Source organism: Pseudomonas sp. Lb2C2 (assembly GCF_052112205.1).
GTDB classification, from domain to species: domain Bacteria; phylum Pseudomonadota; class Gammaproteobacteria; order Pseudomonadales; family Pseudomonadaceae; genus Aquipseudomonas; species Aquipseudomonas kilonensis.
Genome location: NZ_JAUTYW010000003.1, coordinates 687,512 through 745,182, shown reverse-complemented (window position 1 = coordinate 745,182; position 57,671 = coordinate 687,512). Strand labels below are relative to the sequence as shown.

General features: G+C 61.2%; 49 protein-coding genes (1 of these 49 cut by a window edge). 23 read left to right on the top strand and 26 right to left on the bottom strand.

The annotated features are described in order from the left end of the window. From Q7F16_RS11650 to Q7F16_RS11635, 4 genes are all read left to right on the top strand, one after another. A protein-coding gene (locus Q7F16_RS11650) for a TonB-dependent siderophore receptor (protein ID WP_046064520.1) crosses the window boundary here: on the top strand, positions 1-2,162 show its 3' portion. 277 nt of this gene lie to the left of the window's left edge; only the last 2,162 of its 2,439 coding nucleotides appear in the window; the start codon falls outside the window, past its left edge; it ends in the stop codon at positions 2,160-2,162. Positions 2,163-2,329: 167 nt separating this feature from the next. Continuing rightward, a complete protein-coding gene (locus Q7F16_RS11645; RefSeq protein WP_046064519.1) occupies positions 2,330-3,460 on the top strand; it encodes a PepSY-associated TM helix domain-containing protein in 1,131 nt (376 codons plus the stop codon). Then, a complete protein-coding gene (locus tag Q7F16_RS11640; RefSeq protein ID WP_080570015.1) occupies positions 3,457-3,636 on the top strand; it encodes a hypothetical protein in 180 nt (59 codons plus the stop codon). Before Q7F16_RS11645 ends, Q7F16_RS11640 begins: the two co-directional genes overlap by 4 nt. A gap of 194 nt (positions 3,637-3,830) precedes the next feature. Then, a complete protein-coding gene (locus tag Q7F16_RS11635; RefSeq protein WP_046064518.1) occupies positions 3,831-4,460 on the top strand; it encodes a glutathione S-transferase in 630 nt (209 codons plus the stop codon). A gap of 221 nt (positions 4,461-4,681) precedes the next feature. On the opposite strand, the gene creD is transcribed toward Q7F16_RS11635, so the two are convergent. The 4 genes from creD to creB all read right to left on the bottom strand — a co-directional run bounded on the left by creD (position 4,682) and on the right by creB (position 9,354). Beyond that, the gene (gene creD / locus Q7F16_RS11630) at positions 4,682-6,055 is read right to left on the bottom strand and encodes a cell envelope integrity protein CreD (RefSeq protein WP_046064517.1); all 1,374 of its coding nucleotides are present in this window, start codon (positions 6,053-6,055) and stop codon (positions 4,682-4,684) included. A gap of 54 nt (positions 6,056-6,109) precedes the next feature. Then, positions 6,110-7,084 carry an alpha/beta hydrolase gene (locus Q7F16_RS11625; RefSeq protein WP_409555812.1) on the bottom strand — a complete coding sequence of 325 codons (975 nt, stop codon included), beginning with the start codon at positions 7,082-7,084 and terminating at the stop codon, positions 6,110-6,112. Positions 7,085-7,255: 171 nt separating this feature from the next. Then, the gene (creC, locus tag Q7F16_RS11620; RefSeq protein ID WP_409555811.1) at positions 7,256-8,674 is read right to left on the bottom strand and encodes a two-component system sensor histidine kinase CreC; all 1,419 of its coding nucleotides are present in this window, start codon (positions 8,672-8,674) and stop codon (positions 7,256-7,258) included. After that, on the bottom strand, positions 8,674-9,354 hold the full coding sequence (creB, locus tag Q7F16_RS11615; RefSeq protein ID WP_014340567.1) for a two-component system response regulator CreB: 681 nt from the start codon (positions 9,352-9,354) through the stop codon (positions 8,674-8,676). Before creB ends, creC begins: the two co-directional genes overlap by 1 nt. 174 nt (positions 9,355-9,528) lie before the next feature. Here creB and Q7F16_RS11610 point away from each other — a divergent pair, with 174 nt between their 5' ends. Next, positions 9,529-10,560 (top strand): RHS repeat-associated core domain-containing protein, encoded by a 1,032-nt coding sequence (locus Q7F16_RS11610; protein ID WP_409555839.1) that lies wholly within the window; start codon positions 9,529-9,531, stop codon positions 10,558-10,560. Positions 10,561-10,643: 83 nt separating this feature from the next. Here Q7F16_RS11610 and rloA2 read toward each other — a convergent pair whose 3' ends face one another. Next, the gene (gene rloA2, locus Q7F16_RS11605) at positions 10,644-11,150 is read right to left on the bottom strand and encodes a retropepsin-like aspartic peptidase RloA2 (protein ID WP_046064514.1); all 507 of its coding nucleotides are present in this window, start codon (positions 11,148-11,150) and stop codon (positions 10,644-10,646) included. A gap of 212 nt (positions 11,151-11,362) precedes the next feature. On the opposite strand from rloA2, the gene Q7F16_RS11600 reads away from it, so the two are divergent. The 3 genes from Q7F16_RS11600 to Q7F16_RS11590 all read left to right on the top strand — a co-directional run bounded on the left by Q7F16_RS11600 (position 11,363) and on the right by Q7F16_RS11590 (position 13,992). Next, positions 11,363-12,256, top strand: coding sequence for an acyltransferase (locus Q7F16_RS11600; RefSeq protein WP_409555810.1), 894 nt, complete (start codon positions 11,363-11,365; stop codon positions 12,254-12,256). 80 nt (positions 12,257-12,336) lie between these two features. Next, positions 12,337-13,395, top strand: coding sequence for an RHS repeat-associated core domain-containing protein (locus tag Q7F16_RS11595; protein WP_409555809.1), 1,059 nt, complete (start codon positions 12,337-12,339; stop codon positions 13,393-13,395). A gap of 189 nt (positions 13,396-13,584) precedes the next feature. Continuing rightward, complete coding sequence (locus Q7F16_RS11590; protein WP_046064512.1) at positions 13,585-13,992, top strand: DUF3757 domain-containing protein; 408 nt, start codon at positions 13,585-13,587, stop codon at positions 13,990-13,992. Between the two features lie 36 nt (positions 13,993-14,028). On the opposite strand, the gene Q7F16_RS11585 is transcribed toward Q7F16_RS11590, so the two are convergent. Further along, entirely contained in the window at positions 14,029-14,607 is a 579-nt protein-coding gene (locus Q7F16_RS11585) for a DUF2780 domain-containing protein (protein ID WP_014340572.1), read from the bottom strand. 300 nt (positions 14,608-14,907) lie between these two features. Here Q7F16_RS11585 and Q7F16_RS11580 point away from each other — a divergent pair, with 300 nt between their 5' ends. The 5 genes from Q7F16_RS11580 (at position 14,908) to Q7F16_RS11560 (ending at position 18,178) form a co-directional block, all read left to right on the top strand. Beyond that, positions 14,908-15,330 (top strand): DUF3757 domain-containing protein, encoded by a 423-nt coding sequence (locus Q7F16_RS11580; RefSeq protein ID WP_014340573.1) that lies wholly within the window; start codon positions 14,908-14,910, stop codon positions 15,328-15,330. A 105-nt stretch (positions 15,331-15,435) separates the two neighbouring features. Beyond that, positions 15,436-16,011, top strand: coding sequence for a hypothetical protein (locus Q7F16_RS11575; RefSeq protein WP_409555808.1), 576 nt, complete (start codon positions 15,436-15,438; stop codon positions 16,009-16,011). 470 nt (positions 16,012-16,481) lie between these two features. Continuing rightward, positions 16,482-16,754, top strand: coding sequence for a hypothetical protein (locus tag Q7F16_RS11570; RefSeq protein ID WP_409555807.1), 273 nt, complete (start codon positions 16,482-16,484; stop codon positions 16,752-16,754). 189 nt (positions 16,755-16,943) lie between these two features. Then, a complete protein-coding gene (locus Q7F16_RS11565; RefSeq protein WP_014340576.1) occupies positions 16,944-17,156 on the top strand; it encodes a cold-shock protein in 213 nt (70 codons plus the stop codon). A gap of 26 nt (positions 17,157-17,182) precedes the next feature. Then, a complete protein-coding gene (locus tag Q7F16_RS11560; RefSeq protein ID WP_014340577.1) occupies positions 17,183-18,178 on the top strand; it encodes an RHS repeat-associated core domain-containing protein in 996 nt (331 codons plus the stop codon). A gap of 115 nt (positions 18,179-18,293) precedes the next feature. Here the strand turns inward: Q7F16_RS11560 and fdhA are convergent, their stop codons facing one another. The 8 genes from fdhA to Q7F16_RS11520 all read right to left on the bottom strand — a co-directional run bounded on the left by fdhA (position 18,294) and on the right by Q7F16_RS11520 (position 28,388). Then, the gene (fdhA, locus tag Q7F16_RS11555; RefSeq protein WP_003177608.1) at positions 18,294-19,493 is read right to left on the bottom strand and encodes a formaldehyde dehydrogenase, glutathione-independent; all 1,200 of its coding nucleotides are present in this window, start codon (positions 19,491-19,493) and stop codon (positions 18,294-18,296) included. A 181-nt stretch (positions 19,494-19,674) separates the two neighbouring features. After that, positions 19,675-20,532 carry a formyltetrahydrofolate deformylase gene (purU, locus tag Q7F16_RS11550; protein WP_014340578.1) on the bottom strand — a complete coding sequence of 286 codons (858 nt, stop codon included), beginning with the start codon at positions 20,530-20,532 and terminating at the stop codon, positions 19,675-19,677. A gap of 160 nt (positions 20,533-20,692) precedes the next feature. After that, positions 20,693-21,325, bottom strand: coding sequence for a sarcosine oxidase subunit gamma (locus tag Q7F16_RS11545; RefSeq protein WP_046063306.1), 633 nt, complete (start codon positions 21,323-21,325; stop codon positions 20,693-20,695). A gap of 159 nt (positions 21,326-21,484) precedes the next feature. Next, entirely contained in the window at positions 21,485-24,502 is a 3,018-nt protein-coding gene (locus Q7F16_RS11540) for a sarcosine oxidase subunit alpha (protein WP_046063305.1), read from the bottom strand. Continuing rightward, positions 24,499-24,828 (bottom strand): sarcosine oxidase subunit delta, encoded by a 330-nt coding sequence (locus Q7F16_RS11535; RefSeq protein ID WP_003206305.1) that lies wholly within the window; start codon positions 24,826-24,828, stop codon positions 24,499-24,501. Before Q7F16_RS11535 ends, Q7F16_RS11540 begins: the two co-directional genes overlap by 4 nt. 14 nt (positions 24,829-24,842) lie before the next feature. Further along, positions 24,843-26,093: a sarcosine oxidase subunit beta gene (locus Q7F16_RS11530; protein ID WP_003177603.1), complete on the bottom strand. Its 1,251-nt coding sequence runs from the start codon at positions 26,091-26,093 to the stop codon at positions 24,843-24,845. A gap of 21 nt (positions 26,094-26,114) precedes the next feature. Then, a complete protein-coding gene (glyA, locus tag Q7F16_RS11525; protein ID WP_003206308.1) occupies positions 26,115-27,368 on the bottom strand; it encodes a serine hydroxymethyltransferase in 1,254 nt (417 codons plus the stop codon). 315 nt (positions 27,369-27,683) lie between these two features. Then, the gene (locus Q7F16_RS11520) at positions 27,684-28,388 is read right to left on the bottom strand and encodes a TraX family protein (RefSeq protein WP_409555806.1); all 705 of its coding nucleotides are present in this window, start codon (positions 28,386-28,388) and stop codon (positions 27,684-27,686) included. A gap of 234 nt (positions 28,389-28,622) precedes the next feature. Here Q7F16_RS11520 and Q7F16_RS11515 point away from each other — a divergent pair, with 234 nt between their 5' ends. Next, positions 28,623-29,663, top strand: coding sequence for a threonine aldolase family protein (locus tag Q7F16_RS11515; protein ID WP_046063303.1), 1,041 nt, complete (start codon positions 28,623-28,625; stop codon positions 29,661-29,663). Between the two features lie 242 nt (positions 29,664-29,905). Here Q7F16_RS11515 and gbcB read toward each other — a convergent pair whose 3' ends face one another. After that, positions 29,906-31,006: a glycine-betaine demethylase subunit GbcB gene (gene gbcB / locus Q7F16_RS11510; protein WP_409555805.1), complete on the bottom strand. Its 1,101-nt coding sequence runs from the start codon at positions 31,004-31,006 to the stop codon at positions 29,906-29,908. Positions 31,007-31,289: 283 nt separating this feature from the next. Between gbcB and gbcA the strand changes: the two genes are divergently transcribed. Further along, entirely contained in the window at positions 31,290-32,585 is a 1,296-nt protein-coding gene (gene gbcA, locus Q7F16_RS11505) for a glycine-betaine demethylase subunit GbcA (protein ID WP_003206316.1), read from the top strand. Positions 32,586-32,690: 105 nt separating this feature from the next. On the opposite strand, the gene Q7F16_RS11500 is transcribed toward gbcA, so the two are convergent. The 9 genes from Q7F16_RS11500 to Q7F16_RS11460 form a co-directional block, all read right to left on the bottom strand. Further along, positions 32,691-33,935, bottom strand: a complete 1,245-nt coding sequence (locus Q7F16_RS11500; RefSeq protein ID WP_046063301.1) for a metallophosphoesterase — start codon at positions 33,933-33,935, stop codon at positions 32,691-32,693. Between the two features lie 27 nt (positions 33,936-33,962). After that, complete coding sequence (locus tag Q7F16_RS11495; RefSeq protein ID WP_046063300.1) at positions 33,963-35,831, bottom strand: hypothetical protein; 1,869 nt, start codon at positions 35,829-35,831, stop codon at positions 33,963-33,965. A 154-nt stretch (positions 35,832-35,985) separates the two neighbouring features. Beyond that, positions 35,986-39,438, bottom strand: coding sequence for a GMC oxidoreductase (locus Q7F16_RS11490; RefSeq protein WP_409555804.1), 3,453 nt, complete (start codon positions 39,436-39,438; stop codon positions 35,986-35,988). A 1,123-nt stretch (positions 39,439-40,561) separates the two neighbouring features. After that, positions 40,562-41,332 (bottom strand): electron transfer flavoprotein subunit beta, encoded by a 771-nt coding sequence (gene etfB / locus Q7F16_RS11485; protein WP_046063298.1) that lies wholly within the window; start codon positions 41,330-41,332, stop codon positions 40,562-40,564. 13 nt (positions 41,333-41,345) lie between these two features. Then, entirely contained in the window at positions 41,346-42,566 is a 1,221-nt protein-coding gene (gene etfA / locus Q7F16_RS11480) for an electron transfer flavoprotein subunit alpha (protein ID WP_046063297.1), read from the bottom strand. Next, positions 42,566-44,515 carry a dimethylglycine demethylation protein DgcB gene (gene dgcB, locus Q7F16_RS11475; RefSeq protein WP_409555803.1) on the bottom strand — a complete coding sequence of 650 codons (1,950 nt, stop codon included), beginning with the start codon at positions 44,513-44,515 and terminating at the stop codon, positions 42,566-42,568. Before dgcB ends, etfA begins: the two co-directional genes overlap by 1 nt. A gap of 170 nt (positions 44,516-44,685) precedes the next feature. Then, a complete protein-coding gene (gene dgcA, locus Q7F16_RS11470) occupies positions 44,686-46,746 on the bottom strand; it encodes a dimethylglycine demethylation protein DgcA (protein WP_014340592.1) in 2,061 nt (686 codons plus the stop codon). A gap of 15 nt (positions 46,747-46,761) precedes the next feature. Continuing rightward, a complete protein-coding gene (locus tag Q7F16_RS11465) occupies positions 46,762-47,292 on the bottom strand; it encodes a 4-vinyl reductase (protein ID WP_003177589.1) in 531 nt (176 codons plus the stop codon). 79 nt (positions 47,293-47,371) lie between these two features. Continuing rightward, a complete protein-coding gene (locus Q7F16_RS11460; protein ID WP_014340593.1) occupies positions 47,372-48,349 on the bottom strand; it encodes a dipeptidase in 978 nt (325 codons plus the stop codon). 235 nt (positions 48,350-48,584) lie between these two features. On the opposite strand from Q7F16_RS11460, the gene Q7F16_RS11455 reads away from it, so the two are divergent. After that, on the top strand, positions 48,585-48,986 hold the full coding sequence (locus tag Q7F16_RS11455) for a lysozyme inhibitor LprI family protein (protein WP_409555838.1): 402 nt from the start codon (positions 48,585-48,587) through the stop codon (positions 48,984-48,986). Positions 48,987-49,043: 57 nt separating this feature from the next. After that, on the top strand, positions 49,044-49,460 hold the full coding sequence (locus Q7F16_RS11450) for a DUF3010 family protein (protein ID WP_046063294.1): 417 nt from the start codon (positions 49,044-49,046) through the stop codon (positions 49,458-49,460). Positions 49,461-49,631: 171 nt separating this feature from the next. Here the strand turns inward: Q7F16_RS11450 and Q7F16_RS11445 are convergent, their stop codons facing one another. Together Q7F16_RS11445 and Q7F16_RS11440 are read right to left on the bottom strand one after the other, a co-directional pair. Continuing rightward, complete coding sequence (locus tag Q7F16_RS11445; protein ID WP_409555802.1) at positions 49,632-50,807, bottom strand: hypothetical protein; 1,176 nt, start codon at positions 50,805-50,807, stop codon at positions 49,632-49,634. A 68-nt stretch (positions 50,808-50,875) separates the two neighbouring features. Next, the gene (locus Q7F16_RS11440) at positions 50,876-51,835 is read right to left on the bottom strand and encodes a GlxA family transcriptional regulator (protein ID WP_046063292.1); all 960 of its coding nucleotides are present in this window, start codon (positions 51,833-51,835) and stop codon (positions 50,876-50,878) included. A 193-nt stretch (positions 51,836-52,028) separates the two neighbouring features. Here Q7F16_RS11440 and Q7F16_RS11435 point away from each other — a divergent pair, with 193 nt between their 5' ends. The 6 genes from Q7F16_RS11435 (at position 52,029) to Q7F16_RS11410 (ending at position 57,526) form a co-directional block, all read left to right on the top strand. Continuing rightward, a complete protein-coding gene (locus tag Q7F16_RS11435) occupies positions 52,029-52,973 on the top strand; it encodes a choline ABC transporter substrate-binding protein (protein ID WP_046063291.1) in 945 nt (314 codons plus the stop codon). 71 nt (positions 52,974-53,044) lie between these two features. Then, positions 53,045-53,932, top strand: coding sequence for a 3-keto-5-aminohexanoate cleavage protein (locus tag Q7F16_RS11430; RefSeq protein WP_014340599.1), 888 nt, complete (start codon positions 53,045-53,047; stop codon positions 53,930-53,932). Between the two features lie 158 nt (positions 53,933-54,090). Next, positions 54,091-55,056, top strand: coding sequence for an L-carnitine dehydrogenase (locus tag Q7F16_RS11425; RefSeq protein WP_046063289.1), 966 nt, complete (start codon positions 54,091-54,093; stop codon positions 55,054-55,056). Positions 55,057-55,221: 165 nt separating this feature from the next. After that, entirely contained in the window at positions 55,222-55,698 is a 477-nt protein-coding gene (locus Q7F16_RS11420) for a thioesterase family protein (RefSeq protein ID WP_003206346.1), read from the top strand. A 20-nt stretch (positions 55,699-55,718) separates the two neighbouring features. Then, entirely contained in the window at positions 55,719-56,882 is a 1,164-nt protein-coding gene (locus Q7F16_RS11415; RefSeq protein WP_409555801.1) for a gamma-butyrobetaine dioxygenase, read from the top strand. A 380-nt stretch (positions 56,883-57,262) separates the two neighbouring features. Continuing rightward, complete coding sequence (locus Q7F16_RS11410; protein WP_003206350.1) at positions 57,263-57,526, top strand: hypothetical protein; 264 nt, start codon at positions 57,263-57,265, stop codon at positions 57,524-57,526. Positions 57,527-57,671 lie beyond the last annotated feature (145 nt).

The window sequence follows — 57,671 nt, the reverse complement described above, 5'->3', positions numbered from 1 at the left end:
GCGGCACCGGCCTGCAATTGGAACAAAGCAGCGCCGGCACCTACAGCCTGGTGGCGGTGCCTGAAGGCGTCATGGCCTTGCCGGAAACCAGCGTGATCGGTGCCGGTGTCAGCGAAACCGCATGGGGCCCGACCGCGGGCTACGTCGCCACCCGCACCGCCGCCGGGACCAAGACGGATACGCCGATTGTCGAACTGCCGCGCTCAGTTTCCGTGGTCACCCGCCAACAGATGGAAGACCGTTCGGTCCTCAACCTCAATGACGCCCTGCGCTACACCGCTGGCGTGCAGAGCAGCGGCTACGGTTCGGACTCGCGCAACGACTGGCTGCTGGTTCGCGGTTTCATACCGACCCAGTTCCTCGATGGCCTGCCTCTGCCCAAGGGCAACTACATCACCCCGAAAATCGAGCCCTGGAACCTGGAGCGCATTGCCGTGCTGCGTGGCCCGGCCTCTTCGGTCTACGGCCAGACGCCCCCGGGCGGCATGCTGGACATGGTCAGCCGTCGCCCACAGGCCGAAAGCAGCAATGAAGTCGAGCTGCAGGCCGGCAGCTACGAACACAAGCAAATCAACTTCGACAGCACCGGCAAAGTCGATGACGAAGGCCAGTTCCTCTATCGGCTCAGCGGCACCGTGCGCGACAGCAATTCCCAGGTCGATCACATCCCGGACAAGCGCTACAACCTCGCGCCGAGCCTGACCTGGAACATCAACGACGACACCCGCCTGACCTTCCTGTCCCAGTACACCCGCGACGACACCGGCATCACCGGGCAATTCCTGCCACTGCAAGGCACCAAGCTGTCCTCGCCAGCGGGCAAGATTTCCCACCACAAGAACCTCGGCGACCCGGACTGGGAATTCTACGACCGTACCTACTACGCACTCGGTTATGCGTTTGAACACCGTCTGAACGATACCTGGCAGTTCCGCCAGAACCTGCGCTACACCAAGAGCGACCTGGAGACCCAAGGCATTTCCGCTGGCGGGCAATTCTGGCCGGCGGGTCCTGAGGAAGCAGTGAGCGCCGATGGCACCGTCAAGCGCAGTGCCAGCGTCGTCGATGAAGACATCAGCCAGTTCGCCGTGGACAACAACTTCCAGGCCGACTTCCAGACCGGCGCCCTCAGCCACACCCTGCTGCTGGGCCTGGACCACCAGCGCTCCAACAGCAATTCGCGCTGGCTGTGGGGCTCGACCGGGGTGCCGACCAGCAACATCAACAACCCGATCTACGGACAGGATTTCTCCAATGTCCAGTACTTCACCATGTACGACTACAACCAGAAAACCAACCAGACCGGCCTGTACGTCCAGGACCAGATCGCCCTGGACAACTGGCGCCTGACCCTCGGCGGTCGTGAGGACTGGATTCACACCGGCACCGAATTCCACAACCAGAACAACGCCACCAACACCCAGCGCGACAAGAAATTCAGCGGCAACGCGGCGTTGAGCTATGTCTTCGATAACGGTGTGACGCCCTACATTTCCTTCGCCCAGTCGTTCCAGGCGGCGGCGGGTTCAACCGTCAACAGCACCGAAGCGTTCAAACCCACCGAAGGCGAACAATACGAAGCGGGTATCAAGTACCAGCCACCCGGCACCAAGACCCTGCTGACGGCAGCAGTGTTCGACCTGACCCAGAAAAACAACTCCGTTACCGAAAACAACGTCACCCGCCAAGTGGGTGAAGTCCAGGTACGTGGCCTGGAACTGGAGGCCTCGGGCGATGTGACCGACAACCTCAAGCTCATCGGTTCCTACACCTACAACGACAGCGAAATCACCAAGGGCACAGCCGCGGAAAAAGGCAAGCGCATGGCCCAGGTCCCGCGCAACCAGGCCACCGCCTGGGCGGACTACACCTGGCATAACGGCCCGCTGGATGGCTTCGGTGTCGGCGCCGGTGTGCGTTATGTCGGCGACACCTACGGCAACACCACCAACACCGACTGGGGCCATGTCGGTTCCTACACCGTGTACGACGCCTCGGCCCATTACGACCTGGGCCGTTTGAACAAGACCCTCAAGGGGGTCACGGTGGCGGTGGACGCGAAGAACCTCTTCAACAAGGACTACCTGTCCACTTGCGACGGCTTCTACTGCTACTACGGCGACCAACGCAACGTCGTCGCCAGCGTGAATTACAAATGGTAAACGGTTAGCATTTGCATACCCACTTTAGCGAGCACTATGTGGGAGCAAGGCTTGCCCGCGATGGAGACAACTCGGTTTCGGAAGGACCTCATCGCCTGTTTCGCGGGCAAGCCTTGCTCCCACAGATACCCCTCGCCACAAGGTGTCCTTTTACATCCGGATCGCTCATGAAAAGCAAAACCATCCGCCGCTGGTCCTTCGTCCACACCTGGACCAGCCTGATCTGCACGGTGTTCCTGCTGATGCTGGCGATCACCGGGCTGCCGTTGATCTTCCACCATGAAATCGAACACCTGCTGGGCGATGCCCCGCAGCTTCGGGAAATGCCCGCCGACACGCCGCAGCTGGACCTGCAACAACTGGTGGAAAAAGCCAAGGCCCATCGCCCGGGGGAAGTGGTCCAGTATTTTGGCTGGGACGATGACGATCCCAACGGCGTCATCACCATCATGGCGCCGACACCGGGCACCGAACCCAATTCCTCCCACACCTTCATGCTCGATGGGCGTACCGGCGAGGCGCTGGAAATGCCCTCGGCCAATGGCGGTTTCATGATGGTCATGCTGCGCCTGCACGTGGACATGTTCGCCGGGCTGCCGGGCAAGTTGCTGCTGGCGTTCATGGGGTTGCTGTTCGTGATCGCCATCGTCTCCGGGGTGGTCCTGTACCTGCCGTTCATGCGCCGCTTGAAGTTCGCCACGGTACGCCAGGACAAATCCACGCGCCTGCGCTGGCTCGACCTGCACAACCTGATCGGCGTGGTCACGCTGGTCTGGGCGCTGACCGTGGGCGTCACCGGCGTGATCGCCGCCTGCGCCGACCTGATCATCGCCGCGTGGCGCAACGACAGCCTCAGCGCCATGGTCGAACCCTACCGCGACGCTCCGCCGCTGACCCAACTGGCACCGGCCACCCGGCTGCTGGACATTGCCAAGGACGTCGCGCCGGACATGGAGCCGAGTTTCATCGCCTTCCCCGGCACGCTGTTCTCCAGCGAGCACCACTACAGCGTCTTCATGAAGGGTGACACCCACCTGACCTCGCACCTGCTCACCCCGGTGCTGATCGACGCCACCACCTTGGACGTCACCGCCGTCGCAGAACGCCCCTGGTACATGGATGTCATGAGCCTGTCCCTGCCGCTGCATTTCGGCGACTACGGTGGCCGGCCGATGCAGATTTTCTGGGCAACCCTCGATGTACTGACCATCATCGTCCTCGGCAGCGGCGTTTACCTGTGGCTGGTGCGGCGTAAAGCAGCCAAGCGGGCAACCGTCGGCACGGAGGTCGCCTCGTGAGGCCTCGACAGTCGAGTTTCTGGAAAGTGTTTGGTATTCCCCTGATGATTGGTGCGCTTAGTGCGGCAGGGTTGTTCAGCGCATTACTCGGTGACGGCGTCTGGGATGCGGTGAGCTGGGTTGGGCTGGGAATACCTACGGTGCTGGGGACTTGGGGCTTATTCAAACGGGGATGATTTCAACGTGGCACGAAACCTGTGGGAGCGAGCTTGCTCGCGATAGCGGAGCGTCAGTCAACTTCAATGCAAGCTGACTCACCGCCATCGCGAGCAAGCTCGCTCCCACATTGGAACCCACCGCAACCAGTCACTCGCCAGCCGCCCCGTAACTGTCTAGGCTAAGCCCCTGGCCGTTTACCGAGGATGCCTGCATGTCCACTCCCAGCATGACGCTGTTCCATAACCCCGCTTCGCCCTTCGTTCGCAAGGTCCTGGTGCTGCTGCACGAAACCGGCCAGCAGGACCGTGTGGCGTTGCAGCTCAGCCAGCTCTCGCCGGTCAAGCCGGACCGGGCACTCATCGATGACAACCCGTTGAGCAAGATCCCGGCCCTGCGCCTGGCCAACGGGACGGTAATCCATGACAGCCGCGTCATCCTCGACTACCTCGATCACCAGCACGTCGGCAACCCGCTGATCCCCCGGGACGGCGCGGCCCGCTGGCGGCGCCTGACCCTGGCCTCCCTGGCCGATGGGATCATGGATGCGGCGGTGATGATCCGCTACGAAACCGCGCTGCGCCCTGTGGAAAAGCATTGGGACGAATGGCTCGATGCGCAGCGAGACAAGATTCGCCGCGCCCTGGGCCAGCTCGAAGCCGAAGCGATTGCCGAACTGGCCTGCCACTTCGACGTGGCCTCCATCAGCGTGGCCTGCGCCTTGGGCTACCTCGACCTGCGCCATCCGGACCTGGAATGGCGCAAGGCCAATCCGCAACTGGCAGCGTGGTTTGCCGAGGTGAGCTTGCGGCCTTCGATGGTCGAGACGGTGCCCAGGGTCTAGATTTGCGTTAGCCGTGCCGGCCTCATCGCGGGCAAGCCTTGCTCCCACATAGACCCGCTCAATCTGTGGGAGCAGGTTAGCTCCCACATAGACCCGCTCAACCTGTGGGAGCAAGGCTTGCCCGCGATGGCAGCGCACCGGTTCCAAAGGAAACAACCCAGCAATCTGCATCACCAACACCTCCCGCACCCGCTGATCCTCACGCAACCCCAGCGACCGGCTCATTTCACCTCTCCCAGATCAAAGCTCATGACAGCCGCCGGCTTCGCCCCAACCCCATACCAGTCCAGCTTGCGAGTCAGCACCATGAACACGCCCAGCAGGCCGAACAGCAACAGCGAGCCCATCAACAGCGCGTAGTCCTCGGCGCTCAACAGGCCGTAGAGCAAGCCGTACAAGCCCGCCAGCCCTGCCGAGAATCCAAGGCCGTGGCTCACGCTGCGCAGCACATGGCAGACATAAAACCCGATCAACACGACACAGGCACTGGCCGACACCAAGTACGCCAGGGTGAAACCGATGTGCTCCGACAGCGACAACAGCAGCAGGTAAAAGAACGCCAGCGCCACGCCCACCAAGGCGTACTGGACTGGGTGCACCGCCAGGCTCTTGAGTACCTCGAAGAGGAAGAAGCCGGCGAATGTCAGGGCTATGAACAGCAGCGCATATTTGATCGCCCGGTCGCTCTTGAGGTACTGGTCCACCGGGTCGATGAAGCTCACGCCGAAGGCGCGGCTGCGGAACGCTTCACAACCATCGCTTGGCTCGCAGGCTTGCAGGGTTTCCAGAAGGTTGGTGGAGAAAAACGACGTCTGCCAGTCCGCACTGAAACCCTGCTCATTGATCTCGCGATTGGTCGGCAGGTAGTTGCCGATGAAGCTGGGGTGTGGCCAGTCAGCCGACAGGTGCACCTTGGTGGATTTGCCCACCGGCAGAATCTGAAACTCGCCAGTGCCTTGCAGGCGCAGGTCAAAACCGAAGGTCAGCTCAGGGCCGCCCTGGGCGGTGATCATCGGCAGCGGCACATGCACACCCTGCCCCAGCCAGCCGAGCCGCGAACCGGGCAGGAAATCGACGGTCTGCTGGTTGAGCGTCAGGGTCAGCGCATTCTCGATGCCGCGAATATCGCTGATGCCGACGCTCAGGTACGGCTCATCAAAACGGTAATCGGCAAAATCCTTGGCAGCAACACCGTAGCGCTCAGGCACCTTGAAGCGGCCATCGATCCGGTTATCGGCGTGGAACATCCGCGCTTCGTAGATGCCCCGGGCACGGGTTTCGGTGCGGACCTGGCCGTCGAGTTCGAATTGCTCCGGCAAAAAATACAACTCGCCCGTTCGCTCGACGGTTTCCAGGAAACGCACACCGGTCTTCTCGTTGGTATTCCAGACCTTCACGCTCTTGCGAAACGGCACCACGATCATCGGCCCGATCAGTTGCTGGTTGTAGCTGGAGCTGCGGGCGATGTCCTGCAGCACACCGTCACGCAGTTCCTGGCGCTCATCAATGAGCCCGTTGATCATCAACAACGGGATCATCAACAAGAGAATCAATAGGGCGATCATGCCCAGTTTTATGGCGAGGCTGCGGTTCATGTGGGGCTCTCCCTGTTCGAATGAGGGAGAGTCTGGGGTGGCTGTGTGCTGGGCTTATGGAGCGATTGTGGAGATTGTGTGGAGACTGCCCTCGCCTCGTTGCGCCGAAGCGCCGGCATCCGCGCCATCCACGGTCTGGAAGGCTTCGCGCAGGGAATCCTCCATCAGCTGCCAGGCCTCCTCGGCCGACTCGTCCGGTCCCAGGTGGGTGAACATATGGTCGCAGCCTTCAAACATTCGCTGGCGCACCGGCACGCCGGCCTGGCGCAACTTCTCGGCATAGGCCTCGCCTTCGGCACGCAAGATATCGTATTGCGCCGTGATCACCGTGGCTGGCGGCATCCCCGCCAGCGCCTCGACCGGCGCCAACAGGGGTGAGGCCAACGGATCGAGCGCCTGTGCCGGATCGCTCAGGTAGCAGCTGTTGAAGAAGCGCATCAGGCCGGCATTGAGCAGTGGCCGGGCACTGGTGGACGTCTTCAAGGCAGGGTCCTGGTGCAGATCCAGCGCCGCATAGTCGATCAACTGATGCACCACCTTCAACGCTTGATGCCCTCGCGCCAGACCCGCCACGGCGGCGGCCAGATTGCCGCCGGCGCTATGGCCGCCGACTGCGAAACGCTGAGGATCGATGCCCAGCGTTTCGGCTTCGCTGGCCAGCCATTCGAGCACCGCGAAACACTGCCGCGGGGCTGCGGGGAAGGCGTGCTCTGGCGCCAGCACATAGTCCAGATTGACCACCAGGCAGTTCAGGTTATGGGCCAGTCGACGGCAATAGCTGTCGTCGTGTTCGGGCGTCCCCGCGACAAAGCCACCGCCATGGAAATTCAAGTACACCGGCAGCTTCGCCGAGGACTGCGAATGGGGCCAGTAAAACAGCGCCCGCGCAGGCCCCCCAGGGGTCGGGATGGTTTGCTCGACCATTGCGCGCAACGGAAACAGCGCAGCGTCATAGGTAAACTTCGCCTTCATTCTCTTGGCGAAGGCGCGCAACAACTTGGCCTGCAGTTTTTGCCAGAGGCTCACCATGCTCATGCTCCCGGTTGTGTATCCACGAGTAGGACCAGCCGACCGAAAGTCATCTCACCGTAAGGCATGGCTTGCTGACAGGTTTATTGAATCGTTCGCCGGTGCTGAGGGGAAATTAAACCTAAAAAATGGTTATGTAAATTAATCAATAATAAGATTAACCAAGTTCTCTCAAGGCAACCTCAGCACCACCTCAACCCCACCCACGATATTGCCAATACTGAATTGCCCCCCATGCAACTGCACCACCTCCTCCACGAAGTTGAGCCCCAGGCCAGTGCTCTTGCGGCCGCTGTCCGGGCGCGGCAGGGAGTAGAAGCGCTCGCTCAGGCGTGGCAGCGCGTAGTCGGGAATCGGCGCGGCCTGATTGAACAAACGGATCTCGACGCGGTTTCCGTTGCGCTCGGCGCTGATACGTAGCCGACCGTTGACGGGGGTGAAGTCCAGGGCGTTTTCCAGCAGATTGCCCAAGGCCTGGCGCAACAGGAACGGCTCACCGGTCAGCGTCAGGTCGGCAGCGATATGCTGTTCAACCGTCAACTGGCGACTTTCAATCCAGCCGCCACGCGCTTCCAGCAGCTCGTCCATCAACGCTGCCAGCGGCACCGCGACTTCTTCTTCCAACCCCTGGCGCTGCTCGATCTGGGCCAGGTTGAGCAACCGTTCGATCAACTGCTGCATGCGCACACTTTCGTTGTCGATGTTATTGACGAAGCGTTGGTGCTGGGCGGCGGGCATGTCGCTTTGCAGCAGCTCGGCGGCCCCGCGAATCGCCGCCAGCGGGCTCTTGAGCTCGTGGGTCAGCGTATGCACATAACGCTCGACGTAAGCCTTGCCTTCCAGTTGCGTGCGCATGTGCTCCACAGCGCCCGCCAGTTGCTCGAACTCGCCCCCACGATAATGCGGCACTTCCACCCGACGCCCCTGGCTGACCGCCTGGGCATAGCTCGTCAAACGCCGCAATGCCGCGCTGAGCCACCAGGACAACAAGCCGCCCAGCAACAAGCCCAGGGCCACCAACCCGGCGCCATAGATCAACAGGCGCCGCTCGGTGCGATCGACATAGGGCTGCAAGGAACTGTTGGGTTTGGCGACGGTGACGACCCCAATGATGCGGCCGTTGTCGCGGATCGGCGCGCCGACGTGCATCACCGAAGACGTCGGATCATCGGCAACGCTGCGGGTCGAGCGGGCGCCGTAGTGGCCGCGCAGGGTCAGGTAGACGTCGTTCCAGCGCGAATAATCCTGGCCCACCGCCACGCCACTGGAGTCGAGCACCACGATGCCCTTGGCATCGGTGACATAGATACGATGGCTGACCTGGTTTTTCGGCAAGCCCCAGATCGTCGCCGCCGGCTGGCGCTCGCCATAGGCCTTGAGCAACTGCGGCCAGCGATTCTGGTTGAGGGTGCCGGCCTTGAAATCGTCTCGCAGGATCTCGGCCATCAGGTTGGCCGTGTCCACCAGGGTTTCTTCGGTGGACTGGCGCACGCCGGGGCGGATTTCCTCCATGACCGTGTTGAGCACGAAATAACCGGTCAAGGCGATAAACAGCACATACACCAGGAAAATCCGGATCCCCAGCGACATCAGCTGTGCCCCGGGCTGTAGCTGTAGCCCAGGCCCCGATGCGTCTGGATCGGCTCGGCCTCGGCCCGGACCAGGCGCAGCTTGGCGCGCACGCTCTTGATGTGGCTGTCGATGCTGCGCTCGTAGCCGGCATCGCTGGCCACGCCCAGGGCATCGAGCAATTGTTCGCGGCTGAAGACCCGCTCAGGTTGCTCCAGCAGACAATTGAGCAGGCGGAACTCGTGACGCGTGAGGTTCAGCGGTTTGCCGCGATAGTTGATCTGCACACGGTCGGCATCGACCTGAAACAGCGCCATGCCCGGCTCCACCGCCGGCCTCGGCGCCACACGTTTTAGGATCGCCCGGACCCTGGCCGCCACCTCACGGGGGCTGAAGGGTTTGACCACGTAATCGTCAGCACCGATCTCCAGGCCCACCACCCGGTCGATCTCGCCATCCCGGGCTGTCAGAAAGATCACCGGAACGTCGCTGAAACGTCTGAGATTTTTACACGTCTCGAAGCCGCTGATATCCGGCAGCCCCACATCGAGAATGATCAGGTCCGCCGGAGTATTTTTCTGGTGTTCGAGGGCGGCTGCGCCAAGGCTCAACCAGGTGGTGTCAAACCCCTCCCCTTGCAGGGCAAACACCAGTGTATCGGCGATGGCGGCTTCGTCTTCGACAATCAGGATATGAGGCATGGCTTGCGAGCCCGGCAGTAAAGTTGCCGGAACGGTGCCGCAAGGCTTGGGGTACGTCAATCGGCAGTCGAGTTTGTCGGTGGTGGCGGCCATGCCTAGCAGTTCTGATAGTTGGCAAGCGCTGGAAAACGGCTGATGCTGAAGGCCGGTTTTTTTTCACCTGGAGCTCAGTCAATGCCTGCCTCCCCTCGCGAAACCGTATTGTGCCGCTACCGCTACGACCCGCTGGATAGCCTGGTCGATTGTGCGCCCGTTGAGCAGGCCGGCATTCAGCGCTTTTACTGCAAAAGCCGATTGGCTACCGAGATACAGGGGGCGGTGCAACGCAGCGTTTTCCAGCATGACGACCAGCTGTTGGCGCAACGGCGCCGCGAAGATGCAAAGGTCGACACCGCCCTGCTGGCGACCGATCAACAGCGTTCAGTATTGAATGCGCTTGATGCAACCGGGCCTAACCCCCTCGCTTACACACCCTACGGCCATCGCCCGACGGAAAATGGCTTGCTCAGTTTGCTTGGGTTTAATGGTGAACTGCCGGACCCGGTGACCGGGCATTATTTATTGGGTAACGGGTATCGGGCGTTCAATCCGGTGTTGATGCGGTTTAACAGTCCGGACAGTTTGAGTCCGTTTGGGGAGGGTGGGCTGAATGCATATGGGTACTGTGGAGGAGACTCCATCAATCGGAGCGATCCTACGGGGCATTTATGGGGATTGGGAACACGCTTTAGAGTATGGGGATTAATGAGTCGCAAACATATAAATATATCTACAACTGCTCGCAAGGCATTCCGTGGCGCTCCAGTCATATACAGAAAAACGAACATAAATCCAAAATTCAATAAATTATTCGAGGACAACCCCGTACACCTGAGCGGCTTAATACCGGAGCAGATTGTCGACATCGCCAAGGTAGTTGACAAAAAAAGCATTTCTCGAGCCAAAAAACTTATAGAAACAATGCCACCCGAGTATGAAACCCAGATAAAACACTTGATCAGCCCCACCCGCCGCCAAGAAGCATCATCAGTAATTTCAAAAAGCGACGCGATAAAATATCTAACAAACAACTTAGAAATATCCAAAAACCTCCAAAGATTGCCATCGCGAGTAGCAAACGACACTTGGGCCAGCATACCTCTAGGCAATTCTCGCAGCCCACTGCGATTCAATGAAAAAGTCCAAATTAAATACATTCGGAATTAGCCATATGAAGAGCTGAAAATTTAATCGCCAGCCCTTCATGCACGACTACCGGGGGCTATCCGCACCAGTCTGAGGCACGCTCATCAACAATCCGGCTTATCCGCCGTAAACCGCCGAGCCGGGTTCACCGCCGCGCCAAACTCACGCAACGCCTTGGCGCCAATCAGCAGTGGGTAATTGAAACTGCTGCGGTCCGTCAGGTTGACCTCGACCGTGCGCTTGACGTTACCCAGGCACAACTCCAGATCGACCACCGGGCGCTTGGTGGGCGCGATCTTTTCGTCGTCGTCTTCATCTTCCTCGGAACGGGTCTTGATCTTGCTGATGCGCGCGATCTTGTGTTCGTAGACCTTGTTGCTCGCATCCTTGGTCGCCAGGCGGAACCGCACCCAGTCATCGCCGTCGCGGGTGAAGGTCTCGATGTCCTTGGCTGACAGCGAGGCGGTCAGGGCGCCGGTGTCCATCTTGGCCTTGAGCACTTCACCGCCGATTTCCGGCAACGCGATGTATTCGTAGCGCCCGTACAGGGTTGGCTCGGCGGCCAGCACTGGAAGGACCACCAGGGAAAGCAGGGCAAGAACTGATTTCATGTAGTTAGGGCTTCCATTGTGGGAGTGGGGTTTTAGACCGTGGTCAACGAATTCGTTCGGTTAAACATCCCTGTGGCGAGGGAGCTTGCTCCCTCGCCACAAAAGCCGATCCAGTTTAGCCAAGCCCAAGTGAAACTTTCGTCCACACCGATTTGGCCTGCCGCCCGAAGCTTGCTTATCATGGCCCGCCCACCTGTTTGCAAGAGTCATCTATGCGCCGCCTGCTCACCGGCTGTTTCGTCACGCTGCTGTTATTGCTCAACACCCTGGTGCTGTTCGGGCCGCTGATGGTGTTCGCCGTGCTCAAACTGGTCCTGCCCGGGCGCTTTCGCGACTATGCCTCGTGGGCGGTGATGTGGATCGCCGAGACCTGGGCCGAGATCGACAAGCTGATCTTCGCCCTGTGCATCCCCACCCGCTGGGACATCCGCGGCGGCGCCGACCTGCGCCGCGATACGTCCTACCTGGTGATCAGCAATCACCAATCCTGGGTAGACATCCCCGCCCTCGTCCAGGCCCTCAACCGGCGCACGCCGTTCTTCAAGTTCTTCCTCAAGAAAGAGCTGATCTGGGTGCCGTTCCTGGGGTTGGCCTGGTGGGCGCTGGACTACCCGTTCATGAAGCGCTACACCAAGGCGTTCCTGGCGAAAAACCCGGAACTGGCCGGCAAGGACCTGGAAATCACCAAGGCCGCCTGCGAGCTGTTCAAGCGCCAACCGGTCACCGTGGTCAACTACCTCGAAGGCACGCGCTTCACCGCCGCCAAAAGCCAACAACAGCAATCCCCCTTTACCCACCTGCTCAAGCCCAAGGCCGGTGGCGTGGCCTTCGTGCTGGCGGCCATGGGCGAACAGCTGGACGCGGTGCTGGACGTGACGGTGGTGTACCCGCAGAAACGCATTCCCGGTTTTTGGGACTTGATCAGCGGCGCGGTGCCCAGGGTCATCATCGACATCCAGACCCGCGAACTGGACCCGACGCTGTGGCAAGGCGATTACGAAAACGACCCGGTGTTTCGCCAGCAGGTGCAGGATTGGGTCAACCAGCTCTGGACTGAAAAGGACCGGCGCATCGCGGCGTTACGCAGTGAAGGCCGTGCTGACTAACAGTTCTGATAGTAGGCAGCGACTGAAAAACCTCCGATGCTGAAGGTCCGGCTTTTTGGACCTTGCACGGAGTTCGGAACATGCCTGCCACCCCTCGCGAAACCGTATTGTGCCGCTACCACTACGACCCGTTGGATCGTCTGGTCGATTGTGTGCCATCCGCTGAGGCTGGCATTCAGCGCTTTTACTGCAAAAGCCGATTGGCCTCCGAGATACAGGGCACGGTGCAACGTAGCATCTTCCAGCACGACGACCAGCTGTTGGCGCAACTTCGGCGCGAGGATGCCGAGGTCGGAATCACTCTGCTGGCGACTGATCAGCAGCGTTCGGTATTGAATGTGCTCGATGCAACCGGGCCTCATCCCCTCGCCTACACCGCTTACGGCCATCGCCCGGCGGAAAACGGCTTGCTCAGTTTGCTTGGGTTTAATGGTGAACGGCCGGATCCGGTGACGGGGCATTATTTGTTGGGGAATGGGTATCGGGCGTTCAATCCGGTGTTGATGCGGTTTAACAGTCCGGACAGCTGGAGTCCGTTTGGCAAAGGTGGGCTGAACGCGTATGCATATTGCGCTGGGGACCCTATTAGCCGAAAAGATCCTACAGGACATAACCTAATACCTGCTTGGTTTTTTGACCTCTTCTTCGATAACACCTATCTACTTATGAAAAATCCATTCCATGGAAAAACGCATTTTTTTAAATCGGTGATGAGTATCGAAGAAAGATTTGGAGGAGCGGACAAACTCAAACTACTTGCTGACGCTAATAAAACCCACCCCGACGCCATTATTGTGCGCGCCCTACCCAAGCCAGCAAAAATCACTCCGTTAAAAGAACTCGCCCCAGGAGAAAAAATATATAGCTACCTAGAGAAAGCAGACTTACATCTTAACAATCTCTTAGATAACCGAAACCTAAGTAATGAAGTGCTAACTTCGGAGAAATATAGCCAGCATCTAAACGCTTCCGAAGAACTGAACTGGAGGTTAGACAGACTCGCTAGCAATAACGAGATGGAGCGCACCATCAAATATCTAATCACTCTACGTGAAGAAGGTCCGAGCCTCGCCAACAGCAGCTACAACATAAAGGACTGGGTTGCAGTCGCCACCACCATAAGAAGTACAACTAATTGAATGACTGCAACCAGAGTCCTAAAGGATCCCGCAGCTCGCTGGGCCGGTTCTTCGCCAACCGTAAACTTCACGATTCAAAAAATAGCTTTTTAATTCCAAATCAACATAAACGACTGTCAGCATTGACAGTAGCCCTCACTCGGCACAGCCGCAAACATGTCGCCGGGACACATTTGTGGAGGCAAGCCCATGAGAAACTTCATGACTGACGGCGGCGCTGGAATTTGCTTACTGATAATCGGCCATGTTCATGCCGCAGAAGTCACCTGTCCGGCTGCAACTCTCATCCATGGAACCACTGAAACGGTAGAAATTCAGGGTGATCGAGAATGGCAGAGCCAGGACCTTGGACAGGAGGCCAACCCAGCGGTGCAGCAATTCAACGACGCCGAGTTCGCGATCCATGAACCCGACGAAGATGAACAGGTGCCGAGGAGAGTGACCATCACCTGCAATTACGGCGAGAACAACCTCACGCTGGATTATCTTGACGTCCAGGAGCCGGCGTCCTTGCCCTGGTCGGGCAACCATTACGCCAGCCGGGACACCCACTCCTGCAGGCCGGTGAACACCGACTACTTCAGCTTGAGATTCTGATGGTTGCGTGGCGGATTTTCGATGTCGCCACCGTCATCAAACACCCGCCCCCGTGCCCCAGATACCCCCCAGATTCTGCAGCAACGAACCCGCCACGCCCTGTTGGCCGAGGTACTGCAAGATGATCGGGGCAAACTGGCCGATCATGCCGCTGTCCATGCCCAGCGCACTGAAGGCATTGTTCAGGTCGCCGGTGTCCTTGACGTTGCCCAGCAAGCCGTCGAGCAGTGCATTTTTGTCCGACCCGCCCCCGAGCAAACCGCCCAGGCCATTGAGCCCGCCGATGGCGCTGTTCCCGGCGATCTGGTCCAGGCCCGGGACACTTTTGCTCAACTCGGAAAACTGCGGCTCGCTAAGTCGGTTCTTCGCCAGCCCCAACATCGCACCGGCACCGCCAATGGCCTGTTCCGGCGTGATCTTGAGTTCCGATCCCAGGGTATTGAGCAGCCCGGCGGCTTTCGGCGCCGCGGCCACGACGCCCTCGCCCTGCTCGCCTTGGTTGCCCTGCATCGCCGACACCACATTGGCTGCATCACTGAGGCTGAACTGCGCGAAGGCTGGGCTGGCAGCCAGCGCCAACAGGCAAGACAGAGCAAAACTGCGTGAAACCTTCATCCGGAACATCCTCTTGAGCATGAAAAAGCCGCCCATGAAGAGCGGCGTAAAGCGTGCGTTGGACTGGCTCGGACGGAAATTGTTCCTAAATGTATTACATGGCTGGCCGATAGCCATTACAGAAAAATCTTCCGAGGCCGTCAGAAGCGTCTGATTTACCGAAATTGCGCTTTTTTATATAGCTAAAAGTTACAAAATATCAATATACAGTTCTAAATTGACATAAACGACTGACAACATTGACAGTAGCCCGCCGGACCAAAGCCGTGAATCGTCGAACTGAGACCTGGAGCCTGGCACATGAAAAAAATACTGGCGGGAGGCGCGGTGTTGCTTTTGCTGATCATCGGCCACGCCCATGCCAGTGAAATAACCTGCCCCGCCGTCACTGACATCCATAGAAACATCGAATCGGTGGAAGATGTTTTCTTCGTCGAGGTACAGGACGGCCCCGAATGGGAGAGCGAAAGCCTGGTGGACGTGGTCGACCCGGCATCGTTGCAATTCGAAGGTGCCGGGTACGTCATCCATAAGGCCGACGAGGACCAACAGGCTGCCACAAGGGCGACCATCACGTGCCGATACGGGGACATAAATCTGAATGTGGAGTATCAGCAGATCCTGGAACCGGCCTTTTCAGGGTGGGTGAATAATCGCTGCGAAAGCCCGGACACCAGAATGTGCAGGTTAATGGACGGAGACTACTTCAACCTGTCTCTTTGATCGGGAATGGCAACCGCGTCACTGTTCCTGCACAGCGTCTCAAGGCGCCCTGCCATCGTCTGCACCGTTACCGTACAGTGCGACTTCCTCCAGCAGAGTTTGCCTATGAATGTAAAAATCGGCGGCGCGACCCTCGCCGTCATCCTGGCGGGCATGCTCATTGCCCTCGGCATCACCGAGTGCCAGCGTGGCCCGGTGAATCCGGAGCTGGCCGACGGCACCAGCGAAGAACAAAAGACCTGGCTGACCATCGAGCATCGCATCAAGCGCTCCGACCCGACGCTGACCGAGGTGACCCGCGACCAGCAAACGCTGACCGTGCTTTACCGTCCCGGTGCTTGCGCGGATGACTGCGAGCCCTGGGTCCCGCACATGCTGCGGGTTGTCGGCCACGGCCTGGCGGCGCTCAATGGCGCGCCCGGGGGCAAGCAATACACGCAAGTGACGGTCAAGGCGCGCCTGCTCGCTGACGATGACGTGGAACTGGTCTACGACATGCCGGGCTTCGACGCGATCAAGACCCAGCAGGGTGGCTACGAAACCTTTGCCGGTATGCCCCGCAGCCTGAACTTCAGCGCCGCCGCCCTGGCCCAGGCGCAAGCCTATTGCCAAGGCCCTAGCGCCAAAGGTTTCCACCCTGAATTCTGCGAACGGGTCGAGACCGCAACTGTCCGGCAGTAACTGTGGCGAGGGGATTTATCCCCGCTGGGCTGCGCAGCAGCCCTAAAACAGTGAACTCAACCTTCCTGGCAGACCGAGTTGCCTGGTTTGGGGGCAGCTGCGCAGCCCAACGGGGATAAATCCCCTCGCCACAACAGCACTCGATCATCGTCGACTAAAAATCTTACAACTACTTGGGAAATCACCCGCAACAGCGAGCCTTGCCCAAGCCAATCCGCGATGCCTATAGTTCGTCCCGTCGTCCACATGGCGACTCGGGTTTGGCGACTCGATAAACTACGGTCAGAAGCCCTGCTTTTTGGCACGGGCTTTTGCACCCGCAGAACTGCTCAATGGCAGTTGTGCGCGGGAGGCCTTCGGGTCTGCCGGTTTCCGTGGTTATCCGGTTCGCCAACCTGCGTACAGCTGCCACCCATTCGTTTTGGCGACGAGTGAGTGGCGGCATCCATTGAACCTCGGAGATCCACCCAATGAACCGATACATGCCCCTCACCGGCGTCGACTGCACCCCCGCCGCCCTGCTCATCGACACCCAGGCCCCCCTCGACGTCCTCCACGAAACCGCCGCCTACCGCATCCGCGCCGTCACCCAATTGCTGGAGAACATCGCCTTTCGCGAAGAAATCAGTTCCGACGCCGTTGTCCTCCACGACTTCGCCCTGCTCCTGGCGATTCCGTTGCGCGATGGCTGCGATGTGCTGGATGTGATCGGTCGACGGTTGCAGGCTCAAGCCATGGCATGACTGCTGCGGCAGTCATCCAACTATCAACGCACAACCCCTTATCTCTTCTCGGTATTGCCTACTGTCAACTCTGACAGTAGGCAACTGCCTGTGCCGGCTCTAAGCTCTAGCCGAGACAACGAAAAACAAGGCCATGGGCAAACCACAGTCCCTGTGCCTTTCTTCATTCGGGCAAGCAGGACAATAAAAATGAACGACCGAATCAAAGGAACCGTTAAGTGGTTTAACGATGCAAAGGGCTATGGCTTCATTACCTGCGGCAAAGGAGGCGAGGAACTGTTCGTTCATTACTCAGCGATATCCGGCGAAGGTTATAAAACGTTGAAAGAAAGGCAAACCGTCTCCTTTGAAATCGAAAAGGGTGACAAAGGTATGCAGGCCACGAGAGTGACGCCGGATTAACCATCGGCTCGCGCAGGAGTCAATCCATGTCGGCGAACCGCAAAACGCTGCTCTGCCGCTACCATTACGACCCACTGGATCGCCTGGCCGATTGCACGCCATCGGCCCAGGCCCGCACCCAGCGCTTCTACCTGAAAGAGCGCCTGAGCAGCGAAATCCAAGGCTCGGTACAACGATCGATTTTCCAGCAAGACGACCAACTCCTGGCGCAACAACAGCGCCAGGATGGCGTCATCGAAACCACCTTGCTCGCCACCGATCAGCAACGCTCGGTGCTGCACGCGCTCGATGCCATACAGCCTCATCCCCTCGCCTACACCCCCTACGGCCACCGCCCTGCGCAAATCGGCTTGCTCAGCCTGCTTGGCTTCAACGGCGAACGGGCGGACCCAGTGACGGGGCATTATTTGTTGGGCAATGGCTATCGGGCGTTCAATCCGGTGTTGATGCGGTTTAACAGCCCGGACAGTTTGAGTCCGTTTGGGGAGGGTGGGTTGAATGCGTATGCGTATTGCGCTGGAGATCCGGTGAATCAGCAGGACCCGACAGGGCATATCAGGTTTCCTAGCCTGATGCTCGCATCGAAACCCAACTTAACAACTAAAAACTTAAATATAGGATCATTTAACGATTTTCTAGGCACCCCTCATATCATCGACAAAATCGTAGGAGAGCTATCTGGCGACAGTTTGGTGTCTTTATCGCTAACATCTAAAGATATGAGTCGCGTGGTTAATTCCAACATACTCCCCCTGACGGTCAAAGCCCCGGCAAAAGAACTCAAAAAATTCGAAATTTACAAACTTCGCTCCGTAGCCTTAGGCGAATCGAAGCGTCACCTGCCGGCACAGGTCTTGGAATATGAGAATTTGAAAAATATTGCGAAGTCCGTCCCCTCCAGCGATATTCCTATGGAAGAAATGTCCAAGACGATGAACTTTCAGGCGCGCCTTAAGGCAAGGTTATTACGTTCGGAGCGCGCTAGACGCTCATTCCCAAACACCATTCGCCAAAAAACCTAAAACAAGAACTACGCTAGGCGACGACTGATCAGAATTCATAACGTTGGAGATTTGCTATCGGGTAAATAAAAAAGGACGACATCACTGTCGCCCTTCTCCCGTTTTGCTTCCAACCTTACGCCGCACTAAACAACTTATGCGGATCAATCACAAACTTCTTCGGCACACCCGCATCGAACTCGCCATAACCCTTCGGCGCGTCATCCAGGCTGATCACCTGCACACCAACGATTTCAGCAATGTTGATACGGTCCCACATGATCGCCTGCATCAGCTGGCGGTTGTACTTCATCACCGGGGTCTGGCCGGTGTGGAAGCTGTGGGATTTAGCCCAGCCCAAGCCGAAGCGAATGCTCAGGCTGCCCATTTTCGCCGCCGCATCGACTGCGCCCGGGTCTTCGGTGACGTAGAGGCCAGGGATGCCGATTTTGCCAGCGACACGCACCACGCCCATCAACGAGTTGAGCACGGTGGCCGGGGCTTCGTGCTTGACGCCGTCATGGCCGTGACCGCGGGCTTCGAAGCCCACGCAATCGACGGCACAGTCGACTTCCGGCTCGCCCAGCAGCGCGGCGATTTGTTCGTGCAACGGGGTGTCGGTGGACAGGTCGACGATTTCAAAGCCCTGGGCCTTGGCGTGGGCCAGGCGGATGGAGTTGACGTCACCGATGATCACCACCGCCGCACCCAGCAGGCGAGCGGAAGCAGCAGCTGCCAGGCCAACCGGGCCGGCACCGGCGATGTAGACGGTGCTGCCAGGGCCAACGCCGGCGGTGACGGCGCCGTGGTAGCCGGTCGGCAGGATGTCGGACAGGCAGGTCAGGTCACGGATTTTTTCCATGGCCTTGTCGCGGTCCGGCAGTTTCAACAGGTTGAAGTCGGCGTACGGCACCAGCACGTATTCGGCCTGGCCGCCGGTCCAGTCGCCCATGTCCACGTAACCGTAGGCACCACCGGCACGGGCCGGGTTGACGGTCAGGCAGACGCCAGTATGTTGCTCTTTGCAGGAACGGCAGCGCCCGCAAGCCACGTTGAACGGCACCGACACCAGATCACCGATTTTCAGGTTCTCGACGTCGCTGCCCTTTTCGATCACTTCACCGGTGATTTCGTGACCCAGGACCAGGCCGGTCTGGGCAGTGGTACGGCCGCGCACCATGTGCTGGTCGGAGCCGCAGATGTTGGTGGAGACCACGCGCAGGATGACACCGTGCTCAATCTTCCTGCCGCGCGGGTCCTGCATTTTTGGATAGTCGATTTTCTGTACTTCGACCTTGCCGTTGCCGAGATACACGACACCACGATTACCAGACATGCTTTCACCTCGCTGTTGTTTTTGTGGAACTGCGTTGCCCAGGCAGGCAGCGCGTTGATTGCTCGGGTTAGTGCTTGTGTCTTTGTTTCTTTGTTGTCTGTAAGGGCCTCATCGCGAGCAAGCTCGCTCCCACAGTTGATCGCGTACTCCCTGTGGGAGCGAGCTTGCTCGCGATGTCGGTCTAAAGAACGACAGTGCGATTGGCGTTCAAGAACACCCTTCGCTCGATGTGATACCCCACGGCCCGGGCCAGGGTGAGCCCTTCGATGTCCCGGCCCTTGGCGATCAGGTCTTCGGGATAGTGGCTGTGGTCCACCACTTCCACGCCCTGGGCGATGATCGGACCTTCGTCCAGGTCGTTGTTGATGTAGTGCGCCGTGGCGCCCACCAGTTTCACGCCTTTGTTGTAGGCCTGGTGATACGGCTTGGCGCCCTTGAAACCCGGCAGCAGCGAGTGGTGGATATTGATCGCCTTGCCGTCGAGCTTGCGGCACAACTCCGGCGACAGCACTTGCATGTAGCGCGCAAGGATCACCAACTCGGCACCGGTGTCTTCGATCACCTGCCACACCTGCCGCTCCTGGGAGGGCTTGTCGTTCGGGTCCAGGGGGAAATGGTAGTAGGGAATCTGGTGCCAGTCGGCCAGCGGCTTGAGGTCGGGGTGGTTGGAGACCACGGCCACCACGTCCATGGACAACTGGCCGATGCGCTGGCGGTAGAGCAAGTCGTTGAGGCAGTGATCGGCCTTGGAGACCATGATCACCACTTTGGGCCGGTAGTTGGGCGGCGTCAGTTCGAAGACCATGCCGAAGGCTTCGGCACGCTCGGCCAGGCCGGAGCGGAAATTCTGCTCGTCAAAACCATCCGGTTGACGAAACTCCACGCGAATGAAGAAGCGCCCCGAGAGTCGGTCGTCGAAAGAGTGGTGCTCGGTGACGTAGCAGCCCTGCTCGAACAGAAAGCGGGTCACCGCGTCCACCGTGCCGAGCACGCTGGGGCAGTCGGCAGTCAAGATCCATGTGTCTGGGGCGCGGCTCATTGCGGTGACTCCTGTTCAAAATTAACTGGGCGACAAAGAACCCTGTGGCGAGGGAGCTTGCTCCCGCTGGGCTGCGCAGCAGTCCTCGCTTTTGGCGGTTGCTGCGCAACCGAGCGGGAGCAAGCTCCCTCGCCACAAAGGCCGTGGTCGGCTTTAGTCCTTATGCCTGCACGCTCAACCCATACTCAGCCGCGGCATCCTGCAACCACAGCCACCAGTAATCCGAGAAGCTGCGGCGGATCACCAGTTCCCAGGTGTCTTCGCCGGTGTGGCGAATCACCAGTTGCGATTTGGCGAACACCGTGCCCACGGCCTTGCCCACCGGGAAGTTGCTTGGGTGAACATCGTAGCTGGTGGACTTCATCAGCACGTCGCGCACGTTCGGGCCGGACAGTTCGAGGATCTGCTGGCCGCCGCTGACGTTGACGATCTGGATGTGCAGGTCGCCCAGGGCTTCGCGCAGTTTCTGCTCGGAGGCGAACTCTTCGCCGGTGGGCACCACCAGCAGCCATTCATCCGGGCCGAGCCATTGCAGGCTGGTTTCACCCTTGACGATGACGGTCAGCGCACCTGGCAATTCCAGGCCCAGGGCCTTGTGCACGCCGGCGGCGAACGCCGGGTCGTGACCGTCGCCACGAAGGGTCAGGTGGCCCAGGAGTTTTTTCTCGCGCACGGTCACACCGGCGTTCTTGCGGCCCTTGCCCACCAGGCTGGCGAGGTCGGCATGGTGCAGCGACGACTCGGCCTTGGCCCCGGTGGTTGGGCGTTGTGGGTACACGTTGACTGCGGTCATATGGAGCACCTGTCTGAATGCTTGTTCGACCTGCCGGTGGGTGGCGCTGTGGGAGCAAGGCTTGCCCGCGATGAACGATAACTCGGTCTGATGGCTACCGTGTCGCCTGCATCGCGAGCAAGCTTTGCTCCCACACGCCCCCACCACAGGGCTTAAATGTTAGATATTCTGCCGATCCCCCTTCGGATCGAAGAACACCGAAGAAACAATCTCTGCCTCGATCACGCTGCCGTCGGCCAATGGCGCGAACACGCGCTCGCCCATCCGCTTGAGCCCGCCCTTGACCACGCCCATGGCAAATGAATAACCCAGGGAGTTGTGGGCATAGCTGGAGGTCACGTGACCAACCATGGTCATCGGGATCGCCTGCTTGGTGTTGAACACCAGTTGCGCGCCCTCCGGCAGCCAGACATTCGGGTCGATCGGCTTGAGGCCCACCAGTTGCTTGCGGTCTTCACGCACGCAATCTTCGCGATTCATGCCGCGCCAGCCGATCCACGAAAACGGTTTGGTACGTCCTACGCACCAGCCCATGTTCAGGTCGTCCGGGGTCATCGAGCTGTCAGTGTCCTGACCGACGATGATGAAGCCCTTCTCGGCCCGCAATACGTGCATGGTCTCGGTGCCATACGGGGTCAGGTTGTACTTCTTGCCGGCCTCGACGATCTGCTCGAGCACGCCCATGGCGTAGTCGGCCTGGACGTTGATTTCGTACGACAGCTCACCGGTAAACGAGATCCGGAACACCCGCGCCGGCACGCCGCCCACCAGGCCTTCCTTCCAGGTCATGAACGGGAAAGCGTCCTTGTCCAGGTCGATGTCAGTGACGTCGCTCAGCAGCTTGCGGCTGTTGGGGCCCGACAGGGTCATGGTCGCCCAGTGGTCAGTGACCGAGGTGAAGTACACCTTCAGGTCCGGCCATTCAGTCTGGTGATAGATCTCCAGCCATTGCAGCACGCGCGCTGCGCCGCCGGTGGTGGTGGTCATCAGGAAGTGGTTGTCCGCCAGACAGGCTGTTACGCCGTCGTCGAAGACCATGCCGTCTTCCTTGCACATCAGGCCGTAGCGGGCCTTGCCCACGTCGAGCTTGGTCCAGGCGTTGGTGTAGACGCGGTTGAGGAACTCGCGAGCATCCGGACCCTGGATGTCGATCTTGCCCAGGGTCGAGGCGTCCAGCAGGCCAACACTGTCACGCACGGCCTTGCATTCGCGCTTGACCGCGGCATGCATGTCTTCGCCGTTCTTCGGGAAGTACCAAGGACGCTTCCACTGGCCGACGTCTTCGAACTCGGCGCCGCTTTTCACATGCCAGGCATGCAGTGCGGTGTAACGCACCGGCTCGAAGATGTGCCCACAGTGCCGGCCCGCCACCGCGCCGAAGGTCACCGGCGTGTAGTTCGGACGGAACATGGTGGTGCCCATCTGCGGGATGCTCACGTTCAGCGAGCGGGCCGCGATGGCCAGGCCGTTGACATTGCCCAGCTTGCCCTGGTCGGTACCGAAGCCCAGTGCGGTGTAGCGCTTGACGTGTTCCACCGACTCGAAGCCTTCGCGGGTGGCGAGCTCGATGGCGGCGGCGGTGACGTCGTTCTGCAGGTCGACGAATTGCTTCGGCGCCCGTGCAGTGGATTTTTCGTGGGGCACCTGGAACAGCGCCAGGGTTGGCTCTTCGTGACGGCTCAGGGCTTTGGGCAACACGCCCTCCACGGCCTTGAAGCCGGCTTCGTTGGCCGCGCGCACGCCGCCTTCAAAACCGTCAGCCAAGGTATCACCAAGGCTGTAGACACCGTTCACACCACCGACGCAGACACGCTTTTGCGGTGCTTCGCCCGGTACGAAACCGAGGATGTCTTCACGCCAGATCGGCTTGCCACCCAGGTGCGAAGCCAGGTGAACCACCGGGCTGTAGCCGCCGGAGCTGGCCACCAGGTCGCAGTCCAGCCATTCGCCGGGGCTGGTGACTTTGTGAGCTCGCACGTCGATCGCGGCAACACGTGCCCCGGTGACGCGCTTGCTGCCACGGGCCTCGATCACAGCGCTGCCGGTAAGGATGCGAATGCCCTTGGCGCGGGCTTCTTCCACCAGCGCACCACGCGGGTTGCTGCGCGCATCGGCGACAGCCACCACTTGCAGGCCGGCGTCGAACCAGTCCAGGGCCACGCGATAGGCGTGGTCGTTGTTGGTGCTCAGCACCAGTTTCTTGCCCGGTGCCACGCCGTAGCGACGCACGTAGGTGGACACCGCACCCGCCAGCATGTTGCCCGGCACGTCGTTGTTGCCATAGACCAGCGGGCGCTCGCAGGCGCCGGTCGCCAGGACCACGCGCTTGGCGCGGACGCGGTTGATGCGTTGGCGGACCTGGCCGATCGGTGCGCGATCGCCGAGGTGGTCGGTGAGGCGCTCGTGGATGGTCAGGAAGTTATGGTCGTGGTAACCGTTCACCGTGGCGCGAGGCAGCAACACCACTTCTGGCATCGAGCGCAGTTCAGCCACCGCCGCAGCGACCCACTCGGTCGCCGGCTTGCCGTCCAGGCTCTCGCGGGAGTCGAGCAGGCTGCCGCCGAACTCTTCCTGCTCATCGGCCAGGATGACACGCGCACCGCTGCGGGCCGCGGCCAGTGCGGCCGCCAGGCCCGCGGGGCCTGCGCCGACGATCAGCACGTCGCAGTGACGGTTCATGTAGTCGTAGGTGTCCGGATCGTTCTCGGTCGGCGAACGACCCAGCCCTGCGGCCTTGCGGATGTACTTCTCGTAGGTCATCCAGAACGATTGCGGGTACATGAAGGTTTTGTAGTAGAAGCCCGGCGGCATCAGCTTGCCGCCGACCTTGCCGAGAATCCCCATCATGTCGTTGTTCACGTTCGGCCAGCCGTTGGTGCTGGTGGCGACCAAACCCTGGTACAGCGCCTGTTGCGTGGCGCGCACGTTAGGGATTTGCGTGGCTTCGGTGGCACCGATCTGCAGCACGGCATTCGGCTCTTCGGCACCGGCGGCGAAGATGCCGCGCGGACGCGAATACTTGAAGCTGCGGCCAATGATGTCGACACCGTTGGCCAGCAGCGCAGCGGCCAGGGAATCGCCCTCGAAGCCTTTGTAGGTCTGGCCGTTGAAGGTGAAGCTCAGCGCTTTGTTGCGGTCGATCCGTCCACCGTTGGACAGGCGATTGATCTGGCTCATACCTTCTCTCCCAGAGCCTGTGCGGCCGCTTTCGGACTGTCAGCCTTGTCGGTGAATTGCGGCTTTTGGCCGATCTTGTACGTTTCGAGAATCTCGTAGGTCACGGTGTCGCGGGTCACGTTGAAGTACTGGCGGCAACCGGCGACGTGATCCCACAGTTCGTGGTGCAACCCGCGCGGGTTGTCACGGAAGAACATGTAGTCGCCCCACTGTTCGTCGGTGCAGGCGTTCGGATCCAGTGGACGCGGGATATGCGCCTGGCCGGATGCATGGAATTCCTCTTCGGAGCGCAGTTCGCCGCAGTGAGGACAGAAGATGTGCAACATGGGGATTTCTCCTGTTAGTGGGCAACCGCAGCAGCGCCGTGTTCATCGATCAACGCACCGTTGTGGAAACGGTCGATGGAGAAAGGTGCGGCCAAGGGGTGCATTTCACCCTTGGCCAGGCTCGCGGCAAATACGTTGCCCGAGCCAGGTGTCGCCTTGAAGCCGCCGGTGCCCCAACCGCAGTTGAAGAACATGTTCGGCACCGGGGTCTTGGAGATGATCGGGCAGGCGTCCGGCGTGGTGTCGACGATGCCGCCCCACTGGCGGTTCATGCGTACGCGGGACAACACCGGGAACATCTCGACGATGGCCTGGACCGTGTGTTCGATCACCGGATACGAGCCACGCTGGCCGTAGCCGTTGTAGCCGTCGATACCGGCACCGATCACCAGGTCACCCTTGTCGGACTGGCTGATGTAGCCGTGCACGGCGTTGGACATGATCACGCTGTCGATGATCGGCTTGATCGGCTCGGACACCAGCGCTTGCAGCGGGTGGGATTCGATCGGCAGGCGGAAGCCCGCGAGCTTGGCCATGTGCCCGGAGTTACCGGCCGTCACCACGCCGACGCGCTTGGCGCCGATGAAACCCTTGTTGGTTTCCACGCCGATGCACACGCCATTTTCCTTGCGGAAACCGATCACTTCGGTCTGCTGGATCAGGTCCACGCCCAACGCGTCCGCCGCCCGGGCAAAGCCCCAGGCCACGGCATCGTGACGGGCCACGCCGCCGCGACGCTGGACGGTAGCGCCCATCACCGGGTAGCGGGTGTTTTTCGAGCAATCCAGGTACGGGATCTCGTCGGCCACTTGCTTGGCGTTGAGCAGCTCGCCGTCCACGCCGTTGAGGCGGTTGGCGCTGACGCGACGCTCGGAATCACGGATGTCCTGCAGGGTATGGCACAGGTTGTAGACGCCACGCTGGGAGAACATCACATTGTAGTTCAAGTCCTGGGACAGGCCTTCCCACAACTTCATCGCGTGTTCGTACAGGTGGGCCGATTCGTCCCACAGGTAGTTGGAGCGCACGATGGTGGTGTTGCGCGCGGTGTTACCGCCGCCCAGCCAGCCCTTCTCGACCACGGCCACATTGGTGATGCCGTGTTCCTTGGCCAGGTAGTAGGCGGTCGCCAGGCCGTGCCCGCCACCGCCGACAATGACCACGTCATAGACCTTTTTCGGGGTCGGCGTGCGCCACATCCGCTGCCAGTTTTCGTGATGGCTGAGAGAGTGTTTGAAGAGGCCGAAGCCCGAATAGCGTTGCATAGTCATTACTCCAAAACCGACTCAGCGATAAACCGGGAAGTCCGCGCACAGGGCCGCCACTTGCTGCGCGACATTGGCCTCGACATCGGCATCGCCGAGGTTGTCGAGAATGTCGCAGATCCAGCCGGCCAGCGTGACGCACTGGGTCACCTTGAAGCCACGGGTGGTCACCGCCGGGGTACCGATGCGCAGGCCCGAGGTCACGAACGGCGATTGCGGGTCGTTCGGCACGGCGTTCTTGTTGACGGTGATGTGGGCGCGGCCCAGGGCAGCATCGGCATCCTTGCCGGTCAGGCCCTGACGGATCAGGCTGACCAGGAACAGGTGGTTATCGGTGCCACCGGACACTACATCGTAGCCGCGCTTGATGAACACGCCAGCCATGGCCTGGGCGTTATCGATCACTTGCTGCTGGTAAGCCTTGAAGCCAGGTTCCGCCGCTTCCTTGAAGCACACCGCCTTGCCGGCGATCACGTGCATCAACGGGCCGCCCTGGGCGCCGGGGAATACCGCGGCGTTGAGCTTTTTCTCGATCTCTTCGTTGGCCTTGGCCAGGATCAGGCCGCCACGTGGACCGCGCAGGGTCTTGTGGGTGGTGGTGGTGACCACGTCGGCGTAAGGCAGTGGATTAGGGTACAGGCCGGCGGCGACCAGACCGGCAACGTGGGCCATGTCGACGAACAACAGGGCACCGACCTTGTCGGCGATCTGGCGGAAACGTGGGAAGTCCAGGGTCTTGGAGTAAGCGGAGAAACCGGCAACGATCATCTTCGGCTTGTGCTCGACCGCCAGGCGCTCGACTTCGTCGTAGTCGATCAGGCCGGTGGTGGTGTCGATGCCGTATTGCACCGCGTTGTAGAGCTTGCCCGAGGACGACACCTTGGCGCCGTGGGTCAGGTGACCGCCGTGGGCCAGGCTCATGCCCAGGATGGTGTCGCCGGCCTGCAGCAGGGCCAGGTACACGGCGCTGTTGGCCGAAGAACCGGAATGCGGCTGGACGTTGGCGTAATCGGCACCGAACAATTGCTTGGCGCGCTCGATGGCCAGGGCTTCGACTTTGTCGACGTGCTCGCAGCCACCGTAGTAGCGCTTGCCCGGATAGCCTTCGGCGTACTTGTTGGTCAGGCCGCTGCCCTGGGCCTCCATCACGCGCTTGCTGGTGTAGTTCTCTGACGCGATCAGCTCGATGTGATCTTCCTGGCGTTGCTCTTCGGCGTTCATCGCCGCCAGCAGTGCATCATCGTAGCCTTGGATTTGGTCTTGCTTGCTGAACATCGCGTCTCTCCCAGCGGCGGCGGTGCGCCTTTCGTCTCGGTGAGGCACGGACCATTCGGTCGTGCCCTTTGGATGCGATGGTATGGCTGGCGCAGGCATGTCAAATGCCTATGGACGCCACGCAAAGGTGCGTTTACGACATGGGATCAAAGAGTCGGAGAGCAAGGCCTGCGCGATAGCACTGTGGGAGCAAAGCTTGCTCGCGATCCAGGCGCCTCGGTCCGCGGGAGACCGCGGCGTTTTCATCGCGGGCAAGCCTTGCTCCCACAGGTATTGTTCCCACAGCTTGGCTCCAAAAATGCTGCTCCCACAGGGCTATGCGGCGATCTGGCGAACCGCGAGCAACAGTAGGAAATGCGCGGGATAAAGGCCATACGCCCAGCGCCGCATCGCCGGTGGCTGAAAACGACCTGCCTGTCGCAAAAGCACCAACCCAAGCCATGGCGCGATCAGGCAAGCCACCAACCCGCCGATCGCCACTGACTCCCCCAGCCACGCCGCGCCATACAGCACCCGCCATTGATTGGCCGCCACGCAGACCAATCCAGGCAACAAGGCCATGTACAAGGGACGCTTGAATACCAGCAACATCGCCAGCGGCAGCAGCACACCAAAGAACCCGAACATCAGTTGCGATGAAAACAGCGCCGCCAACAACAACGCCACCGCGGCCAGACATCGCGCCTCCAGGGTGGGCGTCTGCCAACAGCGCGCCACCAACAATCCCAGCATCAGGGTTGGCATCACATTCAGGGTGGCGGGGACGGGAATGAACAAGCGGTAGGGGATTTCGCTGACGGCGCTGAATAGCAACAGCCAGCCCAGGTAACGCCATGGAGCGGTGCTGGCGTCGTTGCGCGCCAGGTTCGCCGCCATCGCCAGGCAGAACCACGGGAACGCCAACCGCCCCGGCACGTATAGCCAATCGACGGAGAAACCGACATATCGCAGATGATCGAGCACCATCGCCAACAGAGCCAGCCACTTGAGCAGGTCCAGGGCGCCGTCACGCCGGCTCATGTGTAAAACGACTCGATGACTTTGATACTTTCCGACAGAAACATCCGGTGTGTTCCCCCGCTAATCTTGGGTAAAGTGCGCACCAGTATCGACCACGGCGTTGCGGACTCAAGCGCGCGAACCATGATCGACCACGGCGCTGTGGACCCAAACACGCCGAACCATGGAACGCCCCACCCGGGCATTCCGCCAGGGATCTCTTTACCCAGGACTCTCTATTCAAGGAGCAAGGCCATGACCGACAAGAGTCAACAGTTTGCCAGCGACAACTATTCCGGCATTTGCCCCGAAGCCTGGGCGGCCATGGAAGAAGCCAACCAGGGTCACCAACGCGCCTACGGCGACGACGAGTGGACCCACCGCGCGGCGGACGATTTCCGGGCCTTGTTCGAAACCGACTGCGAGGTGTTCTTCGCGTTCAACGGCACGGCGGCCAACTCTTTGGCGTTGTCCTCACTGTGCCAGAGTTACCACAGCGTGATCTGCTCGGAAACCGCCCACGTCGAAACCGACGAATGCGGCGCGCCGGAGTTCTTTTCCAACGGGTCCAAGCTGCTGGTGGCGCGCACTGAAAACGGCAAGCTGACCCCCGAGTCGATCCGTGAGATCGCCCTCAAGCGCCAGGACATCCACTACCCCAAGCCCCGGGTCGTGACCCTGACCCAGGCCACGGAAGTCGGCAGTGTCTACACCCCGGAAGAAATCCGCGCCATCAGCGTCACCTGCAAGGAACTGGGGCTGAACCTGCACATGGACGGCGCGCGTTTTTCCAACGCCTGCGCCTTCCTCGGCTGCTCCCCAGCCGACCTGACCTGGAAGGCCGGCGTGGACGTGTTGTGCTTCGGCGGCACGAAAAACGGCATGGCGGTGGGTGAAGCCATCCTGTTCTTCAACCATGACCTGGCCGAAGACTTCGACTACCGCTGCAAACAGGCTGGGCAACTGGCCTCGAAGATGCGTTTCCTCTCCGCGCCCTGGGTCGGCTTGCTGCAAAACCAGGCCTGGCTCAAGCACGCCCGCCACGCCAACCACTGCGCCCAATTGCTGGCGGAACTGGTCAGCGACATTCCCGGCGTGGAACTGATGTTCCCGGTCCAGGCCAACGGCGTATTCCTGCAACTCTCGGAACCGGCCATCGCCGCGCTGACCGCCAAGGGCTGGCGTTTCTACACGTTCATTGGCAAAGGCGGCGCACGCTTCATGTGCTCCTGGGATACCGAAGAAGCACGGGTGCGGGAATTGGCGGCGGATATTCGGGAAGTGATGGGCGCCTGAAGCAACGACCGATATCTTCGGTTTTTTGGGCTCTGGGACTTTTAAGCTTTTGTGGCGAGGGAGCTTGCTCCCGCTGGGCTGCGCAGCAGCCCCCATGCGGTGTATCAGGTAGCTCGTGTTTACCAGATGACGACTGCTGCGCAGCCGAGCGGGAGCAAGCTCCCTCGCCACAGATAAACCCCTCCCAGTACAAGTAAATCCCTCCAGATACAGAGGGACTTACACCTGCCTGAGCGAGCAGATCAAAACTCGATCCGCACATCCCCCTTCGGCACGCTGCAGCACGACAGGATGTAGCCCTCGGCTTCGTCGTCCTCGGTGATACCGCCGTTGTGGTCCATTTCCACTTCCCCGCCCAGCTTCAGCACCTTGCAGGTGCCGCAGATGCCCATGCCGCAGGCCTTGGGGATCATCATGCCGAGCTTGGCAGCCGCGGCGTGCACGGTTTCCCCCGGTCCCACGCGAATGCTCTTGCCCGAGGAGGTGAACTCCACCAGGTGCAGGTCCGCCGCATCGACTTGCGGGGCATCGGCCGCTTGTTCGGCCTGTTCCACGGCGTCGGCGCGGGCTTCCGGTGGCGTGGCGCCGAAGGATTCCTCGTGATAACGCTTCATGTCGTAGCCGGCCGCTTCCAGCAGGCGCTTGACTGCGGTCATGTACGGGGTCGGGCCGCAGCAGAACACCTCGCGATCGAGGAAGTCGGGCACCATCAATTCCAGCATCTTGTGGTTCAGATAACCGCGATAGCCGGCCCAAGGCTCGCCCAGGCCATGTTTTTCGCAGATCAGGTGCAAGCTGAAGTTGTCGATCCGCGACGCCATGTGCTCCAGCTCGCGGTGGTAGATGATGTCCTTGGGCGAGCGGGCGCTGTGGATAAAGGTCATGTCGACATTGGCGTTGGTGTCGTAGAACCAGCGCGCCATGGACATGCACGGCGTGATCCCCACGCCACCGCTCAGGTACAGGACTTTCGGGCTCGGGAAATCGATGGCGTTGAACAACCCCACCGGCCCGTGCACCGCCAGCTCCTGGCCCTCGTGCAGGGTGTCGTGCAGCCAGTTGGACACCTTGCCCCCCGGCACGCGCTTGATGGTCACCGAGAAACTGTAGGGCACCGACGGCGAGCTGGAGATGGTGTAGGAGCGCATGATCGGCTGGCCTTCGATTTCCAGCTCCAGGGTGACGAATTGCCCAGGCTTGAAAAAGAACATGATCGGCTGGTCGGCCATGAAGCAGAAGGTGCGCACATCCCAGGTTTCCTGGATGACTTTGACGCAACGTACGATATGTCGGCCATTGGCCCAGGTCTGGGTCGTGACCGGGTTCAGGAAGTTATTGGACATGCTGATCTCCACGGCCGACTGTCGGCCTTCATGAGGGCGATTGTGCGCAGGCGCCTGGGTGACCATTTACCTATCTGCGACATTCACATACTTATCGCGACCAGCCCCCAACTACCGGGGCTTGCGCGTCGGGAACAGATTGGGCCATGTCGCCCATGGATAAGGTTGCGCCCCTGCGCGGCCCCACACTCGCCCCAACAGATAAACAAAGTTTTCTGCCTTGCGTAGCACAACCGATTAGTCATTTTTCGCCGGCCACATAGAGGGCCATGAGGATAAAACGATGGACGTCACCACTACCCTTAGCCTGGGCGATCCGCTGGAACCCGCACGCAAGGCCACCGCGCAAATGCTGCAAGAGCGCGAGCGCACCTTTTCGCTGCCGCAGCCGTTCTACTCCGATGAGCGCCTGTTTGATATCGATATGCAGGAAATCTTCCAGAAGGAATGGTTGATCGCCGGCATGACCTGCGAGATCCCGGCCAAGGGCAATTACCTGACCCTGCAAGTCGGCAAGAACCCGATCATCGTGATTCGCGGTGCCGAGGGCGTGGTGCATGCGTTCCACAACGTCTGCCGCCACCGCGGTTCGCGGCTGTGCACCAGCGACAAGGGCAAGGTCGCCAAACTGGTCTGCCACTACCACCAGTGGACCTACGAGCTGGACGGTCGCCTGCTGTTCGCCGGCACCGAGATGGGCGCCGACTTCGACATGAAGCAGTACGGCCTCAAGCCTGTGAACGTGAAGACCGCGGGCGGCTACATCTTCATCAGCCTGGCCGAGAACCCGCCGGCCATCGATGACTTTTTGTCGACACTGAACCATTACATGGAACCGTACGACATGGAGAACACCAAGGTGGCGGTGCAAACCACCTTGATGGAAAAGGCCAACTGGAAACTGGTGCTGGAAAACAACCGCGAGTGCTACCACTGCGGCGGCGCCCACCCGGAGCTGCTCAAGACCCTGCTGGAATGGGACGACGTCACCGACCCACGCGCTGACCAGGCGTTCAAGGACCACGTGGCCGCTTCCGCCGCCGCTTGGGACGCCGAGAAGATCCCTTATGCCCACGCCAGCTTCGGCCTGCGCAACCGCATCGTACGCATGCCGCTGCTCAAGGGCACCGTGTCGATGACCATGGACGGCAAGCAAGGCTGCGCCAAGCTGATGGGTCGCATCAAGAACCCGGACCTGGGCTCGATGCGCATCCTGCACTTGCCACACTCGTGGAACCACTGCATGGGCGATCACATCATCGTGTTCACCGTGTGGCCAATCAGCGCCCAGGAAACCATGGTCACCACCAAGTGGCTGGTGCACAAGGACGCGGTCGAAGGCGTGGACTACGACGTGGCGCGCATGCGCCAGGTCTGGGACGCCACCAACGACCAGGACCGTCGCCTGGCCGAAGAAAACCAGCGCGGCATCAACTCCACCGCCTACCAGCCAGGCCCGTACTCCAAGACCTATGAGTTCGGCGTGGTGAACTTCGTCGACTGGTACAGCGAGCGCATGCTCAACAACCTGGGGGCCGAACCGGCGCCGTACCTCAAAGGTGTTCCAGTCCAGGGCTAAGTCAGAAGCATCGCGAGCAAGCTCGCTCCCACATTGGGTCTTCGGTGCGCTGAAGATCCCCTGTGGGAGCGAGCTTGCTCGCGATAGCGGTCTAACATTCACCGGCTACTTGGAAGACCACCGCACACTGCCATCCTCCCCATAAAACGTCTCGACAATCTCCTCCCCCTTCAGCCGCACCTTCACATACCCGTTCAACACTCGCTGCGGATACGCCTCGTCACCCGCCAATTGAGTCTCCGACCACAATACCCCGGCATGCCCGTTCAATTCGCTGGTGGTGCCATAGGGAATCGCCCCGTGCCCGGCGCAGCGCGCATGCAATCCGCCTTGCGGCGCGTAACAGATGCCGTTGTGCAAATGCCCCCAATACCAGTAGTCCGGCTCGCGCCCCAGGGCATCGCATACCGGTTGGTAGAGGGCGGTCTTGTTGTGCCCGGAAATATCGAAGCCCTGGTGATGACTGAGCACCATGAGTTTCTTGCGTTTGGGCAGGGTTTTCATCCACTCGATCTGCTGGGTGTTGAGGGTGCCATCCATGTACAGATTCATGGCGTCCGAGGCGTAGGCGCTGTCGAGGCCAACCACCAGCCAGTCGTCGTTGTACAAGGCAAAGTAACTGGTGCCCTGCTGCACCGGGAAACGCTTGGACAGTTCCTTGAAATAGCCGTGGGCACCGCTGTACATCTCGTGGTTGGAATTGAGGGTAAACGCGCCATGCTTGCCCTGGGGCCAGCCGACCATGTCGACGTCTTCCTGGGAATGGGTGCCGGCGTAATACACGTCGCCCAGATGGATGGTGAAATCGGCCAGGGCCAATTGCATCTGGTTGGCCACCGCCACCGCCGGAGCGTGACTGTCGAACGGCCCGGTGCCCCAGTCGCCAGCGATGGCCAGCACCACGTCGCTGTCCATTTTCACCAGCGCCGGGTTGGTGGCGAACGGTGCGTGGTGGCGCAGGTTCTCGATCCACTTGAGCAGCGCCTCGCTCCACAACAGGTCCAGCAGTTCCCATTTGCGGCAGCCGAGCAAGGTGCCGTCCTTGAGTACCCGGGTCGGTAGCTCGTCCTCGCTTTGCGGCAAGGGCTCGGCATTGCCGATCTTGAGGATCGACAGGCCGTGGGCCAGCTCCCACGGCACAGCCGGTTCGTCGTCCGGCAGATCACCATGCTCGATGACGTGCCGGGCCTGGTCGTGGCCTCGCTGCAGCAGCTTGACGATGGCCTGGAACTCCTCGGGCTCAAGGTCGTTGACCAGCTTTTTCCAGGACATCTCCAGCCGCGTGACCAACCCATGCAGGCGGACCTTGACCTTGTCGAACTCATGTTCCCAATGGTGCAGTAATGACATGTGAACGCTCCTTCGCAATGCCCTGGGCTACAGGGTCTTCATGAATTCGATCAGGGCCCGTTTGTCGACGTCCGACAGCTGCGTGCCATACAGGTGACCGCCGTTGTGATTGCCTTCCAGGCGGGTGTCGTATTTGAAATCCGCCGACGCCTTCATCTGCGCGCCGCTGGTGATGAAGCCGACCTTCTCCTGGTCGTAGATGTCGGAGCCGGTGTAGAACACTTGCGGACGTTGCTCTGGCGCTTGCAGCAAATCCCACAGGGTCGGCACCGAACCGTTGTGCAGGTACGGCGCGCGCAGCCAGATACCGTCGGTGGGCGTGTTGCTGTAGCTCTGGGTCTTGCGGTAGGCGCCGAAGTCGAACGGCGGTTTCTTGAAGCCGTGGAACGCCGTCACCAGGCCGGTGGTGAAGGAATTCAGGCGATGGGGATCGGTGCCCAACTGGTCGATGTTGGTGGTGACCTGACCGGTGTCGCTGCGGCCAAAATCGTGGCAGCTGGCGCAGTTTTTCTCCCAGATCGGTTTGCCTTGGGCGACTTTCGCCTGGTCCAGGGCGAACGGCCAGGCCGGCGCCTTGTGGCCCAGCAGCCAGTTCGTGACGCGATTGAAACTCGGCGGCAGCACCGATTGCGGCGTCGCGCCCACGGCCATGGCCGCTGCGTAGTTGCGTTCGTGGATCTTGTTGTTATTGCCGTCCCAATGCAGGTACATGGACTCACGCGGTTTCTGGTTCCAGACCTGCGGCAGATCCACGGTGCCGATGGTGGAGTCATCCGGGAAGCCGAACACCACCATTTTGGTCGGGTTGAAGGTGTCGGTCCGCCCTGGCCCCTGGGCCGGACGCAGCTTCTGCCAGGCATACGCCTGCTTCTGCTTGAGCAGCGCACTCTTGGCCATCGGGATGATCAGGTAACGGTTGTACAGCTTCTCGAAAAAACCCAGTTGGAACTTGCCATTGATCGCCGCCATCACCGCATCGGGGGTGAATTTCGGGTCGCTGGCACACTCGTAGGCGAACCACTGGAAGGCCTGCAGTTGCAGGGTATTGGCTGGCGCGCTGGCGACCGGAATCGCTATGTCAGTGGCATTGGCCCGGTAGGAACCGGTGTGGCACAGGGCGCAGTTGGGCTCGACAGTGGGGTAACCCAGTTGCCGCTTGGCCATGCCGATGGGCAGGTCGTTGCCGTTTTCATAGAGAAAACCGAACACCTCGTAACCACCCGGCTTGGGCAGTTTTTCCGGGCACATCTGCGGCAGCACGGCGAACAGGTAGTAGGGAATCCGCGCCTCGATGCCCAGGCCGATGGCGGCGTATTTGTAATGGTCTTCGTCGGAGGCAAAGTCCGCTTGCGGCACTTCCCGGATCATCTGGTACCAGGTCTGGTAGCCGATGAAGCCCAGCACCAGCAGCACCACCAGCGCGCCGACCTTGAAACCGTGGCTCTGCCAGCGCCGCGCCCAACCGGCGCGCCATTCCCGCCAGCCGGCGCAAAGCAAGGCCAGCGGACGATTGGCCGCTGGACAGCCGAGGTACAGCAGCACGCCCAGGATCAGGAACATGCTCAGGTCGCCCATCAGCATCGGCACGAACAGCTGGCCCTGGTTGTTGGTGTTGATCAGGTAGATCCAGAACACCACCGCCACCAGCCGCGACAGCACGCACAACCACGAATGCACGACGAAACGCGGCGCGTTGAACCCCGAGGGCATGTAGAACAGGCTGATCCCCACCAGCAACATGCCGGCGTTCTCCAGCCAGGGATCGGACAATACGGGGGGCAGGCCGATCATGGACGTCAGCAACGCCGGCGCGAACAGCGCCGGGATCGCGAAGAACATGTTCATGACAATCCCGACCCAGATGATGCGTTGGAACCAGCGGATGTAAGTGTTCATGGCATCCTTTTTCCTTATTCCTGACTCACCACAAAACCCATGTGGCGAGGGAGCTTGCTCCCGCTGGGCCGCGTAGCGGCCCCCAAGACGTCAAAAGCGACGACTGCTTCGCAGCCGAGCGGGAGCAAGCTCCCTCGCCACGGATGGCGATCGGCTAGCCCTGCGCCGTCTTCTCCAGGTGCTCGAGGATGATCGGATATACATCCACCACCGCATCCTTGCCGAACATGCAGTCGATGTGGCCGTACCCCGGCACTTCGTGGCGGCTGAACAACTGCGGGCCGTGCATCTCGCACAGTCGTTCGTAGGTCTTGAGAGTGCTTTGCGGCAGGTAGCACTGGTTGTCGGCGCCGCTGATGAAGCAGATCGGCAACTTCAACCGATCGAAATGCGGCATGTAGACGTCGTTGCCCTTGAAGTCCACCAGATGCCCCTTGCGTACGATCAGCGCCAGGTGCTCGAAGGTCTGGATGTTCGATTCGCCGAACAACTCATGCAGGTTGTCGTGCAGGGTTTCGTTGAGGGTGTCGTGGCGGTACAGCGACGCATACATGAACGTGATGCGATGGCAGACCGGGTTGGTGCAATAGCCCTGGGCCTCGATCCGGGCATAGCCGTTAAGGGCCTTGTCGTAGAGTTTGTTGAACCAGCTTTCCTTGGTGTCGGCGTAGGCCGTGAGGGACTTGATGCCGATGGCATCGAGCATCCCCGGCAAGTGCAAACCGGCCTTCAGCCCGGTAGCAGTGGCGACCACCGTGTCGGCGGCGATCTGCGAGCAGACCACCGAACGCACGCCCTGCAAGCCCGCCAGCATCGACATGAAGAACGTCGTCGCGCCGTAGCAATGCACCACGCACTGCACGTCACGGGCCAGGGTCGCTTGCTGGATCTGCTCGATGGCGGCCTTGAAATCGTACTGGGCCACCTGGTCGCCGTTCCATTCATTTTTACTGGCCGGCAGCAGGATGCTCACCCGCAAATCCAACAGCCAGACGTCGTATTCGTGCTTGCAGAGGTATTCCAGCAGGTTGGTGTGAATGGTGTCAGTGGAGAAAATATTCGAGCCCACGCCCAGGCCATGAACCAACATCACCGGGCCTTTGGTGCCGGCCTGGTAACGGGTCAGGCGCAGCTCGACGTTGTCTTCGGTCTGGAAGAAATGCACGGCCGGCGCCGGCGCATCCAGTGGTCGTTTCAACCGGGGCGGCGCGTCCGGGTTGAAGTAGACGTCGCCGGAAAAGACCCCGCCATAGCTCTCCCACAAGATGCCGGCAAAGAACTTGCCGAACCGCGCCAGTGCCTCCACGCGCTCACGCTCGTTGCGGGCGTTGAGCACTTTCATGGTGGTCATCTGCTTGGCGAAGTCGGCTGGCAGGATGTGCATCACCCCGGAGCCGATCACGGCGCCGGTCTTGTCCGGCCCGCGATAGAGCGTGACATAAAGCGTGCTGGTGTCGTGCCAGATGTTCAGCACACCGTTGTCCTCGGGCACGGTCTTGAAGGCGCTGAAGTAATAGTCGCTGCCGTCTTCGGCGGTCAGCTTCATGTCGTAGTTCATGTGCCGCACGCCAACCTGCTCCTGGTACTGCTCGAACAGGTTGAACACCCCATTGCTGGCGACCAGCGGCTGCGCTGAGAGCAACGGAGCATCCAGGGTGCCCACCAGGGTTGCCGCATGTTCCGGCTCCTTGATCAGGCGGTTGAGGTCGGCGGCGGTGATGGTCAGGGTGAACTCGATGGGCGAGTTGTCGGCCTTGCCACGCTTGGCCGCCGCTTCGTACAGGCTGAGGTCGGTGCCCTGGGGTTGGGTGAAGGCTGTGGAAAAGTAGCCCTTCATGGTTTCGGTGAACTGCACGCCGAGGGTCGGCGCCGCCACGGTTTTGCGCGGGGCCGAGGGCAGCGTGTAGTCGATGATCCAGCCGCGGTCGGCCGCCAGCAGGCCCATGTTGCGCTCGCTCACCGCCGAGATGGTCAGCAACGGGTTGACCGCCAATGACGTCGGGATCACCGCACCGTCGGTCACGTACAGGCCCGGGTAGACATCGGTGCCGCTGGCGCCACTGAACACCTGGCCCTTGTGGTTGACCACGCCTTGGGTCGCATCCTCACCCATCACGCAACCGCCCAGGGGATGGACCGAGACGATGCTGTGCTTGAGCAACTTGGTCCAGATCGGGTTTTCGACCCAGATCCCGCCCAGGGCCTTGGTGCTCTGGTGCAGCCGCTCGTTGCCGAGGGTGACGTTCTCCTGTTCGCCGACGCCGGGCCAGTCGATGCGCAACTGATCCTTGCTGTCGAGCAGCATGCGCCCCTTGGCGTTGTCATGGCTCATGATCAGGTAGGTCTGCATGTTGTGCAGCGCGCCGTGATACGGCCCGCGCAGGAAGCTCTCGGCTTCGCGCCCCTTGTACTTGAGGCTGGCGCCGAAGCCGGTGTCGGTGGGCACGCCAATCATCCCGGCGAACGCCGCCATGCTCGGCACCATGGCCTGGCCGAGGGCGCCGGGAATCGAACCTTCCTCGATGACCATGCGGCTGCGCCAGTCGCCCTCGGTGCGCATGTCGATGATCGAGGTGATGCACGGCCCCACCGGTTCCAGTTCCTTGGCCGAATGGGCGCCGAAGCCGATGCCGTTGATGACCTGGTCGCAGTTGTGGCCGAAGCCGAGGATGTCGCCGTTGCCGCTCATGTGCTCGCCCAATTGGCCGGACATCGACAGGCCCTTGTCCCGCGAGCGCAACATGATTTCGGTGGAGCCCAGGGTGCCGGCGGACACCACCACGATATCGGCCCGCACGAACAGGGTCGGCGCCGAGAACATCTCGCGGCCGCTGTCCAGGTATTGGAAGTGCACGATCCAGCCATCGCCGTCGCGCTCCAGGTGCCGCACCTCGGCCTGGCAGAAAATCTCCGCGCCGTGGTTCCAGGCATCCGGCAGGTAGTTCATCAGCGTGGTGTTCTTGGCCTTGTTGTTACAGCCCGAAACGCAATCGCCACAACCATTGCACGGCAGCTGCTCGACGCCGACGTGGTTGAGGTTGTTGGGCAGCTTGTCGAAAGTCACGTTGATCGGTGGTTTGTAGAAATGCGCGCCTTGCTTGAGGTAATCGGCGGACTTCTTGTGCGCGTCGAGCTTGGGCAGGTTCGGTTCCGACGCTGGGTAAGGGTTGGGCTTGAGCATCTCCCGGGCTCGGGCGTAGCCGTCCTTGAGCAGCGTGTCCTGGTGATCACGGACCGCCTGGGGCCAGCGCGGGTCCTCGAACACGCCAGGCTCCGGCTCCAGCGCAACGTTGGCATTGATCAGCGACGTGCCGCCCAGGCCACAACCGACCACCACGTTTTGCTGGGCGTTGACGTGCAGGTCGAACAACCCGGTGCGCGAACCGATGTGGCCATCCGGGTCATGGACTTGCAGTTCCTCGGTGGCCGCGAGCAGGGTATTGGGGTATTCGCCGGGCTGGATTTCCCGGCCACGCTCCAGCAGACACACCTTGCGCCCGGCCCGGGACAGGCGTGAGGCAGCAATGCCGCCCCCGTAGCCGGAACCGATGACGATCACGTCGTAGTGCTCCTGGATATCACTGATGGGGGTCGAGATCCGTGTCATGTTCAAGTCCTCTCAGGCAGAAGGGGCAACTCTGCGGTTGCCTGCAAATCGACAGGCGCACGAACGCCTGGCCACCGTCCCATGCAGGGTCCGGCGACAGTCAGCGGTGCTACAGGGGAAAAACCCGGGCGCTATAGACGCGCACGCTGATTGACGGCGCGACGATGAATGCGTTTGTGCAACGAGGTGGGAGGTGTCGGGACGCAGGTCACCGATGATTGCGGGTGTGAGCGGGGGTCCTTGCTATCCATCATGTGTTCTCCCTGAACCTGATGTGGATAAAGTGGCGATGTCCTTGTGCCATGGAGTGAAGACAGCCGACAGACCCTCGTCAAGGGTGTGACTTAGAACTGTATGAAATTTGATCTATCGCGATTTGCGCTATGCCCGCCGTGGCTTGCAGCGTTTGGCGAACAAGTTATCCACATGACCACCCACAGCAAATGGGGACAAGTGTGGGTATGTCCGGTATTTTTCCACCGGCAAAGTGAATAAAAACCGTGACTTATGAACAATGACGGTTTTACTGGCCTATCGGTTGTTTTTTGATCAATGACCTGTAAGCCATGCCTGGCAAGGCGTGTGGCGGTGAGCGAACACCTTATCCACAGAAGCGCCAACAGTGTTTGGGGGTAATTTTGACGATTCTGTGGAAAACCCTTTGGACGGCTTGTAAATCGAGGTTCTTCGAAGGTTTTCCTGATAAAAAAGGCTGTTTGATCACTTTATGATCAAATCACTGAGCGCCCCGGTTCGTATGGCTTACAGCGTAGAGCGAACATCTTATCCACAGAAGCGCCAACAGAGATTGGGGGCAAGTTTCGGTTGGAACGGACAATTACTCACAGACAAAAGCCAATAAAAACCATGGGTTAGACTGACTGTTTTTTGATCGAAGGCCTGGAGAGCCTGATTTCCATGGGGTGCAGCGAGGGGCGAACAGGTTATCCACAGAAGCGCGCACAGGGATTGTGGGTAACCCACCATGCCTATTCTTTGTGGGAGCTAGCACGGTGGGAGCAAAGCTTGCTCGCGATGAAAACGCCTCGGTCTCTTAAGTGCCGAGCCGCCTGGATCGCGAGCAAGCTTTGCTCCCACAAGGGGTTAGGGGGGATACTTGAGGTCAGCGAACCACCCCTTCCTCCACCAACAACTTGAGAATCGCCTCGGCCCCCGCCTCCGGGCTCACGCCCTTGAGCACCTGCCCACCTCCACCGCTGGCCTTGGCCGTGGCGGCTTTCATGCGGTCGGCGCCGCTCTTGGCCTTGATCACTTTCAGGCGTTTGGGGCGCGGCTTGGCCGGTTGCAGGGTTGCCACCGCCAGCAAGGTGTCGTCGATCACTTCGACTTCCTCGGCATGCAATGCCCCCCGCCGGGCCGGACCGTAGGCGCTTTGCCGAGGCTTTGGCGCGGCGTTATCCACAGTGGCCAGGAACGGCAGGCGCACTTTGAGACGTCGCCGTTGGCCGCGAGGCAAGGCTTGCAGCACCAGGGCCACACCATTGTCGATGGACTCGACCTGGGCCAGCCCCACCACCAGCGGCCAACCGAGACTCTCGGCCAGCAGGAACGGCAGCATGCCCGAGCCTTCACCGGTTTCCGCCTGGCTACCGGTGAGCACCACTTGGGCGCCGGCATCACGCAGGTAATCGGTCAGGGCCGGCAGGGCGTCGGCGCCGACGGGGTTTTCCAGCACGTGCAATTCATCCAGGCCCATGCCCAGGTAGGCGCGCAGGGCCGGTTCGGCCACGTCGCCAGCGTGCAGCACTTGCAGGTCGCTGCCGGCCAGTTGCAGGCCCAGCTCCACGGCCCTAGCGTCCTGTTCGGCGCGCCGGGGCCGCCCGGAAGTGGGGTGGGCGCCGATGGACACGAGGCTGATCACTTGGGTACTCATCAACTTATCCTTCTTAAGCCGCATCGCGCTTGGCTTCGTTGCGGTAAGCCTCTACCGCCGCGATCAAGGCCTGGAGAATCGCCGCGCTGTCACCGATCACCGACAGGTCCGCCCGTTTGATCATGTCGCAGCCCGGATCGAGGTTGATCGCCACCACCTTGTCGCAGGCGCCAATGCCCTGCAGGTGCTGGATCGCCCCGGAAATCCCCACGGCCACGTAGACCCGCGCCGTAACCCAGGTGCCGGACGCACCGACCTGGCGATCACGAGCCATGAAGCCGTCGTCCACCGCCACCCGCGAAGCGCCTTCGGTAGCGCCCAGGGCCGCTGCGGTCTGGTGGAACAGTGCCCAGTCCTTGACCCCGTTGCCGCCGGAGAAAATGAATTCGGCCTCGGCCATCGGAATCGCGCCCGGGTCCACCGCCACCGCGCCGAGGTCTTCGATACGCGACAAGCTGCGGGCCACGCTTGTGGATAACTCCACCGGCAAGGCTTCGTGGCGGGTTTCGCTGACCGGTTCAGCGCATTCGGCCGCTGCCAGGATCAAGCGCGCCAATGGCCGGGCCAGGTCTTGCAGGCCGGCACCGGCGCGGCCGATGCACTCTTCGCCCTTGACCTGCCAGACTCGCGTGGCTGGACGTTCGCCCAGGGCCGCAGCCAAACGCCGGCCCAGTTCGCCGCCACCGGTGCGGCTGTCAGGCAACAGCCAATGGCGTGGGCTGAACTGGTTATCCACAGCGCGCAGGCCTTGCACTCGTTGTTCCGGTGCATAACCGCTGAATTCCTCGCCATCGAGCACCAGCAAGCGGTCGACACCGGCCGTGGCGAAGGCGTTTTCCTTGTGTTCGCCGAAGACCACCGCCAGCACCGCGCCTTCGCTACCGGCAAGCTGGTGGGCCAGGCCCAGCAGATCGCGGTCGTGGCTGCTCAAGCGGCCACCGACCATGTCCGGCACCACACTGATGTAGAACGCCGGTTGCGGCACCTGATGCAGCGGCAATTGCACTTCAACGGCAGCGCTGCGTTTGCTCGCGCCACCCTGCTGGGCACCGCTGCGGTCGATCCGCTTGATGCCATTGGGGCCGATGAAACCGACGCCATGGACATTCTTGCGGATGATGCCGTTGGGGCCCATCCAGCTGTGCTGCACCGGTTGCATGGCCGCGTGCAGCGGGTGCAGGCGGTTGCGGGCGATCCACTCGGCGCGAGGGTCGCGGCGGATGATGTCGCTCATTAATGCACCTCCGCAGGTTCACGTTTGGCCGGGGCTACAGGCTTGCTTGGGGCCGCGTCTTCCAGCAGCGCGTCGGCCACCAGTTCGGCAATGTCCTTGATCATCGGCCGCGGCTCGACCACGCCTTCCAGCATCGCGGTGCACTGCGGACAACCCACGGCCACCAGTTCGGCGCCGGTTTCGCGGATGTCTTCCATGCGCATGTCGGGGATACGCTGCTTACCCGGGATGTCGGTGATCGGCGCGCCGCCGCCACCGCCGCAGCAACGCGAACGGAAACCGGAACGCTGCATCTCCTTGACCTCGATACCCAGCGCACGCAGCACCTGGCGCGGCGCCTCGTATTCGCCGTTGTAGCGGCCCAGGTAGCATGGGTCGTGATAAGTCACGCTGTCGCCCTTGTGCTGGCCGAGGTTCAGCTCGCCGGCGTCGATGATTTCCGCCATGTAGGTGCTGTGATGCTGCACCAGGTAGTTGCCATCGAAGGCGCCGTATTCGTTTTTCAGTACGTGGAAACTGTGGGGGTCGCAGGTGACGATGCGGTTGAAGCTGTATTTGGCCAAGGTCTGGATATTGCGTTTGGCCAACAGCTGGAACGTCGCCTCATCACCCAGGCGCCGGGCCACGTCGCCGCTGTCGCGTTCTTCGAGGCCGAGCACGGCGAAGTCGATTTTCGCCGCCTTGAGCACTTTGACGAAAGCGCGCAAGGTACGCTGGTTGCGCATGTCGAAGGCACCGTCGCCGACCCAGAACAGGACGTCGGTGGATTTCTTCTCGCTGAGCAGGTTCAGGTTCAAGTCCGCCGCCCAGTTCATCCGCCCGCCCGGGGCGAAGCCGCCAGGGTTGTCGGTGGCGATAAGGTTTTCCAGCACTTCGGCGCCCTTGTTCGGCGTGGCGCCTTTTTCCAAGGTCAGGTGGCGGCGCATGTCGACGATGGCGTCGACGTGCTCGATCATCATCGGGCACTCCTCGACGCACGCCCGGCAGGTGGTGCAGGACCATAGGGTCTCGGCATCCACCAGGCCGTTGACGATGGGTTGATGTGGGTTGCCGCCATGCTCACCGACAGGTTTACCTGGGTAAGGGCTGCCAGCGAATTTCGCATCGGTGCCGCCCGCCAGGCCGACGACCATGTCCTGGATGAGTTTTTTCGGGTTCAGCGGCTGGCCGGCAGCGAACGCCGGGCAAGCAGCCTCACACTTGCCGCACTGCACGCAGGCATCGAAGCCCAGCAGTTGGTTCCAGGTGAAGTCCTTGGGTTTTTCCACACCCAACGGTGCGCTAGGGTCGTTCAAGTCCAACGGCTTCAGACCGGTGGAACGACCGCCACCAAAGCGCTCCGCTCGGCGGTGCCAGGCCAGGTGCAGGGCACCGGCGAAGGCGTGTTTCATCGGCCCGCCCCAGGTCATGCCGAAAAACAATTCCGACACACCCCACAGCACGCCGACACCCAGGATCGCCGCCACCAGCCAACCGCCGAAGTTTTCCGGGAGGATGCCCGCCACCGGCAGGGTCACCAGGAAGAACGACGCCGAGAAGGCCAGCAGGCTTTTCGGCAGGCGCATCCAGGGACCCTTGGACAAACGGGCCGGCGGATTGCGCCGACGCAGGTAGACGAAAATCGCACCGACGAACATCACGGCCGACATCCACAGCAACGCATAGCCGAGCAAGCGATTGTGCAGGCCAAACCCGTGGACCAGGATCGCCAGCACCACCGACGCCACCGCACCACCAGCCGTGGCGACGTGGGTATTGGCAATGTATTTGTCCCGCGCCACCACATGGTGCAAATCCACCATATAGCGCTTGGGCATGGCGAAGAGACCGCCGATCAGGTCGACCTTGGCCGGTCGTCCGCGGCGCCACATGTTCACCCGCCGCAAGGCGCCAAGGACCGCGAGGCCCAGGGCAGCAAACAGCAGGATGGGAAGAAGGGTGTTCAACATAGGTGTTGCTCCCAAAGACCTCAGGTCTTGCAGGCCAAACTAGCTGGATGCCTTGCCCGATTCCTGTGGGAGCAAGGCTTGCCCGCGATGCGATCGACTCGGTCAGTCAGATCCTCCGTGTCGCATTTATCGCGGGCAAGCCTTGCTCCCACAGGGTTATCCACAAGCCGTTAGAAATCCTTGCACAACCGCAGGGCGTCGTAGATGGCCGCGTGGGTATTACGCTGGGCCACGCAGTCGCCGATGCGGAACAGCAGGTAGCCGTCGCCACTCTGCTCCAGGCACGGCTGGGGCTTGATCGCGAACAGGGCTTCAACGTCGATCTGGCCCTTGTTGCGCGAACCTTCCTTGAGCGCGTAGTAGATTTCCTCGTCCGGCCGCACGCCGTTTTCCACCACCACCTGGTCCACCACGCGTTCTTCCTTGGCACCGGTGTATTCGTTCTCCAGCACCGCCACCAGCTTGTCGCCTTCGCGGTAGACCTTCTCCAGCATCATGTCCCCGGTCATGATCACTTCCTTGGGGTACATGCTGCGGTAGTAGGTGGGGAACGACGTCCCGCCAATGGCCACGCCCGGCTTGATGTCGTCGGTGACGATCTCGACCTGGCTGCCCTTGTCGGCGAGGAAGTCGGCCACCGACATGCCGGTGAACTCGCAAATGGTGTCGTAGACCAGTACGTTCTTGCCCGGTGCAACCTTGCCGTCGAGCACGTCCCAGCTGCTGACCACCAGCCCTTCGGCGGCGCCCCAGTGCTCGTTCTGCTCCAGGAACGGATGGCCGCCGACGGCCAGCACCACCACGTCCGGGCGCAAGTCCATGATGGTCGCCGCGTCAGCCGCCACGCCCAGGCGCAGGTCGACTTTCAACCGCGCCAGCTCCAGTTGGAACCAGCGGGTGATACCGGCGATCTGGTCCCGTTGCGGCGCTTTCGAGGCGGTGGTGATCTGCCCGCCGATGAATTCCTTTTTCTCGAACAGGGTCACGTCGTGCCCACGTTCGGCGGCCACACGCGCCGCTTCCATCCCCGCTGGGCCGGCACCCACGACGACCACCTTGCGTTTCGGCCCGGTGGACTTCTCGATGATGTGCGGCACGCCCATGTATTCACGGGACGTCGCGGCGTTCTGGATGCACAGCACGTCCAGGCCCTGGTACTGGCGGTCGATGCAGTAGTTGGCGCCGACGCACTGCTTGATCTGGTCGATCTGGCCCATCTTGATCTTGGCGATCAGGTGCGGGTCGGCGATGTGGGCGCGGGTCATGCCGACCATGTCGACGTAACCGCCCTCCAGGATCCGCGTGGCCTGGTTCGGGTCCTTGATGTTCTGCGCGTGCAACACCGGAACCTTGACCACTTCCTTGATACCGGCGGCCAGGTGCAGGAACGGCTCCGGTGGATAACTCATGTTCGGGATGACGTTGGCCAGGGTGTTGTGGGTGTCGCAACCCGAGCCCACCACGCCGATGAAATCGAGCATGCCGGTGTCGTCGTAATACTTGGCGATCTGCTTCATGTCCTCGTGGGACAAGCCGTCAGGGTGGAATTCGTCACCGCACAGGCGCATGCCTACACAGAAATCGTCGCCCACTTCGGCGCGCACGGCTTTCAACACTTCCAGGCCGAACTTCATGCGGCCTTCGAAGGTGCCGCCCCATTCGTCGGTACGCTTGTTGACCCGCGGGCTCCAGAACTGGTCGATCATGTGCTGGTGCACGGCGGACAGCTCGACGCCGTCCAGGCCACCGGCCTTGGCGCGCTTGGCGGCGCTGGCGTAGTTGCCGATCACCCGCCAGATTTCTTCCGGCTCGATGGTCTTGCAGGTGGCGCGGTGCACCGGCTCACGCACACCGGACGGCGACATCAGGGTCGGCCAGTTGAAACCGTCCCAACGCGAGCGACGGCCCATGTGGGTAATCTGGATCATGATCTTGGCGCCATGCTTGTGCATGGCGTCGGCCAGGTTCTGGAAGTGCGGAATGATGCGGTCGGTGGACAGGTTCACCGAACTCCACCACTCCTGCGGGCTGTCGATGGCGACCACGGACGAGCCACCGCAGATCGCCAGGCCGATGCCGCCCTTGGCCTTCTCCTCGTAATACTTCACGTACCGGTCGGTGGTCATGCCGCCGTCAGTGGCGTAGACCTCGGCGTGCGCGGTGCTGAGCACGCGGTTACGGATGGTCAGCTTGCCGATCTGGATCGGCTGGAACATTGCTTCAAAAGCCATGGTGCGATCCTCGACTTACAACGGCTTGACGATGAACAGGCCGTCGTCGTGGCCTTCTTCGGAACCGCCGTAGACCTGCTCGGCCACAGTGCGGATCTTGCTGCCGCGAGCGGCGAGGATCTGATCCATGGCACCGGCGAACCAGCCGGTGAACATGTAGTCGACCTTGCGCCCGACCTTGCCGTACACATAGACGAACGCCGAGTGTTCGAGCTTGACGCTGGCGGTGCCTTTGTCCAGGTCGATGTCCTGGATCTTGAACAGGCCCCAACCACGCTGCGACAGGCGCTTCATGTAGTGTTCGAACACCGCGACGCCTTCCAGGCCATGGCATTCGGCTTCTTTTTCACACCAGTGCCAGGCGGATTTGTAGCCGGCCTTGTAGAGAATCTCGGCGTAGGCGTCGGCGCCCAGCACTTCTTCGATGCCCATGTGGTTGTTGACGAAAAAGTGCCGTGGCACGTACAGCATCGGCAGGGCGTCGGAGGTCCAGACACCGGTTTCGCTGTCGACTTCGATAGGCAGTTGCGGGGCGATCTTGGCCATGAAAACTTGACTCCGGAAATTCGTGGTATTGCCTGCGGCGCAGAGGGCCGCAGGTAGAGGATTGGCGGTGCGGCGGCGGTTATTCGCCCCAGACGTCTTTCAAGACATTGACCCAGTTTTCACCCATGATCTTGCGCACTACCCGCTCAGGATGGCCGCGCTTGAGCAGCGTCTCGGTGAGGTTCGGGAACTCGCCCACGGTGCGGATGCCCAGGGGGTTGATGATCTTGCCGAAGCTGGTCAGACGACGGGCGTAGCCCTTGTCGTGGGTCAGCATTTCGAAGAAGTCCTGGCCGTGGCCCTGGGTGAAGTCGGTGCCGATGCCGATGGCGTCTTCACCGACGATGTTCATGGTGTATTCGATGGCCTCGGCGTAGTCGTCGATGGTCGAATCGATGCCCTTGGCCAGGAACGGCGCGAACATGGTCACGCCGACGAAACCGCCGTGGTCGGCGATGAACTTCAGCTCTTCATCGGATTTGTTGCGCGGGTGTTCTTTCAGGCCGGACGGCAGGCAGTGGGAGTAGCACACCGGCTTCTTCGATTCGAGGATGACCTCTTCGGAGGTCTTGGAACCGACGTGGGACAGGTCGCACATGATGCCGACCCGGTTCATCTCGGCGACGATTTCGCGACCGAAGCCCGACAGGCCGCCGTCGCGTTCGTAGCAACCGGTGCCGACCAGGTTCTGGGTGTTGTAGCACATCTGCACCACACCCACGCCCAACTGCTTGAATATCTCGACGTAGCCGAGTTGGTCTTCAAAGGCATGGGCGTTCTGGAAACCGAAGATGATGCCGGTCTTGCCCTGCTCCTTGGCGCGACGGATGTCGGCGGTGGTTTTCACCGGGATCACCAGGTCGCTGTTCTCGCGGATCAGTTTCTGGCTGGCGGCGATGTTGTTGATGGTGGCCTGGAAACCTTCCCACACCGACACGGTGCAGTTGGCTGCGGTCAGGCCGCCCTTGCGCATGTCTTCGAACAGGTCACGGTTCCACTTGGCAATGATCAGCCCGTCGATAACGATGCTGTCGGCGTGCAATTCGGCTGGGCTCATCAGGCAGTCCCCTTTTATCAGCGATTCATGCGCCGAATCGTGTGCCGGCGCTTTGGGGCCAGCATATGCCTGAGGGCCGCGACGACCCGGTGCAAAAACGACAGGGGAATTGCCGAAAGCGTCAATCCACGACAAAGGGGTACACCAGGCCCACCCTACCCGTCTGTTCTTTACCCGACGCTTGCGCCAGAATCCGCCGCATCACTGGTTTTCACTGGACTTGAGCGGCAACGCGATGAAATCACTCTTCCTGGCTTTGGCACTGATCAGCACCCTGGCACACGCAACCGAAGACACCGGGCCCAACCCCTGTGACGAAGTTGAAAACGACGTCCAGACCCTGGCCTGCTCGGCCTACGGCAAAACCGCCGCCGAACAATTGCTAGGCGAAAACCTGCAAAGCCTCTTTGAGCGCCTGCAAACCCGCTACGTCAGCGACAAGGCCCAGCTCAACGACATCACCGCCAAGATCAAGGCCGCCCAGCAACTGTGGCAAAAACAGCGCGACGCCGACTGCGCCATCGCCGCCTTCCCGGCCAAACCCGGCAGCGAAGCCTACAAAATCGCCGAAAACGACTGCATGGCCCAGGTGAGCGATGATCGGTCGGAGTTTTTGGAGTCGATTGGGCAGGAGTGATGCTTCAGAAGCCGTTTAGCGCGGTAAGCTGCTTGCATCATTGGTAAAGGGATTCACATGAAAACGTGCGGCATCGAAATCAAAGGCAGCGAAGCGATCATCGCCGTTGCCTCGCTGGATCAACAGGCGCTGAGCCACGTCCCGCTGAACACCAAGAAAATCGCCCTGGACGACGATGACGAAGCTGCCAACGTCAAAGCGTTTGCTGCTCAGGTACGGGCGTTTGTGGTTGAGAATGGCATCGAACGCATCGCCATCAAGAAGCGCAGCAAGAAAGGCGAGTTCGCTGGTGGGCCGACGACGTTCAAGATCGAAGGGGTTTTCCAGTTGCTCGACGGTTGTGAGGTGACGCTGCTGTCGCCGCAGACCATCAATGCGCAAAGCAAGAAACATGACTTCGCCCTGCCAGCGACGCTGAACAAGTATCAGCATGAGGCTTACAAGGCAGCGTGTTCGGCATTAGTGAAGAAATAGGCTTTTTCCAGCCAGACACAGTACCTGTGGCGAGGGAGCTTGCTCCCGCTCGGCTGCGCAGCAGTCGTAAACCGGTTTGCAGGGTTCACCTGTTGCACCGCGGTGTCTGGTTTGGGGCGGCTACGCCACCCAGCGGGAGCAAGCTCCCTCGCCACGGGATATATTCAAAATTCAATGTTGCTGGCGATACCCCTTCAACCACTCCGCAAACGCCTTGTCCTCCAGCGCATAACCCCCGCGGTTGGACTTCCACACCAATTCCTTTTCACGCAGCGCATCAATGCAGGATTGGATGGTCTGGGTACCGGGCACGACTTCGCTTCCCATGGTCCTCAGCGCCTTGCCCACCGCCTCCAGCGTTGAATCGGTGAAAGGCGCGAAGGGTTCGTTGTTTTGCGAGCGCTCGGCCATGACCTGCAGCACGGCGCGTTGGGGCACCGTCAGGGCGTTCCAGGCGCTCTCGAACTCGGTCCAGACGCCGGCGCGCAGCATTTCAGCGCTATTGCGCAGCAAGTCACCCAACTGGCTCGCCTCACCCAGCTCCAGGGCAATTTCGCCGATGACGCTGCGCAACATCTCGGGACGGCGCCCAACCAACTCAAAAGCCTGGTCGAGGTCATCGGCGTTGAACTGGTTGGTCTGGGCCAGGTGTGCGTTCAAGTGGGCGGTGTAGGCCTGGGTGAAAGCTTTGCCCAACAAAGGAAACGGCGTGATGCTGGACCCGTAGAACGGTTGGTTGCGGCTCAATACTAAGTGGGCGAGCTTGTCGCGATTGGAGCCGGTGAACACCAGCCGCAGGCCGCTGGTATCCCCCTCACGTCCCTGGTTGAGCTGGTCACGGGCAGCCTTGAGGCCGAACATCGCGTTGACCCCGGCCTCGGTGGTCAAGGCATGCTGGGCTTCGTCGATCACCAGCACCACGGTTTTACCCGCGGCACGGTGCAACAGCTCCAGCGCCTGGGTCAGCGTCGCCCCTTCGGGCAGTTGCGGCTGGCTGAAATCCCAGGACAACGTGCGCAAGAAGCTGAGTTTGTCGATGCCCATGGATTTGGCGAGCTTGCGGATGCCCTTTTCATAAGGTACCAGTGCCCCGGCGATGGCCGAGGCGATCAGGTCGGCAGGGTTCTTCTCCTTGTTGGCCCAAAGGTCGACGTAGACCGCGAGCCAACCTCGCGTCTTGCATTCGGGAATCAAGTCTTCGCGCAGGAACGTACTTTTTCCGGTACGCCTTGGCGCGGCCAGGAACAGGCCTGAGGTGTAATCCTGGATCCCGGCGCCGGCCAGCCCATCGACAATATTGCGGGCCAGATCGGGGCGCCGGAAGACAAAACCCGGGTGCTTGGACATGGTTTTATACTCAATTATGGCGACAGGTATAATTTATAGTCACGAGTATAATTGAGTATAAAAGCCTGTCAAACCAACTCCCGCCCATCCCCCTGCCGTCGCCGATCCTCCCGCGGGCAGCGCTCGAACCGTGCCCGATAGCTGCGGGTAAAGTACGACGGTGACTCAAAGCCGCAGGCGATGCTCACTTCCAGCACACTCATGTCGGTCTGACGCAGCAACTGCCGGGCCTTTTCCAGGCGCAGGCGCAGGTAGAAGTTGCTCGGGGTGTCGTTCAGGTGCAGGCGGAACAGCCGTTCGAGTTGGCGACGGGTGACGTTGATCGACTCGGCCAGCGCCAAGGTGCTCAGGGGCGGTTCGCTGTGGGTTTCCATCTCGCCGATGACGTGCACCAGCTTCTTGTTGCGAATGCCGTAGCGGTTGGCGATTTCCATGCGCTGGTGGTCTTTGCGCGGGCGGATGCGGCCGAGCACGAACTGCTCGCTGACCTGGATCGCCAGTTCCGAACCGTGGGCCTGGCCGATCAGGTCCAGCATCAGGTCGATGGAAGCCGTGCCGCCCGCACAGGTGATGCGGCGACGGTCGATTTCGAACAGTTCCTGGGTCACGCTGAGTTGCGGATAGGACTCCTTGAACGCCTCGATCGCTTCCCAATGCAAAGTCACGCGGTGCCCTTCCAACAGCCCCGCCTCGGCCAGCACCACACTGCCGGTGTCGATGCCGCCCAGGGTCACGCCTTCGTTATCCAGCCGATGCAGCCAGCGTTCCAGTGCCGGGGTGGCGAATTTCAGCGGTTCGAACCCGGCCACCACCCAGAGGGTCGCGCCCTTCTTCAGCGGTTCCAGTGCGGCATCGGCGTTGACCGACATGCCATTGCTCGCCAGCACCGGCCCGCCATCGACACTCAGCACATGCCAGCGGTACAGCTCGCCACGAAACCGATTGGCGACCCGCAAGGGCTCGATGGCCGAAATGAAACCGATGGCCGAAAAACCCGGCATCAACAAGAAGTAGAAATCCTGGGACATGGAGCGCACTCGGTTGGCGGGTAGCGTGCGGACCTTGATACGCCAGTTGCAAGGGCCATTCAAGGGGACAGGTCGCTGCAGTGCAAGAGCACGTCGCCGCTGTGCGTTTTGCCCCGCCCGGGGCTGCGTAACTTGGCATCACCGGCGCACAGACTCCGGGCCCCATAACAATAAGCTGCCGAGGAACCTGACAATGAAACAACTGATCAGCTACTGCGTTCTTGCACTCAGCGCCACCCAGCTCCTAAGCCCGGCCGCCATGGCAGCCGAGCCCGCCGCATGCCAGAACGTGCGCCTGGGCGTGGTCAACTGGACCGACGTCATCGCCACCAGCGCCCTGACCCAAGTGATGCTCGACGGCCTCGGCTACAAGACCAAGCAAACCAGCGCCTCCCAGCAAATCATCTTCGCCGGCATCCGCGACCAGCGCCTGGACCTGTTCCTGGGCTACTGGAACCCGTTGATGACCCAGACCATCACCCCGTTCGTTGAAGCCAAGCAGGTCAAGGTGCTGGAACAGCCGAGCCTCAAGGACGCCCGCGCCACCCTGGCCGTGCCGACCTACCTGGCCGACAAGGGCCTGAAGACCTTCGCCGACATCGCCAAATTCGAAAAAGAGTTGGGCGGCAAGATCTACGGCATTGAGCCTGGCTCCGGCGCCAACACCCAGATCAAGGCGATGATCGCCAAGAACCAGTTCGGCCTGGGCAAATTCCAACTGGTGGAGTCCAGCGAAGCCGGCATGCTCGCCGCCGTGGACCGCGCCGTGCGGCGCAAGGAAGCCGTGGTGTTCTTCGGCTGGGCGCCGCACCCGATGAACGTCAACGTGCAAATGACCTACCTCACCGGCAGCGACGACGCCCTCGGCCCGAACGAAGGCATGGCCACCGTCTGGACGGTCACTGCGCCGAACTACGCCGAGCAATGCCCGAACGTCGGTCGCTTGCTGAGCAACCTGACCTTCACCGCCGAAGACGAGAGCCGGATGATGCAGCCGTTGCTCGATCACAAGGACCCGCTCGAATCAGCCCGGCAATGGCTCAAGGATCATCCGCAAGACAAGCAGCGCTGGCTCGAAGGCGTCACCACCTTCGACGGCAAGCCGGCCGCCGACAACCTGAAACTCACCAGCAACTGAATAACCGTTATCCATCTGCGCAGCGCCAAACGGCTGCGCGGTGACTCACCACGCCTGAAGGAAGCCGCACCATGAACCACGACGTCATCATCACCTGCGCACTCACCGGTGCTGGCGACACGACCGCCAAGAGCCCTCACGTACCGGTCACCCCGAAACAGATCGCCGCCGCTGCCGTCGAGGCGGCGAAGGCCGGGGCCACGGTGGTCCACTGCCACGTCCGCGACCCACAGACCGGCAAGTTCAGCCGCGACGTGGCGTTGTACCGCGAAGTGATGGAGCGCATCCGTGAGGCGGACGTGGACATCATCGTCAACCTCACCGCCGGCATGGGCGGTGATCTGGAGATCGGTGCGGGCGAACGGCCGATGGAGTTCGGCCCCAACACCGACCTGGTGGGGCCGCTGACCCGCCTGGCCCACGTCGAAGAGCTGTTGCCGGAAATCTGCACCCTGGATTGCGGCACCCTGAACTTCGGCGACGGCGACACCATTTACGTCTCCACCCCAGCGCAACTGCGGGCCGGCGCCAAGCGCATCACTGAGCTGGGGGTCAAGGCCGAGCTGGAAATTTTCGACACCGGCCACCTGTGGTTCGCCAAGCAACTGATCAAGGAAGGCCTGCTGGACAACCCGCTGTTCCAGCTCTGCCTGGGCATCCCATGGGGCGCACCGGCCGACACCACCACCATGAAAGCCATGGTCGACAACCTGCCGGCGGACGCGGTGTGGGCCGGCTTCGGCATCGGCCGCATGCAAATGCCAATGGCCGCCCAGGCGGTGCTGCTGGGGGGCAACGTGCGGGTCGGGCTGGAAGACAACCTCTGGCTGGACAAAGGCGTACTCGCTACCAACGGTCAGTTGGTGGAGCGGGCCGGCGAAATCCTCAGTCGCCTCGGCGCCCGCGTGCTCACCCCGGCTGAAGGTCGCAAGAAAATGGGCCTGACCCAGCGCGGCTGAGCCAACACCCATCTCCCCTATGGGGCACAACCTGTGGGAGCAAGGCTTGCCCGCGATAACGGTATGTCAGTCGACATCCCCGTTGAATCTACTGCCGCCATCGCGGGCAAGCCTTGCTCCCACAGGAGATCACCGAACTATTTTTTCAGGAAATCACCATGAGCTTTATCACCGACATCAAGACCTTCGCCGCCCTGGGCAGCGGTGTGATCGGCAGTGGCTGGGTCAGCCGGGCCCTGGCCCATGGCCTGGACGTCGTCGCCTGGGACCCGGCGCCGGGCGCCGAAGCAGCGTTGCGCAAGCGCGTTGCCAATGCCTGGGGCGCCCTGGAGAAACAGGGCCTGGCCCCTGGCGCCTCGCAGGATCGGCTACGCTTTGTCGCCACCATCGAAGAGTGTGTGCGGGACGCCGATTTCATTCAGGAAAGCGCTCCCGAGCGCCTGGCGTTGAAACTCGAATTGCACGGCCAGATCAGCGCCGCCGCCAAGCCGAACGCATTGATCGGCTCCAGTACCTCGGGGCTGCTGCCGAGCGAATTCTACGAAGGCGCCACCCATCCGGAACGCTGCGTGGTCGGTCACCCGTTCAATCCGGTTTACCTGTTGCCGCTGGTGGAAGTGGTCGGCGGTAAAAACACTGCGCCGGAGGCGGTGCAGGCGGCGATGCAGGTGTACGAATCCCTCGGCATGCGGCCGCTGCACGTGCGCAAGGAAGTGCCCGGGTTCATCGCCGACCGCCTGCTCGAAGCGCTCTGGCGCGAAGCCCTGCACCTGGTCAACGACGGCGTGGCGACCACCGGGGAAATCGACGATGCGATCCGCTTTGGCGCCGGCCTGCGCTGGTCGTTCATGGGCACGTTCCTGACCTACACCCTGGCCGGCGGCGATGCCGGGATGCGGCACTTCATGGCCCAGTTCGGCCCGGCGCTGCAACTGCCGTGGACCTATCTGCCGGCGCCAGAGCTGACCGAAAAGCTGATCGACGATGTGGTGGACGGCACGAGCGCGCAATTGGGCAACCACAGCATCTCGGCCCTGGAGCGCTATCGTGATGATTGCCTGCTGGCGGTGCTGGAGGCGGTGAAGACCACCAAGGCCAAGCACGGCATGGCCTTCACCGAGTAACCCTTGGTTTTTTGGGCCAGACCATCTGGCCCCATCGCGAGCAAGCTCGCTCCCACAGGGATTTCGCGGTCTGAACACTATTTATTTCACTCAGAAGATCCCCTGTGGGAGCGAGCTTGCTCGCGATAGCACCAGCCCAATCACTACAATTGTCGGACCAGAATCATGCCCACCCTCACCACCTACCAAACCCGCATCCTCCCCGAATGGGTCGATTACAACGGCCACCTGCGCGATGCCTTCTACCTGCTGATCTTCAGCTACGCCACCGACGCGCTGATGGACCGGCTCGGCCTGGACAGCCAGAACCGCGAAGCCAGCGGCCACTCGCTATTCACCCTCGAACTTCACCTCAACTACCTGCACGAAGTGAAGCTCGACGCCCAGGTCGAGGTGCACACGCACATCATCGGCCACGACGCCAAACGCCTGCACCTCTACCACAGCCTGCATCTGGTCGGCGGAGATAAAGAGCTGGCTGGCAATGAACAGATGCTGCTGCACGTCGACCTGGCCGGCCCGCGCTCGGCGCCTTTCACCGAACAGGCCCTGGGCCGGCTCAGCGCCCTGCTCGACGAACAATCCGACCTGCCGCCGCCGCTGTACATCGGCCGAATCATCGCCCTGCCTCTCCCCCGATAAGCCGCGAACAGGAGATCGCCATGAACACCGCCGCCGCTTTTGCCGACTTCCGCCGTTATCCCCTGATCTTCCCCTTGACCGCCGCCACGCCGTTGGCCGACCGGGTGCAAGTGACGTGGGCCGACGGCCGGACCAGCCCCTTTCATCACCCGTGGCTGCGGGACAACTGCCCGTGCGCCCAATGCGTCTACAGCGTCACCCGCGAGCAGGTGCTGGAGATCGTCGACGTCCCTGAAGACATGACCCCCAGTGCGACCCGCCTCGACGACGAAGGTTGCCTGTGCGTGGACTGGCAGGACGGTCACCAGAGCCGTTTCGACCCCGGCTGGCTGCGCGCCCACGCCTACGATGACCAATCCCGCGCCGAGCGCCTGGCGAACAAGCCCCGGCGCCAACTGTGGCGGCACGACCTGCAATTGCCAGTGTTCGATTACCCGGCGCTGATGGACGATGACGATGCGTTGTTGCAATGGTTGCTGGCGGTCCGCGACATCGGCCTGACCCAGGTGCGCGGCGTGCCCACCGAACCCGGTTCGCTGAAACGGGTTGCCCAACGCATTTCCTTCATCCGCGAGAGCAACTTCGGCGTGCTGTTCAACGTGCAGTCCAAGGCCGATGCCGACAGCAACGCCTACACCGCCTTCAACCTGCCGCTGCACAGCGACCTGCCGACCCGGGAATTGCAGCCGGGGCTGCAATTCCTGCATTGCCTGGTGAATGACGCCGACGGTGGCGAGAGCATTTTTGTCGACGGTTTTGCCATTGCCGAGACCCTGCGCCAGGAAGACCCCGAGGCCTTCGACGCGCTGTGCCGGATCCCGGTGGAATTTCGCAACAAGGACCGTCGCAGCGACTACCGCTGCCTGGCGCCGATCATCGCGCTGGACGCCTTGGGGCAGGTTTCGGAAATCCGCATGGCAAACTTCCTGCGCGGGCCGTTCGACACCTCGGCCGAGCAGATGCCCAGGCTTTACCGCGCCTACCGCCGCTTCATCGCCCTGACCCGCGAGCCACAATTTCGCCTGATACAGCGTCTCGAGCCCGGCCAGCTCTGGTGCTTCGACAACCGCCGCACGCTCCACGCCCGCAATGCCTTCGACCCGGCTTCCGGGGCCCGGCATTTCCAGGGGTGCTATGTGGATCGGGATGAGTTGCTGTCGCGGATTCTGGTTCTGCAGCGCTAGACCGCGTCATCGTTCATCGCGAGCAAGCTCGCTCCCACAGGGGTTCTGCGTCGTTCACAAAATCTAATGTGGGAGCGAGCTTGCTCGCGATGACAATCCACCAGACACCCAAGCTTTCCCTGATTCACAGGCAAAAAAATCCCCGATCAAGCCGTGACAGGATCGGGGCAGGAGCGTTACTGGAGGAGCTGTCGCGCGAGGGTGACCAAACCATCGTGATTCAGCTTGGGGCCAGTGTGCCCAGTCCAACCCCGTGCAAGTTAGCCGAAAACGACGCCTCCATAGTCATTCATGACATTGCGACCATTTGCCCTTGCCGCCGCTTCGGGTGGCTACCAGAATCGAGACACGACCCCAATCCCTGAACAAGGAAAAGCGTCATGATGTACGCCGATTTGATCGACCAGGAAGACCTGCTGGGCCATCTCAAGGCCCTCGGCCTGCAAATACCCAGTGGCTCCACCGCCGAGCAGGCGTGCGAGTGTGCCGTGCGGGGGCTGGACACCGTCCGTGCCAATGAATTGCGGCGGATGGTCAAGGAGATGTACACCAGCAGCGCCACCATCCTGCCGGCGGTGCGCCAGGCGATCGATAAGCAGCTGTTGCCGGCTCTGACGGATTACCAGCAAAACCATAGCGCCTGACAGAACCCAATTGCTCCCACAGGATCTGTGTCGTTCACAAAACCTGTGGGAGCCAGCTTGCTCGCGATGGCGGCCTGACTGAGTACATATCCGTTGCTGCGGTAACGGCCACTTATGGTTCCGCTTTTACAGCGGGTCACTTTCG

Excerpts from the sequence above, each read along its gene's own strand:
- Q7F16_RS11645 (WP_046064519.1), top strand. The coding sequence starts at position 2,330 with ATGAAAAGCAAAACCATCCGCCGCTGGTCCTTCGTCCACACCTGGACC.
- Q7F16_RS11635 (WP_046064518.1), top strand. The coding sequence starts at position 3,831 with ATGTCCACTCCCAGCATGACGCTGTTCCATAACCCCGCTTCGCCCTTC.
- creD (WP_046064517.1), bottom strand. The coding sequence starts at position 6,055 with ATGAACCGCAGCCTCGCCATAAAACTGGGCATGATCGCCCTATTGATT.
- Q7F16_RS11625 (WP_409555812.1), bottom strand. The coding sequence starts at position 7,084 with ATGGTGAGCCTCTGGCAAAAACTGCAGGCCAAGTTGTTGCGCGCCTTC.
- creC (WP_409555811.1), bottom strand. The coding sequence starts at position 8,674 with ATGTCGCTGGGGATCCGGATTTTCCTGGTGTATGTGCTGTTTATCGCC.
- creB (WP_014340567.1), bottom strand. The coding sequence starts at position 9,354 with ATGCCTCATATCCTGATTGTCGAAGACGAAGCCGCCATCGCCGATACA.
- Q7F16_RS11610 (WP_409555839.1), top strand. The coding sequence starts at position 9,529 with ATGCCTGCCTCCCCTCGCGAAACCGTATTGTGCCGCTACCGCTACGAC.
- rloA2 (WP_046064514.1), bottom strand. The coding sequence starts at position 11,150 with ATGAAATCAGTTCTTGCCCTGCTTTCCCTGGTGGTCCTTCCAGTGCTG.
- Q7F16_RS11600 (WP_409555810.1), top strand. The coding sequence starts at position 11,363 with ATGCGCCGCCTGCTCACCGGCTGTTTCGTCACGCTGCTGTTATTGCTC.
- Q7F16_RS11595 (WP_409555809.1), top strand. The coding sequence starts at position 12,337 with ATGCCTGCCACCCCTCGCGAAACCGTATTGTGCCGCTACCACTACGAC.
- Q7F16_RS11590 (WP_046064512.1), top strand. The coding sequence starts at position 13,585 with ATGAGAAACTTCATGACTGACGGCGGCGCTGGAATTTGCTTACTGATA.
- Q7F16_RS11585 (WP_014340572.1), bottom strand. The coding sequence starts at position 14,607 with ATGAAGGTTTCACGCAGTTTTGCTCTGTCTTGCCTGTTGGCGCTGGCT.
- Q7F16_RS11580 (WP_014340573.1), top strand. The coding sequence starts at position 14,908 with ATGAAAAAAATACTGGCGGGAGGCGCGGTGTTGCTTTTGCTGATCATC.
- Q7F16_RS11575 (WP_409555808.1), top strand. The coding sequence starts at position 15,436 with ATGAATGTAAAAATCGGCGGCGCGACCCTCGCCGTCATCCTGGCGGGC.
- Q7F16_RS11570 (WP_409555807.1), top strand. The coding sequence starts at position 16,482 with ATGAACCGATACATGCCCCTCACCGGCGTCGACTGCACCCCCGCCGCC.
- Q7F16_RS11565 (WP_014340576.1), top strand. The coding sequence starts at position 16,944 with ATGAACGACCGAATCAAAGGAACCGTTAAGTGGTTTAACGATGCAAAG.
- Q7F16_RS11560 (WP_014340577.1), top strand. The coding sequence starts at position 17,183 with ATGTCGGCGAACCGCAAAACGCTGCTCTGCCGCTACCATTACGACCCA.
- fdhA (WP_003177608.1), bottom strand. The coding sequence starts at position 19,493 with ATGTCTGGTAATCGTGGTGTCGTGTATCTCGGCAACGGCAAGGTCGAA.
- purU (WP_014340578.1), bottom strand. The coding sequence starts at position 20,532 with ATGAGCCGCGCCCCAGACACATGGATCTTGACTGCCGACTGCCCCAGC.
- Q7F16_RS11545 (WP_046063306.1), bottom strand. The coding sequence starts at position 21,325 with ATGACCGCAGTCAACGTGTACCCACAACGCCCAACCACCGGGGCCAAG.
- Q7F16_RS11540 (WP_046063305.1), bottom strand. The coding sequence starts at position 24,502 with ATGAGCCAGATCAATCGCCTGTCCAACGGTGGACGGATCGACCGCAAC.
- Q7F16_RS11535 (WP_003206305.1), bottom strand. The coding sequence starts at position 24,828 with ATGTTGCACATCTTCTGTCCTCACTGCGGCGAACTGCGCTCCGAAGAG.
- Q7F16_RS11530 (WP_003177603.1), bottom strand. The coding sequence starts at position 26,093 with ATGCAACGCTATTCGGGCTTCGGCCTCTTCAAACACTCTCTCAGCCAT.
- glyA (WP_003206308.1), bottom strand. The coding sequence starts at position 27,368 with ATGTTCAGCAAGCAAGACCAAATCCAAGGCTACGATGATGCACTGCTG.
- Q7F16_RS11520 (WP_409555806.1), bottom strand. The coding sequence starts at position 28,388 with ATGAGCCGGCGTGACGGCGCCCTGGACCTGCTCAAGTGGCTGGCTCTG.
- Q7F16_RS11515 (WP_046063303.1), top strand. The coding sequence starts at position 28,623 with ATGACCGACAAGAGTCAACAGTTTGCCAGCGACAACTATTCCGGCATT.
- gbcB (WP_409555805.1), bottom strand. The coding sequence starts at position 31,006 with ATGTCCAATAACTTCCTGAACCCGGTCACGACCCAGACCTGGGCCAAT.
- gbcA (WP_003206316.1), top strand. The coding sequence starts at position 31,290 with ATGGACGTCACCACTACCCTTAGCCTGGGCGATCCGCTGGAACCCGCA.
- Q7F16_RS11500 (WP_046063301.1), bottom strand. The coding sequence starts at position 33,935 with ATGTCATTACTGCACCATTGGGAACATGAGTTCGACAAGGTCAAGGTC.
- Q7F16_RS11495 (WP_046063300.1), bottom strand. The coding sequence starts at position 35,831 with ATGAACACTTACATCCGCTGGTTCCAACGCATCATCTGGGTCGGGATT.
- Q7F16_RS11490 (WP_409555804.1), bottom strand. The coding sequence starts at position 39,438 with ATGACACGGATCTCGACCCCCATCAGTGATATCCAGGAGCACTACGAC.
- etfB (WP_046063298.1), bottom strand. The coding sequence starts at position 41,332 with ATGAGTACCCAAGTGATCAGCCTCGTGTCCATCGGCGCCCACCCCACT.
- etfA (WP_046063297.1), bottom strand. The coding sequence starts at position 42,566 with ATGAGCGACATCATCCGCCGCGACCCTCGCGCCGAGTGGATCGCCCGC.
- dgcB (WP_409555803.1), bottom strand. The coding sequence starts at position 44,515 with ATGTTGAACACCCTTCTTCCCATCCTGCTGTTTGCTGCCCTGGGCCTC.
- dgcA (WP_014340592.1), bottom strand. The coding sequence starts at position 46,746 with ATGGCTTTTGAAGCAATGTTCCAGCCGATCCAGATCGGCAAGCTGACC.
- Q7F16_RS11465 (WP_003177589.1), bottom strand. The coding sequence starts at position 47,292 with ATGGCCAAGATCGCCCCGCAACTGCCTATCGAAGTCGACAGCGAAACC.
- Q7F16_RS11460 (WP_014340593.1), bottom strand. The coding sequence starts at position 48,349 with ATGAGCCCAGCCGAATTGCACGCCGACAGCATCGTTATCGACGGGCTG.
- Q7F16_RS11455 (WP_409555838.1), top strand. The coding sequence starts at position 48,585 with ATGAAATCACTCTTCCTGGCTTTGGCACTGATCAGCACCCTGGCACAC.
- Q7F16_RS11450 (WP_046063294.1), top strand. The coding sequence starts at position 49,044 with ATGAAAACGTGCGGCATCGAAATCAAAGGCAGCGAAGCGATCATCGCC.
- Q7F16_RS11445 (WP_409555802.1), bottom strand. The coding sequence starts at position 50,807 with ATGTCCAAGCACCCGGGTTTTGTCTTCCGGCGCCCCGATCTGGCCCGC.
- Q7F16_RS11440 (WP_046063292.1), bottom strand. The coding sequence starts at position 51,835 with ATGTCCCAGGATTTCTACTTCTTGTTGATGCCGGGTTTTTCGGCCATC.
- Q7F16_RS11435 (WP_046063291.1), top strand. The coding sequence starts at position 52,029 with ATGAAACAACTGATCAGCTACTGCGTTCTTGCACTCAGCGCCACCCAG.
- Q7F16_RS11430 (WP_014340599.1), top strand. The coding sequence starts at position 53,045 with ATGAACCACGACGTCATCATCACCTGCGCACTCACCGGTGCTGGCGAC.
- Q7F16_RS11425 (WP_046063289.1), top strand. The coding sequence starts at position 54,091 with ATGAGCTTTATCACCGACATCAAGACCTTCGCCGCCCTGGGCAGCGGT.
- Q7F16_RS11420 (WP_003206346.1), top strand. The coding sequence starts at position 55,222 with ATGCCCACCCTCACCACCTACCAAACCCGCATCCTCCCCGAATGGGTC.
- Q7F16_RS11415 (WP_409555801.1), top strand. The coding sequence starts at position 55,719 with ATGAACACCGCCGCCGCTTTTGCCGACTTCCGCCGTTATCCCCTGATC.
- Q7F16_RS11410 (WP_003206350.1), top strand. The coding sequence starts at position 57,263 with ATGATGTACGCCGATTTGATCGACCAGGAAGACCTGCTGGGCCATCTC.